We start from the raw sequence: 48283 nt of genomic DNA on the forward strand, positions 1-48283 counted from the left end.
GCGTATCTTACACTTCCCAGATTTTAAGTCAAGCAGAGAAATTTACTATTTAAATAAACTACTCTGCTCAACCTACTTACTTACCTCACTTGCGATTTCGAGGCTTTCACGCCAACCTCGCTGCGAGGCGGCCATTTTAGTCAGTTTTTAATTCGTGTCAAGCGTCTTTTTATCGACTATTTTTCACTTTTCAAACTCACCCGGCGTTTCGCGTTTCGCTTCACCCCGTCGGCATGGCGCGCATTATAGGTCGTTTTAAATCTCGCGCAAGACTAAATTTGAGAAAAGTTACGCTTTTGCGATCGTTCGCACGCTTTTTGTGCGAACTGCTGTTTTTATGATAAACAACTGTCGGTAATTTCAGCTTTGCCAGACAAAGAAGCCAATCGCGGCAACGATTGGCTTCTTATATCTACTATATATAGCAGTAAATTGACGTTAACGTAGATTGGGCGCTAACCAGCTTTCTGCTTCTTGTCGGTTCCAACCTTTCTTGGCCGCATATTGTTCCAGCTGATCTTCACCAATCTTACTGACCGCGAAGTATTTGCTATCCGGATGAGACAAGTACCAGCCAGATACTGCTGCACCTGGCCACATCGCGTAGCTTTCGGTCAGTAACATGCCGATTTGCGCTTCTGCATCTAATAACGAGAACAACGTACCTTTTTCTGTGTGTTCGGGACAAGCCGGATATCCAGGCGCCGGCCGGATCCCCTGATAAGCTTCACGAATCAGCTGCTCGTTATCCAGTTGCTCATTTGCCGCATAACCCCAGTATTCTTTCCGAACCTTCAGATGCAGGTACTCAGCTAACGCTTCGGCCAGGCGATCGGCCAGCGCTTTCACCATAATACTGTTGTAATCATCATGCGCCTTGGCAAACTCTGCGGCGTACTCATCTGCACCATAACCGGTGCTGACAGCGAAAGCCCCGATATAATCGGCAATCCCCGAATCTACCGGCGCGACAAAATCGGCCATACAACAATTCGGCGCATTGTTACGCAGAGCGACTTGCTGACGCAGATTATATAAGCGGCACCGTTCTGTGCTACGACTCTCATCTGTCCAGACAATAATGTCGTCACCGTCGCTGTTCGCCGGAAACAAACCAAATACCGCTTTGCCGGAGATCCGGCGTTCTGCAATCATCCGGTCCAACAGCGCATTAGCATCCTGATATACCCGGCGTGCTTCCAGCCCCACTTCTGCATGATTCAGGATGGCCGGGAATTTACCGGATAATTGCCAGGTCAGGAAAAATGGCGTCCAGTCGATGTAATCACGCAGTACCTGCAGGTCAACGTCGTGCCAGACATGCACACCGGGGCGCTGTGGCGCCGCCGCTACTTTATCTAGGTCCAGCGGGAAACGATTGGCTCGGGCCTGTTCCAATGACAGCATTTCTTCGTGTTTACGACTGCGTTGATGCTGTTCAATCACACGAACATATTCATCCTGTACGCGCGCCAGATAATCCGGTTTATGTTCGGCACTAATCAATGACTGCACCACAGAGACACTGCGCGAGGCGTTTGGCACATACACCACACCATGGGCGTAGTGCGGGGCGATTTTGATTGCAGTATGGGCCTTGGACGTAGTCGCGCCGCCGATTAACAGCGGCACGGTAAATCCTAACCGTGTCATTTCTTTGGCCACATGCACCATTTCGTCCAACGACGGCGTAATAAGACCCGACAGACCTATCACATCGACATTCAGCTCTTTAGCCTTTTGCAGCAAGGTCGCACAGGGCACCATCACACCAAGATCGATCACTTCATAGTTGTTGCATTGCAGGACTACGCCGACGATGTTCTTACCGATATCATGCACGTCGCCTTTAACCGTTGCCATCAAGACTTTGCCTTGTGTGGTCGCGCCGGTGCCGGCTTTTTCTGCTTCTATATATGGTTGTAAGTAGGCGACTGCTTTTTTCATCACGCGGGCAGACTTGACCACCTGCGGCAAAAACATTTTGCCTTCACCGAACAAATCGCCGACGACATTCATACCATCCATCAGCGGACCTTCAATCACATGCAGCGGACGCTCGACACTCTGCCGGGCTTCTTCAGTATCTTCGTCGATAAAATCGGTGATACCTTTGACCAGTGCATGCTCAAGCCGCTTAGTGACAGGCCAGCTGCGCCAGGCATTATCTTCTTTGACAGCGACCGTACCTTTACCGTGAAACTGAGCCGCTACTTCCAATAAACGCTCGGTGGCATCATCACGCCGGTTCAGCACTACGTCTTCTACGCGTTCTTTCAGCAATTCCGGAATATCGTCGTACACCGCCAACTGCCCGGCATTAACAATCCCCATATCCATACCCGCTTTAATAGCGTGATACAAAAACACAGAATGGATTGCTTCACGGACCGGATCATTCCCGCGGAATGAAAATGACACGTTGGAGACACCACCAGAGATTTTGGCATGTGGGCACAATCGCTTAATCTCGCGGGTTGCTTCGATAAAATCGACCGCATAGTTGTTGTGTTCTTCAATACCGGTGGCAACCGCAAAGATATTCGGGTCAAAAATAATGTCCTGCGGCGGAAATCCAATTTGCTCGACCAGAATTTTATAGGCGCGCTGACAAATCTCTACCTTGCGAGCTTTAGTATCAGCCTGACCGACTTCATCAAACGCCATCACTACAACAGCTGCACCATAACGACGTAATAACTTCGCTTGCTGGAGAAACGGTGCTTCGCCTTCTTTTAATGAAATCGAGTTCACCACGGCCTTGCCCTGAATGCATTTCAGTGCCGCTTCGATCACTTCCCACTTGGAGGAATCGACCATAATTGGCACCCGGGCAATATCCGGCTCGCTGGCTAATAGATTCAGATAACGCACCATGGCGGCTTTGCTGTCGAGCATCGCTTCATCCATGTTGATATCAATGATCTGTGCACCGCTGACGACCTGCTGACGCGCTACATCTAATGCCGCTTCGTACTTGCCGTCCATAATCAGTTTCTTGAAGCGGGCAGATCCCGTGACGTTGGTACGCTCACCAATGTTGATAAATCGGGCTTGTTGTTGCATCACCACTCCAGAGAAAAGGCTTCGAGGCCAGCTAGGTTAAAACTGTGACTGACCGGCTTCGGCTGGCGTGGTGGCAAACCAGCAACCACATCAGCAATGACACGGATATGTTCCGGTGTGGTGCCACAACAACCGCCGACGATATTAATAAAGTCGTGCGTCGCCCAGTCTTTAATCTCTGCAGCCATCTCAGCAGCACCAAGATCATATTCACCAAATTCATTGGGTAAACCAGCATTTGGGTGCACTGAAGTTGCGCACTCTGCGATCCCCGCCATGATCTCAACATATGGTCGCAATAAGTCCGGACCGAGAGCACAATTCAAACCAAAACTCACCGGCTCGACATGTGCCAGCGAATGATAAAAAGCTTCAGTGGTCTGGCCCGACAGCGTACGTCCGGAAGCATCTGTGATGGTGCCAGAGATCATCACGGGCAGTTTAAACCCAAGCTCATCAAATACTTTAAGCACAGCAAAGGCCGCCGCTTTGGCATTTAACGTATCAAAGATGGTTTCGAGCATAATCAGGTCAGCACCACCTTCAACCAGCGCATGCGTCGCTTCGCTATAAGCGTCGACTAGCTGGTCAAAGCTGACATTGCGATAGCCTGGGTCGTTTACATCTGGTGAAATTGATGCAGTCCGGTTAGTTGGACCGAGCACACCGGCAACAAATCGCGGCTTTGCCGGATCCTGCGCAGTAAACTCGTCACAGGCTTGTCGTGCAAGCCGTGCGGCTTCGCGGTTAATTCGCGCTGCCAGATGTGACATGTCATAGTCGGCCATAGCAATGGTGGTGGCATTAAAACTGTTGGTTTCAATGATGTCAGCGCCAGCCGCCAAATACTGCCGGTGGATGGACAGAATAATCTCGGGTTTAGTGATGACCAATAAGTCATTATTACCTTTGAGATCTGATGGCCAATCGGCGAACTCCGTACCGCGATAATCAGCTTCTTGCAGCTGAAAGTTCTGGATCATGGTGCCCATCGCACCGTCCAGTACCAAAATACGATCCGCCAGCAGTTGCTTAAACTGCGTCGCTGTCAGACGGTCAGTTGTCATGCGTTTCTCCCTTCACCTACCCGGCTTAAATCGAATGGGGTGGCCTGGTAAACATAATAATTCAGCCAATTACTGAACAATAGAAAAGCGTGACTTTGCCAAAGCTTCATCGGACCTTTGGCCGGATCATTATCACGGAAATAATTCTCCGGCACTTTGGGATTCAGCCCAGCAGCGACATCACGTATATATTCGTCATTGAGCGTGGTTAAGTCATACTCCGGATGACCCGTCACAAAAATGCGACTGCCGCTGGAGTTCTGCAATAAATAGGCGCCGGTAACGTCAGCTTCGGCCAGCACATGAATATCAGCATGCTGTTGGTATTTTTGTTTAGGGACCTGCGCGTAACGCGAGTGCGGGACCAAAAAACTATCATCAAAGCCACGGACTAATGGACATAGTGGTTGCACCACTTTTTGCCAGTACACACCCGACAGTTTGTCGCCACGGATCTCACGCTGCAAGCCATAGTAATAGTACAGCGCGGCGTGTGCAGCCCAACACAAAAACAACGTTGAAGTCACATGACGGTCGGCCCAGGCCAGGATCTCAGACAATTGTGGCCAATAGCTGACATCTTCATAGTCGACCAATCCAAGTGGCGCACCTGTGATGATCAATCCATCATAGTTTTGTTGTTGGACATCAGAAAAATAACGATAAAAACAGTTCAGATGACTTTCCGGCGTATGTTTGCTGACGTGATTGTCGAGTCTGATTAGCTCCACATCGACTTGCAACGGGCTGTTGGCCAGTAAACGCAGTAACTGAATTTCGGTGGCGACTTTATTTGGCATCAGGTTCAGAATCGCGATACGCAGCGGGCGGATATCCTGCATGCGGGCACGACTTTCTGTGATGACAAACACGTTCTCAGCCGACAGGGCTTCAACGGCCGGCAACTGATCAACCACTTTAATCGGCATACTTACTCCAGATCACCATAAAAGATGCGTCACTGTGCCGAAACCAGCTTAAATTGTCAACTTCTATACGTTTAGACGTCTATATGTAGCTTTGAATTTCGTAACTTTCCGCTCTATGCTGGAAATGCTGTTTTCGTACCGGAGCTATTATGAAAATTTTTGCTTGCTTATGTGGGTTGCTCATCAGTCTGAGCTGCATTGCACAAAGCGTCCAAGTTAAATCCTCTGAGATTCCGGTTTATATCCGCGACGATGTCTATGAAGATTACCTGAAGTTTCTGAACGGTCGCTCAGTCTTGAGTATTGTCGACTTTCGCGGCAGCACCATGCGACGCGATGTGGCGGATGTGGTGTTATTGCAGCAGGCATTAGCATTGGGCGGATTCAACAAAAGCTTTTACTATCAGCCGGGAAAATTTAATTTCCGCAATACTAAAATGTTGGAAAGTGGTGACTCACTGCTTAGCTTTGACACTTACTGGCTCAGTGACGCGCAAGCCATGTCGGGCAAAGTTTTTATCAGCGAGCCAGTCGTGCTCAAAGGCGAATATCTGGCCGGCATCTACAGCAGCCCAGACAACAGCGCAGTATTTCAAATTAAATCTCTGGCTGATCTGCGGAACTTCACCGCTGTTTCCACCCCAAAATGGCGCACCGACTGGCAAACTATGAGCGCGTTGCCATTAAAAGAACTAATCCAAGAAGATGAGTGGTTAAGTCAGGCGCGAATGGTTCATATGCGTTGGGTTGATTTTATGTTAATGCCATTTTTTCACGACAGTAAGGGTGTATACCAGTTGGAACAAATCCGACTGAAAGTGGTGCCTGGCGTCGCCATTTTATTAAATGACAGCCGACATTTTGTTATCAGCAAAGCCCATCCTGACGGGCATTTTGCCAATGAGGCATTGAATAAAGGGTTAAAAATTCTTCGTGAGAACGGCAGAATAAGACAGTTATATCAAGAAGCAGGTTTCATGTTACCAGCAGGTTCTGTCAAAATTCTCAATCAGGCCGAATCAACGATTGATCGTGCAACTCCGGCAACAACATCGTCACCAGCACACCAGCCTTTCTGAGCTTGTCATTTTTCACGGGATACAGAAATGCAAAAAGCCCTTACGGGCTTTTGTCTTCATCGGGCAACAGCTGCGTAAACAGGTATCGCCCACAGTGTGTTAAATCAGAACTCTTCGTCCAGCTCTGCTGGTTCCGCCAGAACTACATCTTCCACTGCTGCGGCGCCTTTGGTTGGTTGCAGCAATAAACGTTTACGCAGTTCGGTTTCGATCTCCAGTGCGATCGCTGGATTTTCCACCAGATATTTCATCGCGTTGGACTTGCCCTGACCAATTTTATTGCCTTTATAGGCATACCAGGCACCAGCTTTATCCACCAGTTTCTCGGCCACACCTAAATCAATCAATTCACCGGTTTTGCTGATACCAGCGCCATACTGGATAATAAATTCAGCCTGACGGAACGGTGGCGCAACTTTGTTTTTCACTACTTTGACACGCGTTTCATTACCGACAACTTCTTCGCCTTCCTTCACTGAGCCAATGCGGCGAATATCCAAACGGACTGACGCATAAAACTTCAGCGCGTTACCACCGGTAGTAGTTTCTGGATTGCCGAACATCACGCCGATTTTCATCCGGATTTGGTTGATGAAGATGCATAAAGTGTTCGAGCGCTTGATATTACCGGTCAGCTTACGTAGTGCCTGTGACATCAGACGGGCTTGCAAGCCAACGTGGCTGTCACCCATATCACCTTCAATCTCGGCTTTTGGTGTCAATGCCGCCACAGAGTCGACGATGATCACATCAACCGCTGCAGAACGGACTAACATGTCACAAATTTCCAGTGCTTGTTCACCGGTATCTGGTTGCGACACCAGTAATTCGTCGACTTTCACGCCAAGCTTACCGGCATAAATCGGGTCAAGCGCATGTTCAGCATCGATGAAGGCACAGGTCTTACCCAGCTTCTGCGCTTCGGCAATGACTTGTAATGTTAACGTGGTTTTACCTGAAGATTCCGGACCATAGATCTCGACGATACGACCACAAGGTAAACCGCCGATGCCTAAGGCGATATCCAGTCCCAGCGAGCCGGTGGAGATTGCGTCAATTTCCAGCGAGGTGTTGTCACCGAGCTTCATGATCGAGCCTTTACCAAACTGACGTTCGATTTGGCTTAAGGCTGCGCTGAGGGCTTTTTGTTTATTGTCGTCCATTGTGAACTCCGGGAAAGAGGGTTTCGCCTGAAATGCTGTATGCTCATACAGTAGTTGAATCAATTTGCGCTGTCAACAACTGAATCATTTGCTGTAAGGCAAAATCGATACTTTGTTGCCGAACAGCTGAACGATCGCCATGCAGCAGGATCCGCACTGTGGCAACTTTCCCCTGCAGATAAAAACCCAAACAGACGGTGCCAACCGGTTTTGTTGCACTGCCGCCATCAGGACCTGCGATCCCTGAGACCGCAATGGCGCAGTCGGCTGCTGCGGCCGCTGCGGCACCGCTCGCCATTTCAGCCACTGTTTCTTCGCTGACAGCACCAAACTGTAATAAAGTGGCGCTTTTCACACTGAGCAGTTGTTGTTTGGCTTTATTGCTGTAAGTGATAAAACTGCGGTCCAGATACGCTGAACTACCCGGGATCGCGGTCAATGCATAAGCAATACCGCCACCGGTACAGGATTCGGCGGTGGTGATAGTCAGCTTTTTCCGCAATAATAGTTGCCCCAATGCCGAGGCCAGCGTCTCGGTGTGCGCCGGAACTGTCATTTTCATACCATTTTGGGAAATCAGAACTTTAATTATGCCGTCAGATAACCAGACCGGGCAAGCGCAGAGTGCCCACACCCCGATGATGCAACAATATCTGGCCTTAAAAGCCGAAAATCCGGACATTTTGCTGTTTTACCGGATGGGCGATTTTTACGAGCTGTTTTATGACGACGCAAAAAAGGCGGCCGCTCTGCTGGATATCTCGCTGACCAAACGCGGTCAGTCCGCCGGTGCACCGATCCCAATGGCCGGTGTTCCCCACCACGCGGTAGAAAACTATCTGGCACGACTGGTACAACTGGGCGAATCGGTAGCGATTTGCGAACAGGTCGGCGATCCGGCGACCAGCAAAGGCCCGGTTGATCGTAAAGTCGTGCGGGTTGTCACTCCCGGCACTGTCACCGATGAGGCGTTATTACAAGAGCGGCAGGACACTTTACTCGCCGCCGTTTATCAGCATAAACAGCAATTTGGTGTGGCATATCTCGATTTGAGCGCCGGTCGTTTTGTCCTGACCGAACTGCCGGGCGAAGAAGATCTGGCGGCTTTGTTGCAACGCTTACACCCGGCTGAACTGCTGTACTGTGAAGACCAGCTGTTGCCGTCACTGATCCTGGACCGCAAAGGCGCCCGCCGGCGGCCGGTATGGGATTTCGAACAAAGCAGCGCCGAACGCGCTTTGTGCCAGCAATTTGGCACACGTGATCTGAATAGTTTTGGCGTACAGGACGCCCGGTTCGGGCTGATGGCTGCAGGCTGCCTGTTGCAATATGTCAAAGATACGCAACGCGCCAATCTGCCGCATTTACGCAGCATTTCACTGGAAAAACACAGTGATCACATCGTTCTGGACGCTGCGACGCGGCGCAATCTTGAGCTGACCCAGACGTTAAACGGGCAATATGCCCATTCTTTAGCAGCTGTACTGGACCAGTGTCAGACTGCAATGGGCAGCCGGTTGCTGAAACGTTGGATCCACGCACCGCTGCGTGATCAGGTGGCGGTCGGGCAACGTCATCAGGCCGTGGCTGAACTGCAACAATTTGATGTGGAATTGCAGCCGCTGCTGAAACAGATTGGTGATATTGAACGGATCGTCGCCCGTCTGGCACTTCGAAGTGCGCGACCACGCGATTTTGCCCGCTTGCGGCAGGCGCTGCAGCAGCTCCCGGAACTGACGCCGATCCTGAGTCAATTGCAAAGCCCGCGACTGCAACAACTTGGCGCAGATTGCGAACCAATGCCGGCGCTAACCGCGTTGCTCGAACGCGCCATTATCGACAATCCACCGGTGCTGATCCGTGACGGCGGTGTTATTGCTGAGGGCTATCATGCGGAGTTAGATCAATGGCGGGCGCTGGCCAAAGGCGCGACTGATTATCTGGAACAGCTGGAACAACGCGAAAAAGCCCGTACCGGTATTGCCTCATTGAAAGTCGGTTTTAATAAAGTCGCCGGCTATTACATCGAAACCGGTCGCGCCGCCGCAGATGCGGTCCCTGCCGATTATATCCGCCGCCAGACGCTGAAAAATAACGAACGCTACATCATCCCGGAATTAAAAGAATACGAAGACAAAGTACTCGGCAGCGAAAGCAAAGCCTTAGCGCTGGAAAAGCAGCTTTACGAGCAGTTATTTGATTTGGTTGCACCGGAGCTGGCAACGCTACAGCAGCTGGCTGCCAGCCTTTCTGAGCTGGACGTCCTGACCAACTTTGCAGAACGTGCAGTGCGGCTGCATTATTGCCAGCCGGTGCTTTGCAGCGAGATTGGTATCAACATTCAGCAGGGTCGCCATCCGGTTGTTGAGCAAATGACCAGCGAGCCTTTTATCGCCAATCCACTGATGTTAACTCCTGCGCGGCATTTACTGGTGGTGACCGGGCCTAACATGGGCGGTAAATCGACTTATATGCGTCAGGCCGCGCTGATCGTGCTGATGGCGTATATCGGCAGTTTTGTGCCGGCCGCAGCCGCCACGCTCGGACCGGTGGACCGGATCTTCACCCGTGTCGGCGCGTCCGATGATCTGGCCTCTGGCCGTTCGACTTTTATGGTGGAAATGACCGAAACCGCGACCATTTTGCATCACGCCACGGCACAAAGTCTGGTGTTGATGGATGAAATTGGTCGTGGCACCAGTACCTACGATGGATTGTCATTGGCCTGGGCCTGTGCGGAATATCTGGCCAACAAACTCAAAGCGTTGACGCTGTTTGCCACCCACTATTTTGAACTGACCGATCTGCCGACCTTATTGCCGGGCGTTGCCAACATCCATCTGGATGCAGTCGAACATGACGAACATATCGTGTTTATGCATCAGGTGCAGGATGGTGCTGCCAGCAAGAGTTATGGCTTACAGGTTGCCCAGCTGGCCGGCGTGCCGAAAGTGGTGATTCAGCAAGCGCGGCGCAAGCTGCAGGCGCTGGAACAACAACATCCGGTGGCGGACAAACCCCGCCCGGCAACACTACCGGCACAGGCTGAGCTATTTGCGGAGCCTGCGCCACATCCGGTGCTGGAACAGCTGACACAGCTGGATCCGGATGACCTGTCACCGCGCCAGGCACTGGAGTTATTGTTTGCGCTGAAACGGCAGTTATAACAGCAGTCTACCTAGCAGGTCCGGCAGCAGATGCATGCGCTGTGCCGGACCCCTGTGACTCGTTTTAATCCAGCGCCACTACGTCGACAGCCACTTCAAGCAGATGTTCACCACTGCCCTGCAATACACCTTTGAGCGGGACCACATCGGCATAATCACGGCCAAAGGCCAGTGTCAGATGTTGCACATCCGCCAGTACATTGTTGGTTGGATCAAAATCGACCCAGCCCAGCACAGGGTCATACACGGCAAACCAGGCGTGCGATGCATCGGCGCCTTGTAAGCGTGGCTGCCCCGGCGGCGGCCGGGTTTCCAGATAACCGCTGACATAACGCGCCGCCAGCCCCTGACTGCGCAGACAGCTGATCGCCAATTGGGCAAAATCCTGACAAACACCGCGCTGATGGTCCAAGACATCAGCGACCGGTGTTACCACAGTACTGAACTCCGGGTCATATTTAAATTCTTGATAAATCAATTGATTAAGCTGCGCGACGTTTTGCAGCATGGTCAGATCTGACCGATAAACCTGCTGCCATAATGCTGTGGTTGCTGGCAAATGGGGAATATTCCGGCTGGCCTGACGACACAATGCAACTTTAGCGTCACTGACAGCGCGGCTATCGCGGGCCTGCAACAGACTAGCGCCATCCGCCAGCTGTGATGCCAGTAACCGTGGACTGACCGACAGTTCAGCCTCCACCCGCACTTCCAGCTGTTGATGCGGAGCCAGCACATGTAATAACTGACGACTATTGCCAAAATAATCCTGGTGCGCATAGTCAGCACAAGTCGCGGGTTCGACCGTCAGCCGGTACTGCAATAACTGCTGCCAGGGTAAATCAAGCGGACGCAAACAGGTCAGATTATAACTGTTGGCAATGGTTCGCTGATAACCATAACGGGTCAGATGACTCAGCTGATATCGCATCGCACCTCCGCGCCGGCAAAATACATACTCATCATCAATAGCCCCTTGGCGCATGATTAAAATACGCTAAGGTGATGCTGTCAGATAACAGCTTCAGACGGTGCTGGATTTGGCTCAGTAACAAGCCAAGCGCTGGCGTTGCACCTTGTTCGGTATCAAATAGCGATTGCGGTTCAGTTAACTGCAACAAAGTTACCAGCTCCAATGCCAGCCTCTGCCCGGCCGATAGACCCGGTGTTGGCGTCAGTACCGGTAAGTCGGCGCACTGGCGCTGAATTCGCAAGCACTGATAACCAACTGATCGCGGTGTGCTGTCATCAAATACCAGTAAATCAATCACCGCCAGCGGATGTAATTGGCTACGATAACGGCGCCGGTAAGTATTGACCGTATCGGCCAGGCGCAGTACCGCTTCCATCAGCGCTGCTGATGGCTTTGCTTCACCGTGCGACGGCACAAAGACGATTTGCAACAATGCCGCAGTTTGCATACCGCGTTCAATATGCTGACCCAGATCCATCAGACGCAAGGCCTGAGTGCGACTCATGGTTTCATTGTTCAGGCCATACAATGCAGTTTGCAGCAGGATAATCTCATCGAGCTGGCGCAAGTACTGGCCGGCGGCGCCTGGTACTGTCAATTGCTGCAGCGATTGTTGCGGCCATTGCCGCAGGGCTTGTTGCAACTTGTCCAACACCAGCCAGGTATCGGCGGCGAAAAATTCGCGGGCAGACTGCGCGTTTAATAACAACGACTGCAAAATGGCAAATAAGCCCCCCGGCTGGGCCGGATCAAACAACTGATGCAGCACCTGCGGTAAATCAAGTGCGCCTGCATGGCCATTGGCCTGCAAACAAAAGCGCAATAGCGGCGTCATATCAGCCTGCGCGGCCAGAGGATCGGCATGGTGCTGACTGGCCAGCCCTAATGCGGCCCGCAGCGCCCGGCAGATTTGGTTTAATCGTTCATTGTAACGACCCAGCCAGAATAAATGGTCAGCGACCCGACTGGTCACCAGGCCGCTGTGGCGCGACAGTTCCAGTGCGCCGCTACTGCTTTGTAGCAGACTGGTAGTGACGCCGCGATCTGCCAGCACCCAAACATCTTTGACCAATTGCGGTCCGCTCGCCGGTAATGCAGTTTCCTGCTGAGGCGTCTGTAGCAACAAGCCATCAGTGCTGAGCCGGGCATATCCGCCTGGCAACACACTGCCGGACTGGCCTTTGCATATGAGACTGAATAATCGCAGTGTGCAGGCCGCAGTAAACGGACCAGTATCAGGCTGCCAGCAAGGCTCAAGCGGCATGTCCGCCAATACGATGGCAATGTGATCGGCCGGATCTGCGCCAATTTGCGCTGACAATTGCATTAATGCGGTAGCGTTCAGCTGCGCTGGTAAATAGTGTTGTTTGCTGCTGATTCGCTGCAGACGGTAGGCCGTGAGGTTTGCTAGGACTATAGCGCAGTGCTCCGCATCACCGAGCCATAATGCTGTGGCCTGCGGCAATAACAGCGCTTCTCCCAGTAACGCCTGACATAACCGCGGCAAAAATGGCGCCAGAACCCCGCTATCGATCAGGCTACTGCCAGGTGGATTCACACAACAAAGCTGTTGCTGCCGGATGCTTTGCAATAAGCCGGCACAACCACCGGCGCCAGGCTCCAGCTCCAATGGATCGGACTGCGGATCCGGCAAAAACCGCAATAACGCGCCGATACTCTGCAGGCCGGTCAGGGTTTTTAGCCACAGCGCGCCATCGCGAAAAGTCAGATCGGCGCCATGCACCAGCGCAATATCCAGATAATTAGCTAAATACGCCTGCTCAAAATAATCCGCGTTGCGTACTGAGGTGATCCAAAGCCCCGCCAAGGCCTCCAGCTCGGACTCCCCTGCCAGCGGTTGTTGCAGCAGCTGCAGCAGCTGGCGATAAAACCCAGCGATTTGCGCCTTGGGTAGCGCCAAGCCCTGCAAAGGCGCAGCATGATTAAAGGCTAGCCGGTGCTCGACCAGATGCCCAAGTCCGGCCGGAACCACCGCATGATCCGCAAATACGCACCACTGACCGGCGGCATCTTTTGCCAGATCCAGACTAAGCAGTGGCAACCAATCCATCGGCTGCGCCAATAGACCCGCTGCTGGCAGTAAATAGTCAGCCGCACGAAACAGCGCCTCTGCCGGCAATAGATTGTCACGTACCGTTTGCTGCGCACCATACACATCATTCAGCACGGCCTGCAGCAAGCGCTGGCGCTGCAGCATGCCCGCCTCCAGCACCTGCCATTCTTCTGCAGCGATCAACAGAGGCAGCGGGTCCAGCTGACGCTGAGGCGCGGTATGCGTGCCAAAACCCGCAGCATTTTCGCGTAACTGCTGCTGTAGCTCGCGAAACAATGCCGGTAGCCGGGCCTGAGATGCATGCAGCCAGTGACTGAGGTTTGTACTTGCAGGGAAATTGTGGTCTGTCACCAAAAGCCTCAGGGTTATCGCGCTCAGGCAGAGCGCTGAGTGGCGGTTAATGGTTGCTGACACGGCGCCAGGATCACCTGGTGCAGCGCAATAATACCGGCCTGTAATTGGTCAATCAGTGCATGCAGTTGCACCGTCGACAACTCAGACAACGCTTGTGGTCGCAGTAAAGCCTGCACCTGATGCAGCTCCTGTAGAATCTCGGCAGCATGCGGCAACGCTTTTGCCGATGCTGCGACCCGGTTCAGACAATAACTGATTGAACGCGGGAAATCCGCATAGGTCAGCAGATAATCAATCGCATCCACATCGCCTTTTTGTCGTGCCAGATAATATTGGTACGACTCCATCCCGCCAAGTGCATTTAGCACTGACAACCAGCGAAACTTCGGTCTTTTGATTTGTGTGGGCTGTAACTGCTGCAATACCATGACATCCATAATCCGCGTCGTCATATCAGCCCGTTCCAGATGCCGGCCAATGTTAAATAAATCAAAGGCATCACCGCGCAGCATGGTGCCATCCAATACACCGACTACCATCTGACAACGCCGGCTGACTTCGGCCATCAGCTGATAGCGTTGCTGCCGGCTGACTGCAGTGCTGCAATGTTGCTGTAAAAACAGATCCAACGCATTCAGCTCTTCCCACATATCCCGCGGGATCAAAGGTCGGATCGTGCGGGCATTGTATTTCAGCGCAGTACTGGTCGCTCGGATCGATACCGGACTATCGCTGGCGTTAATCAGACAAGCCATCACCGCGCGTTCAGTTTCTGCCAGCGATAAGGCCGCTTCGCCTTGCTGAAACTTCTGCAACAACTCCGCGCTGTCCTGCCCTAGTACGTCCAGCAAAATTGGCCAGCCGAATTGCGTATCCTGGTGGCTGTCGATCAACACGTGGCTGGTAGCGTTAATCAGACGAGCCGTGTCATCCAACCGTTCCAGATAACGACCCAGCCAAAACAGATGATTTACCGATTTTAATAACATATGTCACACCTCATCATTGATGATCCAGGTATCTTTGCTACCGCCGCCCTGCGACGAATTTACCACCAGCGATCCACGTCGTAACGCAACCCGGCTTAACCCGCCGGTACTGCAATACAGATCGCGGCCCTGCAACACAAAGGGCCGTAAATCAAGATGACGCGGTTCCAGCACACCGTCGCACAAAGTCGGCGCGGTAGAGAGTTGCAAAGTCGGCTGCGCAACAAAATTACGTGGATCTGCCACGATGGCCTGAGCCATGCCCGCGCGTTCGGCCTCCGTCGCTCGCGGGCCAATCAGAATGCCGTAGCCACCGGATTCATTCGCCGGTTTCACCACCAGCTGGTCCAGATTAGCCAGTACATAAGCGCGTTGTTGTTCGTCGGAACACAGATAGGTCGGGACGTTGTCGATCAGCGGTTTTTCACCGAGGTAATATTCAATAATCTGCGGCACATAGGCGTAGATGACTTTATCATCTGCCACGCCGGAGCCCGGCGCATTGGCTATTGCCACTTGACCTTTAGCCCAGGCGTGAAAAAGGCCCGGCACGCCTAACACTGAATCTGGCCTAAATACAGTGGGATCCAGAAAGATATCGTCAACCCGCCGGTAAATCACATCGACACGGCGCAGACCATTCAGGGTGCGCAGATAAACACCATCAGACTCGACCTGCAGATCGGTGTTTTCCGCCAGCTCAATGCCCATTTGCTGTGCCAGAAAACTGTGTTCAAAATACGCGGAGTTATAGATACCGGGCGTCAGCAACACAATACAAGGCACATCACCGGGTCTGGGCGATAGTGACGCCAGCATTTTCCAGAGCTGATGCGGGTAGTCGTCGACCGGCACTATAGTCGAGTCGGCAAACAACTCCGGGAATACCCGCTTCATCACAGTGCGGTTCTCCAGCATGTATGACACACCGCTGGGGACGCGCAGGTTATCTTCCAGCACCAAAAAACGACCTTGTTCGTCCCGAACCAAATCGGTGCCACAGATATGGGACCAGACGCCAAAAGGGGGCGACACGCCCCGACATGGTGCAAGAAAATTCTTCGACTGCAACACCAGATCCGCCGGCACGATGCCGGCTCGTAAAATACGCTGATCGTGGTACAAGTCGTCGATAAACAGGTTTAACGCTTGTAAGCGCTGCATCAGACCAGCGCTGGTGCGGCGCCATTCGCTCAATGGAATAGTGCGCGGCATCACGTCTAATGGCCAGGCGCGATCAATGTTCTGGCCTTCGTTATATAAGGTAAAACAAACACCCATGCTACGGATGGTCTGGTCCAACTGCTGTTGACGGCGCAACAGTTCGGCCGTGCCATGCTGCCTGATAAAACGGGCAATTGCGCTAGCCGGCGCCCGTGCGGTGCCTTGTGGCGTCACCAGCTCGTCAAAACAATTTGCTAAATGCGGATATCCGCTGAAACTTTGCCCCATCACGTGTCCCCGCTTTGTGTTCACTGCCTGTCAACTGCCTGTCCATTGCTGCTCAGCGACGTCCATATTTAATACGGTGTGCCATGAGCTGTTCTGGTGCAATCAGGCACACTGTATATCGAGAGGAGCAAGGCTTGTGCCAGTCAGCAGGGATGGCTTCAATCAGGCATTTATCAGCCAATAAGCGGGTGAAGTTAGTATACTTGCAGCGATGTGAGAGGAAATAACAGGCAGAAAAAAAGCGGGAAAATTCCCGCTTTTTTGTCTGGAAAGCACGCTGGTTATTCCTGAAACAAAGTCTCGATGTTCAAACCCTGATGCGTAACGATCTCACGCAGCCGGCGTAGTGCCTCGACCTGAATTTGCCGAACCCGCTCGCGAGTCAGACCGATTTCACGGCCGACATCTTCCAGCGTTGACGGCTCATACCCAAGCAAGCCAAAGCGTCGTGCTAACACTTCACGTTGTTTTGGATTCAGCTCTTCCAGCCAAAGCACCAGATGTTGCCGGATGTCAGCATCTTGCAGCTCAGTTTCCGGACCCAGCTCTTTCTCATCAGCCAGAATATCCAATAACTGTTTTTCTGAAGAACCGGCGACCGGAGTATCCACTGATGTAATTTTTTCATTCAGTTTCAACATTTTGCGAACTTCTTCGACCGGTCGGTCCAGCGCTGCAGCAATTTCTTCCGGCGTAGGTTCATGATCCAGCCGCTGTGACAATTCACGAGCCGCACGCAGATAAATGTTCAGCTCTTTGACCACATGGATCGGTAACCGGATGGTCCGGGTCTGATTCATGATGGCGCGTTCAATGGTCTGGCGGATCCACCAAGTGGCATAGGTTGAGAAGCGGAAGCCACGTTCCGGATCAAACTTCTCCACGGCGCGGATCAGACCCAGATTGCCTTCTTCAATCAAATCAAGCAGTGCCAGCCCCCGATTTATGTAACGCCGGGCGATCTTCACGACCAGCCGCAAGTTACTTTCGATCATGCGCTTGCGGGCAGCAGCATCACCTTTGAGGGCCAAACGGGAAAAATAAACTTCTTCTTCAGCACTCAGCAATGGGGAAAACCCAATCTCGCCGAGGTAAATTTGTGTGGCGTCCATCGCGCGTTGACTATCGTCACGGGTGAACACATCGTCGGGTGTGCTTTCTTCTTCGGTGGCAAGATTTGCCAAATCCGGCTCTGCGGCGTCGTCGTCCAGCATTGCCACGTCTTCGGTTAATTCCGCTTCCTTGAAATCAACTACTTCATCTTCGTCTTTTTGTCCCATATCCGTCTCCCAGATCTACAAGGGTCACGCCTCAATGCCAGAAATCCATTCTTGAGTGATGCGATGTGTGCTGTTATTTATTTCAGATAACGCAGCGGATCGACAGATTTTCCCCGATAGCGGATTTCAAAATGCAGTTGTATACGGTCTGCATCGGAATTACCCATTTCAGCGATGGTCTGCCCTGCTGCCACCGATTCGCGTTCTTTCACCAATAAACGGTGATTGTGAGCATAGGCACTCAAAAAATCGTCATTGTGCTTGATGATTATTAAGTTGCCATAACCCCGCAGTGCATTGCCGGCGTATACCACCTGACCTGCTGCTGCCGCTTTAACCGGTGTACCAAGTGCACCACCAATATCAAGACCTTTGTTACCGTGTTCCTGACTGGAAAATTTCGCCAATACTGGGCCTTTCACTGGCCATTGCCATTGTCGAACGTCCCCATTAATGGTGATGTTCTCGGTTTTTTCGGGTTCTACGACCCGTTGATTTTGACCATAACGCTTTTGATTTTGCGGTGCAACTACTTTAGCGCTTTTTGATGCAAGAGCCGAACTGTTTGAATTTGAATGATTCTTATTTGGTCGAAGGCTTGTTGGACCTGACTTTCGAACAACTGCTGCATCGTTGTTATTGTTTGAAACCACCAGCACCTGACCGACATAAATCATGTAAGGTTCAGCGATATGATTCAGCCTGGCCAGACTGCGATAATCCATGCCATTGCGAAACGCGATAGAAAATAAAGTATCCCCGCGCTTGACCTGATAGGTATCCGCTTGCAGTGCAAGGCCGGATCTTTTTTGGCTTTGCCAGCTATCAACCGGTGCCGGGCTGCTGTTCGTGCCACAACCGCTGACAGTCGCCAGCAAGCACAACAGCATGGCCTGACGCCACCACAGTGTTGTTGCCGTTTTTTGTTCCGACATCATCCTGAGAACCATCGAATCAGCCATAAACCAGATATGCCAGGCCAGCCAACGCCACAGTACCCCAACCAAGGATATCGACAATCTCACGCAATTTTGCCTGCATCTTCGCCCCGCCCCAATACATCAGACCGGCGACCAGGAAAAACCGGCTGGCTCGGCCGATAAAAGATGCAATGACAAAAGGCAAAAACGCCATATGCATCAGACCGGCGCCGACCGTGAATAACTTATACGGGATCGGCGAGAAGCCGGCGATAAACACCACCCAGACGCCGTATTCGTTGAACCAGCGTTCCACCAGGGCAAAAGTGTCCTGATAGCCCATATATTGGATAAAGGGCAACACCACCGGTTCATACAACAAATAACCCAGTACATAACCAAAGATGCCGCCAAGCACTGATGCAATAGTGGTCAGCCAGGCCAGGCGCCACGCCCGTTCCGGATGCGCCAATGCCATCGGTGCCAGCATCACGTCAGGCGGGATCGGGAAAATCACTGACTCAGTGAAACTTAAGCCAAACAAATAACGCTCAGCGTGGCGATGCTTGGCCCAAACCAGCGCTTTGTCGTACATCCACTGAAAAATCCGCAAAAACCAACTCCTTAAAAACGATCAGGCCAGTTCGCCTGGCACTAATGGTACAAAACGCACCGCTTCGACATCGGTCGACGGATAACTGTCCTGCACCCGGGTATAGACTCTAAGCATCTGCTCTTGCGCTCCGACCGGGATCACCAGCCGGCCACCATCAACCAGCTGATGCAATAATGCATCCGGTACTTGGGTCGGTGCCGCCGTCACAATGATGCAATCAAATGGGGCTTTGCTATGCCAGCCAAGCCAACCATCACCATGTTTCATCGCCACATTGTGCAAATCCAACTGATGCAGGCGGCGTTTGGCCTGAAACTGCAAGGATTTAATCCGTTCCACTGTACAGACCTGCGAAAACAGCCGCGCCAGAATGGCAGTCTGATAACCGGAACCGGTGCCAATCTCTAACACTTTTTTCGGCTGCCAGGGTGTACCATCGCTGCCGGGCTGCAACAGAAGCTCGGTCATCCGCGCGACAATATAAGGCTGCGAAATGGTCTGGCCCTGGCCAATAGGCAGTGCAGTATTCTCATATGCTTTATGCGCTAAAATCATTTCAACAAAATGATGGCGCGGCGTTTGGGCAATCGCCTGTAGTACTTCAGTCGACTTAATCCCATCCGTGTGTAATTTTTGCGCTAAGACCTGCGCGCTTCTCGAAGTTGCGACGGCCATCAGAACCGGATCCCTTCAAGCCATTGCTGCAAGGGTTGCAGGCTGCGGTAGGCCGTCATGTCGATTTGCAGCGGCGTAACTGACGCAAAGCCATTGGCGACTGCGTAAAAATCGGTGCCTTCACCGGCATCCAATTCTGGGCCTAACGAACCGTACCAGAAAATGCGCCGGCCCCATGGATCTGTGGTACTGGTCATCGTCTCTGCTTTGTGGCGCCGACCCAGTCGCGTCACCTGGATGCCTTTGAGTTCACTCAGTGGCACGCCTGGTACATTAATATTCAAAATTTGATCGGCCGGCAGCGGATGAGATTTGAGTTGTTGAATGACTTTGACGGTGACGTAAGCGGCAGTAGCAAAATGCTCTTCGTCACGGCTGGCCAGCGACACTGCAATGGCAGGAAGCCCAAGATGCCGACCTTCAGTGGCCGCCGCGACGGTACCGGAATACAATACATCATCGCCTAAATTGGCGCCGTGATTGATGCCGGCGACTACCAGATCCGGCGCTTTGTCACAGAGCTGACTGATCGCCAGATGCACACAGTCTGTTGGCGTGCCATTCACAGCGATAAAACCATTATCCAGTTGCTGCGTGCGCAGCGGATTGAGCAAAGTCAGCGAATTACTGGCACCACTGCAATTTCGGTCAGGACCGACCGTGGTGACTGTGGCAATCTCGGCCAATGCCTGTTGCAGCACCAAAATGCCTTTGGCATAGACGCCATCGTCATTACTGAGCAATATCCGCATTTAGGACTCCAGAACTGCGATATCCCGACGGATATCCTGATAATTCACCAGTTCCCGCAGCACAGACGTAGCAAAACAGCCGGCTGGCAGGGCAAAACTGAGTTCGAGTGTATCATGCAGCCACTGATAACTCAGCGCTTTTGGCACTAAGCGAACAGCGCGCCGTTCGGTATTGACGTTCAGCGCGACCAGACCATCAACCCAGTGTTGCCATGGCATTAATTGCTGTTGTTGCCAGTCGAGGGCTTCACCTTGCTCCAGCACTTTACCAACGCCCGGCAAGATGGCCGTCGGATGAATGTCATGCTCGCTGAGGCGGCGCTGAATGTCACTATCTGCCGGGTCGACCTGAAACACCGAGCCGGAACCGTCGAGTTGGACGACACTACCTGGTAACAACGTCAGAAACCCTAGCTGTTGCAGGCGTTGCGACACTTGTTGATTAAACAACATCGAACGGCTGGCAGATAGCGCCAGACCGCGGATTTGCCGGTCACTGATACTGCCGCCACTGAACAGATGTTCCGCCAGCTGCAGATTGCCGCCGTCGCGACCAAAGCGCTGTTCGCCGTAATAATTTGGCACGCCAGCACCAATCAATTGCAGCCGCTGTTCCAGCTCGGCGACATCAGAGACGTTCCGCAGCCGTAAGCGGAAATGATTCTGTTTAATCGAACCAATTTTTAGCCGGCGCTGATGGCGCACCGACTGTAAAATGCGTACACCTTCGATCTGCCATTGACCGTAGTCCAGTTCTTGCTTAATTGGCACCGGCAAACAAAACCACTGCCGGGTAATAGCGTGGCGATCTTTTAAGCCGGCATAACTGACGAGCCGGGATTTGATGCCAGCCGCTTCGGCAATTTGTTTCGCGACGTACTGCGTGTTCTGGCCAATTTTTTCGACTTGCAGCAATAAATGCTCGCCGGCGCCGGTTGGCGTGAAACTGAGTTCCTCGTCGACAATAAAATCTTCCGGACTACTGCGCAATAAAGCACGACAAGAAGGCTCGCCGTATAAATAGGCCAAAGGCGGAAACTGGATTTTTTCTGCAGCAGCACTCATGCGGTTTTCACCAGCAGCACCACAGCTTCAACCGCAATACCTTCTTTACGGCCAACAAAGCCCAGTTTTTCAGTGGTGGTGGCTTTGACATTGACTTGCGACAGTTCAGTCTCGAGATCTGCCGCCAGCACTGTACGCATCGCATCAATATGCGGCGCCATTTTCGGTGCCTGCGCCATAACAGTCACGTCCAGATTACCGATGGCATAACCCATCGCTTTGACATCAGCAAAGACTTTACGCAGCAAAATCCGGCTGTCGATCCCTTTAAAAGCCGCATCAGTATCGGGAAAATGATGGCCAATATCGCCCAGCGCGACCGCACCTAACAAGGCATCAGACACCGCATGCAGCACCACATCACCGTCTGAATGCGCCAGCAAACCCTGCGGATAATCAATCTTGACGCCGCCGAGCGTCACCGGGCCTTCCCCGCCAAAAGCGTGCACATCAAAACCGTGGCCAATACGAAAAGGGATCATGCCTGCTCCAGATAAAAACGAGCCAGAGCTAAATCTTCTGGCTGAGTAATTTTTAGATTGTCCGCGCGACCTGGGATTAACTGCACCGGATGACCGGCCCACTCCATCGCAGAGGCTTCGTCGGTGATGGCTACACCAGCAGCTAAGGCGCGGCTCAGCGCGTCGCGTAATAATAATGTCGGAAATAATTGTGGTGTTAATGCATGCCAGAGCTGGCGCCGTTCAACGGTGTGCTCGACCAGACTCGGCCCCTGACCGGGTATATGTCCGCGTTTCATCGTGTCACGCACCGGACTGGCCAGAATGCCGCCCTGACCGCTACCCAGACAGACTTCAATCAACTGCTGGATATCGCTGAGCTGCACCAGCGGTCTTGCCGCATCATGCACCAGGGTCCAAGGGAATTCGCTTGCATCGATTGCCATTAACCCGGCCAGCACCGAATCAGCACGCTCTGCACCACCGGCTACCCGGCAGACTTTCGGATCTGCGGCCAGCGGCAGTTGGTCGAAATAAGGATCGGTTGGTGATAACGCCAAAAATAGTCTGGTCGTTTGGGGCAATGCCAGCAGTTTAGCGGCGGTATGTTCAAGCACGGTTTTGTCGGCGAGCTGCAGGTACTGCTTCGGCCGGTCAGCCTGCATCCGGCTACCGACGCCGGCTGCCGGGATCAGCATGGCAATGGTCATTTTTTGTCCTGCTGCGCCACCAGACGGAAAAACACTTCGTCTTGTTTAATCAGGCCCAGCTCGTTACGCGAACGCTCTTCAATGGAATCCAGCCCGCTTTGTAAATCGGCCACATCGGCCATCAGCATTTTGTTGCGCTTTTCCAGCTCTAGGTTGCTGGTCAGATGCACTTTCAGTTCTTCCTGATGTTTAAAATATTCTTTCACGCTGTGTGGACCAAACCACAGACGATATTGCAGCGCACACACCAGCGCAAACAGCATTATGATTAACAGTCGCATAACAAATCCGGAAACGACAATCTGTTGGTATTATGCAGGCTTGAGATCCGACTGAAAAGCCCTGATGGCTTATTTTACGCGGCCTGGACGCAGTTCGTCCGGTCGGGAAGCATGGGGTTTAGCAAAATTCTGCCAGTTCAGCCGGCTGGCCAGCAGCATTTCACGCAAGCTTAACAGGCGTGGCGTTTTCCGTTCACCGTTGCGCCACTGGTGGCCACAACAAACCGCGGTCAGCACTGACTTACTAGGTTTTAACAATAATTTATGTTGATTATCAGGCTCTTGTGGCCAACCGGCCAAGGCAAACCAGCCATGTTCGTTGCAGTGGATGCGTTGGCCGTCGCGGTCTATTTCATCTACGGAATCCAACACTATCTGTTGCACGCCCTGCTGCTGCGCACCGTGTGGCTGCACATAAACCGGCACTAATAAACCTAACTTCGCCGATTTACTGTAGTAACTGAAAATACTGGCGGATTCGTCGACATGCGGCACCGGACATTGTTTGCTCTGGCTATGTAACCAGCAGGCATTCTGGCTGTCGAGCGTCAGCGGCGACGGGAATTGCAGAATTAAAGTGGCGGCTTCACGCACATAAAACGGCAGGCTTTTCAGCCGGCGCGGCAAAAATGGTAGTTGTTCCGGCGGCGAAAGTGCCAGACGTGCCAGTTCGCGCTCGTACAAGGTATTGCACAGCTCAGCATAGGTCAGGGATTGCTCCGGATTAAACCAAAGCTGATTTTGCATCGTCATGACTGAATGTTAACCAACCCTCTGCACTTTGACTAGGGCTTTGACCTGCGCTTTGCCCGATCCTTAAACGCAAAAGCAGTCGCTCGGATCACAAAGGCACCAAGCAAAGAGCCGGCAATAGCCGGCTCTGTGACTCAGTCAGTAGATCACTGGCCTTTGATTTCAGAACGGCCACGGTACGGAGCTTTAGCCCCCAGTTCCTGCTCAATCCGCAGTAACTGGTTGTACTTCGATACACGGTCAGAACGGCATAATGAACCGGTTTTGATTTGACCCGCTGCAGTGCCAACGGCTAAATCGGCAATAAACGAATCTTCAGTTTCGCCAGAACGGTGTGAAATCACGGCTGTGAAACCAGCGTCTTTTGCCATCTTAATGGCCGCTAAAGTTTCAGTCAGTGAACCGATTTGGTTGAACTTGATCAGGATCGAGTTACCAATGCCCTGCTCAATACCACGGGTCAGGATCTTGGTGTTGGTCACAAACAGGTCGTCACCAACCAGCTGGACTTTGTCGCCAATTTTGTTGGTTAGATCTTTCCAGCCATCCCAATCCGATTCATCCAGACCATCTTCAATTGAGATAATCGGGAACTTAGCGGCCAGACCTGCCAGGAAGTCATTGAATTCATACGACGTGAACTCTTTGCCTTCGCCAGACAGTTTGTATTTACCGTCATGGTAAAACTCTGACGCTGCGCAATCGAGCGCCAGGGTGATGTCTTTATTCAGCTCATAACCGGCGGCAGTCACGGCTTTAGAGATCACCGTTAGCGCTTCTTCGTTTGATTTTAAATCTGGTGCGAAACCACCTTCATCACCAACTGCAGTGTTTAAGCCCTGCGCGTGCAGTTCTTTTTTCAGTTGGTGAAAGATTTCGGCGCCCATGCGCAGTGCTTCGGCAAACGACTTCGCGCCCACTGGCTGCACCATAAACTCCTGAATGTCGACGTTGTTGTCGGCATGCTCACCACCGTTGATGATGTTCATCATCGGAACCGGCATAGAGTAAACGCCAGGCGTGCCGTTCAGGTCAGCAATATGCTGATACAATGGGATTTTTTTATCAGCTGCGGCTGCGCGGGCCACGGCTAAAGACACTGCCAGAATCGCATTGGCACCTAACTTCGACTTCGATTCAGTACCGTCCAGGTCAATCATGATCTGGTCGACTTTTGCCTGTTCATAAGCAGACTGGCCGATTAATGCCGCTTTGATTGGACCATCGATATTGGCCACCGCAGTGCGGACGCCTTTACCTAAATAACGGCTTTTGTCGCCATCACGCAGTTCTAACGCTTCGCGCGTACCGGTTGAAGCACCTGACGGCGCACAACCACGGCCCATCACGCCACTGGCCAGAAATACATCGGCTTCAACGGTTGGATTGCCACGTGAGTCCAGAATTTCACGGGCGACGATATTGATAATTTCAGACATGTTATTCCCCTGTAGACCAAAGCAAAAAAGCCGCGATCGAGGTCGCGGCTTCATGATTATTTGGTCGTTTGTTGCTTCTGATATTTATATGCTGCGGCGACAAACCCCTGGAACAACGGATGACCGTCGCGTGGCGTCGAGTTAAATTCCGGATGGAATTGCCCGGCGACAAACCAGGGATGGTTTGGCAGTTCAATCATTTCCACTAACTGATTATCCGCAGATAAACCAGAAATAATCAGGCCAGCCTCTTCAAGTTTCGGAATAAAGTGATTGTTCACTTCATACCGGTGGCGGTGACGTTCACTAATGACGTCCGCACCGTAAGTTTCGCGGGCTTTAGTATTGGCCTTGAGGTTACAGTTTTGGCTGCCCAGACGCATAGTACCGCCTAAGTCGGAATCGCCAGTGCGAAGTTCGACCTGGCCTGCGCTGTCCAGCCACTCGGTGATTAAACCAACCACCGGGTAAGGCGTGTCCTTATTAAACTCAGTTGAATGCGCCCCTTTAAGGCCTGCCACGTTACGGGCAAACTCAATCAGTGCGACTTGCATGCCCAGGCAAATGCCGAGGTATGGAATTTTGCTTTCACGGGCATATTTGGCCGCAATAATTTTCCCTTCGACACCACGTTCGCCAAAACCACCCGGTACCAGAATACCATCCAGGCCCGCCAGAATAACTGAGCCTTTGGTTTCAACGTCCTGCGAATCGATATATTTGATCGTGACCGTCAGGCGGTTTTTCAACCCGGCGTGATTGAGTGCTTCGTTAACTGACTTGTACGCGTCTTTTAATTCGACATACTTGCCAACCATACCGATGGTGACTTCGCCAGTCGGATTACTTTCCTGATACAGCACCTGTTCCCATTCGGTCAGATCTGCTTCCGGGCAATTTAAGTAAAAACGACGTACCACTAAATCGTCCAGGCCCTGCGATTTTAATAAAGCCGGAATTTGGTAAATGCTGGAGACGTCTTTTAATGAAATGACCGCCCGCTCTTCCACGTTAGTGAACAAAGCAATTTTGGCTTTTTCATTGGTCGGGATGGCGCGATCAGACCGGCACACCAGAATATCCGGCTGAATGCCGATAGAACGCAGCTCTTTCACTGAATGCTGTGTCGGCTTGGTTTTTATTTCACCGGCAGTGCCTAAATATGGCACCAGCGTTAAATGCATAAACAGCGCGCGCTCGCGGCCGATTTCAGTACCCAGTTGGCGAATGGCTTCCAGAAATGGCAGCGATTCGATATCACCAACAGTACCGCCAATCTCGACGATGGCAATGTCGTAACCTTCAGCACCGGCAACAACACGGGCTTTGATTTCATTGGTGATATGCGGAATAACCTGAATGGTTGCACCCAGGTAGTCGCCACGACGTTCACGGCGCAGCACTTCAGAATAGATTTTACCTTGGGTAAAGTTATTCAGACGGGTCATTTTGGTGCGGATAAACCGCTCGTAGTGACCTAAGTCTAAATCGGTTTCGGCGCCGTCTTCGGTGACAAACACTTCACCGTGCTGGATAGGGCTCATGGTGCCCGGATCGACGTTAATGTACGGATCCAGTTTCAGGATCGTTACCTTCAGGCCACGTGCTTCTAAAATTGCCGCTAATGACGCAGCAGCAATGCCTTTACCTAAAGATGAGACAACCCCACCCGTCACGAAGATGTATCTTGTAGTCATGAGACCCCTGAGACAACGTTGAATTTAATGGACCAATAGCCAAAACACACCGGCAGCAAAGCAGCTTATTCCGGACGGTAAGATTATTGGTATCAGGACGGGCGGAAAGTATAACAAAGACCGGCAGTCTGCTCAATCAAAAAGCCAGATTGGATCTGCGACCATGTCAGGCATTACAAAACGGCAACAACGCCATTAAACTGTGATAATAATGCAGCGGTTTATTTCAAAGCAGTTTGTATGACGATTTCCGATCAAGTTTTATTGATGTGCAGCGCGATCGGCGGCCTGAATGGCTTGCTGTTGGCGACGTATTTTTTCTGCCACCGCACAGACCGGTTAACTCATCGGCTGCTGGCACTCCTGCTGTTGATGCTCAGTGTCCGGGTGCTGAAATCGGTGTTGTTCTATTTTAATCCGGATATTGGTAAACAGATCCTGCAATTCGGGCTCTCGGCCTGCGGGATGATCGGTCCCCTTCTGTATTGCTACGGTCAAAGTATCTGTCGTCCCGAAACCTCGTGGCGACGGCTGCAATGGCAGCTGGCGCTGCCTCTTTTTGTGATTGTCATGGCCGGCATGCTGTGGCCATATCATCACCACCCGCAGTTGTGGGGCGGTCTTGTCTACCGCGTAATTAACTACAGCTGGCTGTTGTATATCGGACTGACCGTCTTGTTGGTATGGCGGACACAGCAACAAAGCGGCAACTCGCCACTTCTGACATCGGTAAAATTCCGGCCACTGCTGCTGATGATCCTGAGCAATGGGCTGATTTGGTCGGCATTTTTTTTCGCATCTTATACGTCTTACATCAGCGGCGCTCTAACCTTTAGCGTGCTGTTGTGTTTTAGTGTGCTGACCGTATTTTATCGCGATAAGCCAATGCCGCAGACGCCGGAAGCTTATGCCAATAAAAAACTAACGGTTGCTGAAGCCGAGCCATTGATTAGTCAACTGGAACAATGGATGCAACACCGCCAGCCATACCTGAACGCAGATCTGACGATGCCGAAACTGGCAAAACAACTGGGTTGGCCCAGTAGCCGTTTATCGCAGTTACTTAATGACAATCTGGCGCAATCCTTCCCAGACCATATGAATTACTGGCGGATCCAGCATGCCAAAACCCTGATGGCCGACCAGCCAGCGATGAAGATGCAACTACTTGCCGAACAATCAGGTTTTAATTCACTGTCGACTTTTTATGCGGCTTTTAAGAAGTTTACCGGCGTTACGCCGGCCCGCTACAAGCAGAACCTGCCAGAATTGACTTCCGAAACTATCAATCCGGAATCCGAAACTATGTCTTGAGGCTGTCGCAGCACACTTTGACCGTTACCCTGAGCAGGCTGTTTATCACCCTGTTTTTACGGAGAAGTTATGCGAAATATCTGTTTTTATTTATTGCTGTTGTTACTGCCAACTTTTGTGGCTGCTGCCGATGGAAAAGATCAGACCTTCACACGCCAGAATGGCGCCGTGGTGACATCCGCTGCATCGACCAGTCAGGATCACCAGGCGATCCGCCAGACCTTACAACATTACCTGCAAGGCACCTCATACAACCAACAAGAGCAAATCAGTCAGGCGTTTCACCCGCAGGCCGACCTTTTGCTGGCAAAAGCCGATCAGCCATTTTGGAAAGTACCGCTAAGCGACTATTTGTCGTGGTTTCCAGCGGCGAAAGCTGGCGAGTTTAATGGCCGGATTGGCGAGATCCTCAGTATCGAAGTCGATGGCGATATCGCCACCGCTAAAGCGGAGATTTTGCTGCCGCAGAAGCAGCAGCGTTTTATCGATGTTTTCCTGCTCAAGCGCATCAATCAGCAGTGGCAAATCATCAGCAAAGCCGCCACGCAGCAACAGTCGGTGCAGTCCGGCCAACGCATTTTATTTATTTTATCCAGCGCACACTTTCATGGCAGTAGTCAGCTGCCAGCTGGTGCCAGCTTTTCAGAGATCGTCAATGCTTATGCCGAGTTTAAACAAGCCGGCTTTACCGTCGATTTTATCAGTCCGGCCGGCGGCGCTGTGCCGCTGGCCTATATCGATACTTCAGATCCTGCGCAAAAAGCTCATTTATACAATCAGGACTTTATGCAGGCGCTGAAACATACGCGTACAGCTGCTGAATTAAACGCGGCCGACTATCGTGCTGTGCATTATATTGGCGGCAGCAGCGCCATGTACGGTGTCGCGGAAGATAGCCATATTGCCAAGCTGGTGATGGATATTTATCAGCAACATCAGGGCATTATCTCTGCCGTATGTCACGGCACCGCGGGGATTGTTCACTTGAAAACTGCCGACGGACAATATCTGGTGAAAGGCAAACGCGTCTCCGGCTACCCGGACGCCTTTGAAAAGCAGGATGCAGCTTATTACCAGCACTTCCCATTTAAGATCCAGCAAACTATTGAATCGCGTGGCGGCCTGTTCCGCCATGGCAATGAAGGTGCTGCTTATGTTGAGGTCGATGGCCGCTTAATTACCGGTACTAACTTTCAATCATCGGCAGGTGTTGCCAAAGCGATCATCGCTTTACTGCAAAAGGACCAAAGCGCTACACCACCGGTTCATTAAACACTGGCGGAAAGAGTCCCTATCAGTCAGAGCGCACCCGCTCTGACTGCTTCACCTGTTCCCAGGCCGCGTCCATTTGTGCCAAGGTCGCAACACCAACTGGCTCAGCTTGTGTTGCCATGATGGTTTCGACTTGTCGAAAGCGCCGCTCAAATTTCTGATTGGCACTTCTGAGTAAAGTTTCCGGCTGAAAACCGGCTTTACGCACCACGTTGACCAGCGCAAACATCAGATCGCCAAGCTCTTCAGCGAGCGCCGCCTGATCTTGTTGTGCTGCGGCCATTTCTGCTTCGACTTCAGCCATCTCTTCGCGCACTTTATCCCAGCAGCCGGTTAAATCTGGCCAGTCAAAACCGACACTGGCACAGCGTTTTTGCAGCTTATAAGCACGAGTCAGTGCCGGCAGTCCGCCGGGGACATTATCCAGCACACTATGCTGGCCCTGTTCACCACGTTCAGCGGCTTTGATTGCTTCCCAGCCTTGTAACGCGGTAGTGGCATCGGAAGGTGCTGCGCCGGTAGCTTCTACCGACGCATCTGGAAATACATGCGGATGACGGCGAATCAGTTTGTCGCAAATGGCACTGACACAGTCGTCAAAGCCAAAACGGCCTTGTTCTTTCCCGATCTGGCTATAAAACACCACCTGAAACAGCAAATCACCCAATTCATCGGGCAATTCATCGATAGCGCCGCGCTCGATAGTGTCAGCCACTTCATAGGCTTCTTCCAGTGTGTAAGGCACTATGCTCTGATAGGTCTGCGCCTGGTCCCAGGCACAGCCGCGCTGCGAGTCACGTAAAGTCGCCATAATAGCGAGTAAGTCGTTGATATTTTTTGACATCAGATTCGTTTCCGGGAGCTTCGCTCGATCAGCTCTTGCCCCGTCAGCAAGGAGCAAGGGCAAGAGCTGCAGCTGTCGTGTTACTGCGAGCGTTTGGCCTCAATCACATCGTCAATCTGACTGACTTTGGTCAGCAGTTTGTTCAGTGAATCGAGGTTGTACAGCTCCAGCGTCATATAAATGGTCGCGGTCTGGCGCGCGACGTCAGAGTTACTGCTCATCCGCAGTACGTTGGCTTTTTCATTGGCCAGAATACTGGTGATGTCGCGCAGCAAACCGTTTCGATCATGTGCCACGATGCGAATGCTGGCTTCATAACCCGATGCATATTGATCGCCCCACGCCGCTTCAACCACCCGCTCCGGATGTTGTTCCTGCAAGTTTTTGAACTGATCGCAGTCATCGCGGTGCACGGCAATGCCTCGGCCCTGCGTGATATAACCGATGATGGCGTCACCGGGCAGCGGCTGGCAACAACCAGCCATATGCGTAAGCAAGTTGCCGACGCCCTGCACTACCACATGACTTTTGCTTTGGGTCTGCATCGGCTTAGAGATCAGCCGCGGGTCAATTTCCGGCACGTCGTGTTTATTGTGCAGGCTTTGAATGTAATTAATCACTTGCGTGACTTTGATCTCACCGCCGCCAATACCAACCAGCAACTCTTCCATCGAATTGACATTAAAGCGCTGCAGCAGCTTAACCGGCTGATCCAGCGGCACATTCAGCCGGGCCAGTTCGGTATCCAGTAACTCTTTGCCCGCGGCATAATTCTTATCGCGATCCTGCAAGCGGAACCAATATTGCACTTTGGAGCGGGCCCGGCTCGATTTCAGATAACCCAGATTTGGGTTGAGCCAGTCGCGGCTTGGATTCGGCTCGCGGCCGGTCAGGATCTCGACCTGATCCCCGGTCTTCAGCTGATAGGTAAAAGGCACAATGCGGCCTGAGATTTTGGCACCGATGCAACGGTTACCCACATTCGAATGCACATAATAGGCAAAATCAAGCGGCGTCGACCCCACCGGTAAATCAACGATATCGCCTTTGGGCGTAAACACATAGACCCGATCTTCGCTGACCTGATTGCGTAATTCCTCGGCCAGCGAGGAATCCACCACTTCTTCCTGCCAGGCCAGAATTTTACGCAGCCAACCAATTTTTTCGTCCAGCGCACCCTCACGACCGGCGGGACCGCCTTCTTTGTAGCGCCAGTGGGCCGCCACGCCGAGCTCGGCATCGTCATGCATCTGTTGAGTGCGGATCTGAATTTCAATCGGCCGGCCCTGCGGCCCGAGCACAACAGTGTGGATGGACTGATAGCCGTTTTGTTTTGGCGTAGCAATGTAATCATCAAACTCTTTCGGCAGATGCTGCCAACTGGTATGCACTACACCCAGCGCAGCATAACAATCCTGCACCCGCTCGGTGACAATCCGTACCGCGCGGATGTCGTATAACTGATCAAAGGCCAGATGCTTTTTCTGCATCTTTTTCCAGATACTGAAAATATGTTTCGGCCGGCCATAGACTTCGCAATCCAGCTTCTCCACCACCATCTGGTCGCGCACAGCCTGCACAAAATCACGCATGTACTGTTCACGATCGAGGCGTTTTTCTTCCAGCTGGCTGGCGATTTTTTTGTAGATTTGCGGATGCAGATAACGAAAAGCTAAATCTTCCAGCTCCCATTTCAGTTGACCAATCCCCAAACGGTTGGCCAGCGGCGCGAAAATAGCATTGGTTTGTTTGGCAGCTAGTACCCGAGTTTCTTCATCGGCGTTTTTCACATCACGCAGATAACAGATCTGTGCCGCCAGTTTAATCACCACCGCGCGTACATCTTCAACCATCGTCAGCAGCATTTTGCGCAGATTGTCGGCTTGCTGCGCGTTTGGTGTCTGATTGGGTCCGACCGGGATGGTGCGGATCGCTTCCATCTGTTTGACGGCGGTCAACATCGTGATCACCGGCGGATCAAAATGCGTGTCCAGCGCGGCACATTCCAATAACTGGGCTTCGACCAACGGGAATAGCAGCGCGGCAGTCAGCGCATCTTTGTCCATGCGCAAATCAGCCAGGATCTCGACCATTTCCCAGCCGGTGCGCAGCTGCGGGCAACTGGCTTCGGTAAAGTCATGCTGATTCAGCCAGTCACCCGCAGCCAGCAAACAGGCAATTTTTTTCTCGGACAGCCCCAGTGAAATCAACCAGGCCGAGGTTTCCCCCGCATTGTATTCAGTGCTGTGCGAATGCCGGACCCTGACCATCTGTACCTCGAAACGTTAACAGCGTTTAATACTGTTCAAATAAAGCCATCAGTTCCAGATGACTGGTATACGGAAACATATCCATCACGCCGATTTTACTGATGCGATAGCGGTTTGCCAGCAAGACGCGGGCATCTCTGGCGAATGTCACCGGGTTGCAGGAGACGTACAAAATCTGTGCCGGTTTAAGCTTTACCAGTTCGTCAACGGCACCAGCAGCGCCCGCACGCGCCGGATCGAGCAGGACTTTCTGATACACCGGTTTATTCCAGTGTTGTCCTTTCCAGGGCAGATGCAAATCGGCTTGCGCAAAGGTGCAATTGCGATAGCCATTTAGTGTGGCATTTTCGCGGGCGCGCTGCACCATTGTGGTGATCCCTTCGATCCCGGTCACTGCCGCCACCAACGGCGATAATGCCAGACTAAAGTTACCGATACCGCAATACAAATCAAGCACTTGATCAGACTTTTCTGGCATAAGCCATGCCAGTGCCTGTGTCACCATGGCTTGATTAATGCGGCTGTTCACTTGGATAAAATCGGTCGGATCAAATTGCAGGACCTGACCCGCGGCCAACTGATACTGCGGCACCGGCGTATTGGCTTGCCAGGCGTCAAACTGATCCGTTGCAGCTTCGCCGAGCCAGAATGCATCCGGCCAGGCGGCAATCAACAGCGCTTTGTCGGCATCCGGTAGCGGCCGGATATGGCGGATCACCACAAAAGCCTGACCGTCCGCATCCAGCACTTCAGCATGCGTCACTGCACTACCATGTTTCAGTGCCGGCAGTGTCTGGCGCAGCACCGGTAATACTTTGGCAATGACTGGACTGAGTACGAGACATTCAGGGACATCAAGGATCTCTTTACTGCCAGCGCGGCGAAAGCCGACCTGAAACTGCTGCGTGGTTTTATCAAACCAGACGCCAATGCGGGCTTTACGCCGATAGCCGGTAGCCGCCGCCGACAATGCCGGTTGCCAGGGCAGTTCATTGAGTTTCAACTGATGTTGTAATAACGCAGCGACGGCGTCCTGTTTCAGTGCCAACGCGGACTCGGGCGCCAGATATTGCAACTGACACCCGCCACACTGCGTGGCAGAAGGACACAACGCGTTGATCCGTAGTGGTGAGGGCTGTAATACTTTTTGTACCACAGCGCGGCTGTAGTCTTTTTTCTGTTCGGTGAAGCGGACCTGCACTTGTTCACCCGGTAAAGCACCGTCAACAAAACAGATATTACCCTGGTGCGTACTGATGCCTTGCGCTTCGTGATCCCAGCGTTGGATAGTCAGAGCGCCATGTTGTGGCAAATTAGATTTTTTCTTTGTTTGATAGATGCTTACCATAATTTCGGGTCGGGCTCAGCCTAGGATATTGACACCAATTCCCGCACAAAACACCATAGGATTTTGCCGGAGCTTATGTCATGATAAATGATTGATAGCCCATTGTAGCAAGCAGCGCCCCAGATGACGAAAATTGCTTTACGCGATTGGATCCTGCTAATCACTTTATTGCCAACCCTGCTGGCCAGCGCCGGTCTTGGTGGCTATTTCAGTTATATGCGTTTCGCCGATTTATCGCGTGATCTGGCCGATCAGGCGAGCAATATCGCCGAACCGCTGGCGATCGCCTCGGCTTACGGCCTATTGGCCGACGACAAAGCTTATCTGCAACGATTGGTCAATGTAAGCCATCGTAAAAACTCACCACGGGTACGCACTATTGCTGTGTTTGACCATCGGCATCAGCTGATCGCCAGCTCCAATCTGCATAAAGATTTCGCTGATTTACATTTGCCGGCAAAGGCCTTATTACCCGACCTGCCGCAAATTGTGCAACAAGACAATTATTTACTAATCCGGGCGCCAATCCAGCTGGAGAGTAGTGAGATCCAGGCGCTGGCACTGAGCGCACGCAGTAATGATACGCAGACTAGCCGGTTGCTGGCCACTGAAGGCCGGCTTGGTTATGTGCTGGTGCAAGTCGACAAAGACAAGGTGATGCTGGCACAACAGAGTTCCATGCTGGTCACCATCTTATTGGTATTGCTGGCACTCAGTCTGGCACTGATGCTGAGCCTGCGTTTGCTTAGCCGGCTCAGTCAGCCGCTGCAACAACTGATTCTGCAAATTGAACGGCTGGCCGAGGGCCGGTTTGAGAAACATCTGGATCAACCTTTTATCGGCGAATTTGATCTGATGCGCCTCGGTGTCAATCAGCTCGCCAACGAGCTGAAACATTATAAAGATGAGATGCAGCACGCAGTGGACCAGTCGACCAGTGATCTGGTACAGACCATGGAACAGCTGGAAATGCAAAACGTGGCGCTGGATATGGCCAGACGCAAAGCACAAGACGACAACCGGCTCAAGTCTGAATTTCTCGCCAAGATGAGTCATGAGCTGCGCACCCCACTCAATGGTGTGCTCGGTTTTACCCGGCAGCTATTAAAAACCCAGCTGACGCATCACCAGCAGGATTACCTCAATACCATCCAGAAATCGGCCAACAGTTTGTTGTCGCTGGTCAACGATGTGCTGGATTACGCCAAGCTCGAAGAAGGCCGGATGCCGATCAATCCGGAGCCTTTTTCAATCCGTGACCTGGTGTACGATGCAGTGGAACTGTTGTCGGTCAATGCGTTTGATAAGCAGCTGGAACTGGCGCTGCAAATCGATGCCGATGTGCCGGATTCGCTGATTGGCGATCCATTGCGGATTAATCAGATCCTGATGAACATCGCCGGCAACGCGATTAAATTTACTGAACACGGCAGCATTGTGATCCGGCTGCAACATCAGCCCAGCACTGACGACGCGGTACTGCTGCATTTTGAAGTGCAGGATACCGGCATCGGCATCGCGCCTGCGCAGCAGGAGCAGTTGTTTCATGGTTTTGCCCAGGCCGACGGCAGTATTGGCCGGCGCTATGGCGGCACTGGTCTTGGTCTGATTATTTCGCAGCGCTTAGTCGCAGCGATGGGAGGCCAGATTGGCTTCCACAGCAAGGCCACTGAAGGGTCGACATTCTGGTTCAGTCTGGCATTACCGGCCCATCCACTGAGTGCCAGCGAACCGTTGCCGGTCGCGTTATTAACTGGCAAAACTGTGTTGTACATCGAACCACAACAATATTCGCGCGAATCAACATTAAGTTTATTAAACAGCTGGGGTATGCAGGTCTCTGCTTGTGCAACGCCTGGCCAATTACAGCAGGCGCTGGCGCAACAGGATCAATTTGATATCGCGCTGATTGGCCGCACCGTGTCACTGGACCAGCTCAATTCGATCATCGAACTGATCCGGCAAATTAAACCACATTGTCAGTATCTGTATCTGCTGGTCAATTCATTATCGCCCAACTTGCGTGAGGCACTACTGCAAAGCGGCGCCATGGCTTGTCTGGCCAAACCGGCACACCAACGCAAGCTGGCGGCGACACTGGCTCGGCCCTACAACCAGCACCAGGCAGTTGCGTTGCCCTCACCGACGGCACCCAAAGCACGTTTACGTGTACTGACGGTTGATGACAATGATGCGAATCTGAAACTGATTAATACCTTGCTCGGTGAGTTGGTTGAATCAGTCGATTCAGCTAGTCAGGGCGCGGAAGCCTGGCAATTGGCTTCGCATGTCCATTACGACATTATCTTTATGGACATTAATATGCCGGTAATGGACGGTATCACCGCCTGCCAACGCATCCAGCAAAGTTCGTTAAACGAAGACACGCCGATTATCGCCGTGACAGCCCACACTTTGCCAGGTGAGCGTGAGCGTTTGTTGGGACTGGGTTTCTGTGAATTTTTAAGTAAGCCGCTCGATGAACAAATGCTGCAGTATACGCTGAAGGAATGCTGCCCGGCCTTCAGTCAGACCAGTATGCAGCCCGTCTATGCCTCAACAGAGCCAGCGACAGAGGTTCCGGCATTGCCGCAGAGCCGGCATGTCGATTGGGAGCTGGCATTGCAGCGCGCAGCCGGTAAAACGGAACTGGCTCGGGAAATGTTGCAACTGTTGTTGGCCAGTCTGCCGCAGACATTAGCAGATTTAGAAAAGTATCGGGAGAGTAATCAGCGTGATGCACTGATCCAGCTGGTGCATAAACTACATGGCGCCACTTGTTATACCGGCGTGCCACATATTAAAGCGCTAAGCGAAACCATTGAAACCCAGTTGAAAACCGGCGCCAGCCTGTTACAGCTGGAACCTGAACTCTTTGATTTGACTGATCAGTTGCAGGATTTATTGGCTGAATCACTGCAGTGGTCACAATAAAACATGGTCGCAGTAAAACAGGACCGCAGTAAAACACAGCCTCAGGATTCAAAAATCACCGTAGCCATCGCAAAGGCCTGTTCGTCGCTGATCGACAACCAGGTCTGACGCAGGCCTAATTTCGCCGCTAGATCTGCCGCGGCGCCATGTAATTCCAGCATCGGACGACCGAACTCGTCGTTGCGGATATTAAAATGCTGAAAAGAAATACCACGGCCGATGCCGGTCCCCAGTGCTTTCGCTGCCGCTTCTTTGGCGGCAAAGCGTTTGGCAAAATAGCGGGCCGGCTGCGCATGAGCCTGGTAGATAACCTGCTCGTCCGCCGTCAGCACCCGCTCAATCAGCCGCGGCGAGCGCGCCAGACTTTGCTCAATCCGGCTGATCTCAACAATATCAGTGCCAAGACCCAGGATCGCCATTAGCGTCGCGCCTCCACCATCAGGCGTTTCATCTCTGCCACCGCCGGACCCAGACCAGTGAAAATCGCCTGCGCAATTAACGCATGGCCAATGTTCAGTTCATGCATTTGTGGAATGGCTGCAATCGGCTGCACATTATGCACATGCAAACCATGGCCAGCGTTGACGATTAAGCCAAGCGAAGCCGCATATTCAGCCGCTACGCGGATGCGCTCCAGCTCAGCTTTCTGCTGTTTGGGACAGGTGGCGTCGGCGTAAGCGCCGGTATGAATTTCGATATAAGGGGCGCCTGAGCGCGCCGCTGCTTCAATCTGGCGCTGGTCAGCGTCAATGAATAACGACACCAGAATGTTGTTGCCGCTGAGCTCATCAACGGCAGTTTTGATACGGTCGAACTGACCGGCGATCTCAAGACCCCCTTCAGTGGTCAGTTCCTGGCGTTTTTCCGGCACCAGACAACAAAAGTGTGGTTTGAGTTCGAGTGCGATGCGCAGCATTTCATCGGTCAGGCCCATCTCAAAATTCAGCCGGGTCTGGATGGTCTGGCGCAATAAAAACACATCCCGATCCTGAATATGCCGGCGATCTTCGCGTAAATGTACGGTGATCCCATCCGCACCATATTGTTCTGCCAATAATGCCGCATGCACCGGCTCCGGATATTGACTGCCGCGCGCTTGACGGACGGTGGCGACGTGATCGATGTTAACGCCTAAATAAATTGGTTGCATGAGATCTCCCTGACGCCTGCAGGCGTGGTTTAAATGCGTTAATCCTGACGGAATAATTGTCGACTGTGCAGCGGTGCCTGACCCAATAATGGCCGCAACAACTGACGGTTTAATTGTTTGGCGCAGCGCAGACTGCTGCTTTGCCAGTCGGCTTGGCTGATAGCCAGTAAATCGGCACCGGACCAGCCCTGCAGCGCTGCGACAAAGCCATATTCGTGGTGCCACTGATAACAGCCATCTTGCTGCAGTGGCATCCCTTCAGCATCGACACTGCAATCCACCGGAATGCCCAGCTCCTGCAACAGCGCCAATTCGGCTTCACGCAGCAGCTGCTCCAACAAAGGCCTGGCGGATTGCGCGTTGCCTTGCAATTGCAAATGCCACAGCGCCTGTACACTGTGCTGATAAATCTCGAATAACTCATCGGCCTGCGCATTGGCAGGAAACAACCGGCAAATCAGTTCATTCAGATATAAAGCGCTGAACAGCCATTCGCCTTGCAGTGCCAGTGCAGCCTGTTGCTCTTCAATGCGTCGTACTGTGCGTAACTCGCCCTGACCACTCAGCTCAACCCAGCACAAACAAAACAGCGGCCATGTACTACGGCCGCTGTGTTTTTTCGCCGGGCGACGGGCAACTGCCCGCACTCTGCCCTGATTTGGTAGCAATAAATCCAGGATCAGTTTCTGGTCCTGGAACGCAGTACTGTGCAGCAAATATGCTGAGACTGCGCCTTCAGCCATTAATCTTCGCCGTAACCGAGACTGCGCAACGCGCGTTCATCATCGGCCCAGCCGGATTTCACTTTGACCCACATCTGTAAAAACACCGGCTGCTCAAACAAATCTTCCATGTCTTTACGGGCTTCAGATGCGATGGTTTTTATGCGCTCGCCACCTTTGCCGATCACCATCCGTTTTTGCGTGTCGCGCTCAACCAGAATAAGCGCTGCGATGTGGTAGTGTTTTTCTTCCCACTTAAAGCGTTCAATTTCCACCGTGACCGAGTATGGCAATTCATCGCCAAGAAAACGCATCAGCTTTTCACGGACGATTTCTGAGGCCATAAAACGTTGTGAGCGGTCAGTAATGTAGTCTTCCGGGAAAAAGAACTCACAAGGTGGCAGCTGCGTGTGCACGATCTCGCGCAATTTACTGACGTTAGTGCCTTTTTCTGCCGACAACGGCACAATTTCCAAAAACTGCAGTTGTGTACCAAGCCATTGTAAATGTGGCAATAAATCTTCTTTGTCTTTATACAAATCGACTTTATTGACCGCCAGGATCACTGGCTTTTTCGCCACAATCAGCCGGTTTAATACCATCTGGTCATCGTCAGTCCAGCGCGTCCCTTCCACGACAAACACCACCAGCTCGACATCCAGAATCGAGGTCGCAGCGGCTTTATTCATCAGCCGGTTAATGGCACGTTTTTCTTCACTGTGCAGACCAGGCGTGTCGACATACACCGTCTGATATTTGCCAACGGTATCAATACCGACAATACGGTGGCGGGTGGTTTGTGGTTTTTTCGACGTGATACTAACTTTCTGGCCAATCAACTGATTGAGCAATGTGGATTTACCAACATTCGGCCGGCCAACGATGGCGACCAGGCCGGCGAAGGTATCGCCAGCGGTTTCTTGTAACAGATCATTCATGTTTTAATTGCTCCAGGATGGCCTGAGCACAATCCTGCTCGGCTTTGCGTCTTGAACTGCCGCTGGCTTGCACTGCCTCACGTCCGGCCACAGTGCAGCGCACTGTAAAGGTCTGATCATGGGCATCGCCTTCCACCGCCACCACATCATATTGCGGCAGCGCCAGACGCCGGCCTTGCAGGTATTCCTGCAACAAGGTTTTTGAATCTTTTTGTACGCCGGGTTCAATGCTGTGTAACCGGCTGCCAAACCATTGCAGGATCCGATCTTTACAGGCTTCAGCGCCGGCATCGAGATAAATCGCGCCTAACACGGCTTCCACCGCATCAGCCTGGATCGACTCCCGTCGTGAACCACCACTTTTCAGCTCGCCGGGGCCAAGGCGCAGATGTTGGGCGATCTCAAGTTCTTTGGCTATTTCAGCCAAAGTCACGCCTTTAACCAAAGACGCTCGCATCCGGGTTAAATCGCCTTCGCGGGTTTTAGGGAAATTCTGAAACAACGCCTCAGCGATGACCAAACCTAAAATGGCATCGCCAAGGAACTCCAGCCGCTCATTGTGCTGGCCTTTACAACTACGGTGCGTCAGCGCTTGCTCGAGCAGAGCGCTGTTGCTGAACTGATAACCGAGCTTTTTCTCAAGTTTACTTAAAGGAGGTAACATTCCCGACCTTATTTAATAGTGCCAAGGCGTTCAAACCGCACGCCAACCGGTACCCAACTAGGTAACCAGTGATTCGGATCTTCACTGAATTCAAAACTCATCCAGATAAAGACCGCTTTGCCGACCAGATTCTGCTCCGGCACAAAACCCCAATACCGACTGTCACGGCTGTTGTCACGATTATCGCCCATGACGAAATAATGACCGTCAGGCACCACAAATTCGTTGGTTGCCACGCCTGGTTGACGGTAGTAATTATGGATCGGTTCCGGCAACATCGCATTTTGCAGGATGTCATAAGACTTCGTCAGATTCTGCTCGGTGAAACGTTTTAATGGATATGGTCCTAAGAAGAACTCACCTTCATTGTTAAATTCCTGCCGCAGCGGTTCCACCGTCGGACACGGCTGGTTACTGGCTTTGTCACAAGCGCGCTGAATAAACAACTGCTTGTTTTTATAAATAATTTTATCGCCTGGCAAGCCAATCACCCGTTTAATAAAATCGGAGGTCGGGTCTTCCGGATATTTAAACACGGCAATATCACCATGGTCAGGTTTACCGGTTTCCAGCAAGGTGCTGCGCCACACCGGATCTTTGACGTCATAAGAAAACTTTTCGACCAGAATAAAATCGCCAACCAATAACGTCGGCATCATCGAGCCGGATGGAATTTGGAATGGTTCGTAAATGAATGAACGGAAAATAGTGATGATGGCGATTAAAGGGAAAATATCCCGCGCAGTTTCCGCGGCATAAGGCAGCGGTGCATCTTTTTCACGTTTTGGTTTGAACAACAAAGTGTCAATTAACCAAATCAAGCCTGACACCAGCGTCAGGACCACTAACAGAATTGCAAAATATCCAGCCATGAGATTAAGGTTCCTCGTTCAGAAAACGTTCTGAGCTTACTGAAAATTGCAGGGCGCTGGCGAGCGCCGTGATGGACTTTATTGTTACCAGCTGTAAGACCCGGAGCGCGGCGTGGGCTGGCTCCGGGGTGGGCTGCTTATTTCCCGACTTTCAGAATAGCGAGGAAGGCTTCTTGTGGAACTTCCACGTTCCCCACTTGCTTCATCCGCTTTTTACCGTCTTTCTGTTTCTGCAACAGCTTTTTCTTCCGGCTGATGTCGCCGCCATAACACTTAGCTAAGACGTTTTTCCGCAGCTGTTTGACCGTGGTCCGCGCGATCACGTGTGCGCCAATCGCGGCCTGAATAGCGATATCAAACATCTGCCGTGGGATCAGCTCTTTCAGTTTTTCCGCCAGCTCACGGCCACGGCCCTGAGCAAAATCACGGTGACTGATAATCGCCAGTGCATCGACGCGCTCGCCGTTGATCAAGATATCAACCCGTGACATATCAGATACCTGGAAACGCTTGAAGGCGTAATCCAGCGAGGCATAACCACGACTGGTTGATTTTAACCGGTCGAAGAAATCCATCACCACTTCCGCCATCGGCAGTTCATAAACCACCGCAACCTGACGGCCGTGGTAGGTCATATTCATCTGTACGCCGCGTTTTTCGATACACAGGTTAATCACGTTACCCAGGTATTCCTGTGGCACCAGAATGTGCGCTTCGACGATCGGTTCGCGAATCTCATCGATGTTGCCAACCGGCGGCAGGTCGCTTGGATTGTCGACCATCACCAGCTCACCGCCTTTGGTCAGCACTTCGTAAACTACTGTTGGCGCAGTTGTGATCAAATCCAGATCGTATTCGCGTTCCAGTCGTTCCTGGATGATTTCCATGTGCAACATGCCGAGGAAACCAATGCGAAAGCCAAAGCCTAGGGCGCCAGAACTTTCTGGTTCGTAGAACAATGAAGAGTCGTTTAAGCTGAGCTTTTCCAGTGCATCACGGAAATCTTCGTAATCGTCTGAAGATACCGGGAACACCCCGGCATAAACCTGTGGTTTGATGCGTTTAAAGCCAGGTAACGGTTCTGTCGCGGCGTTTTTCGCTAGTGTCAGCGTGTCGCCGACTGGTGCACCTTTGATTTCTTTGATACCAGCAATGATAAACCCTACTTCGCCGGTGCTCAGAATGCCGGTATTGGTCGCTTTTGGCGTGAAAATACCGACTTTGTCGACTTCATACACAGCACCGCTCGACATAATTTTGATTTTGTCTTTGGCCTGAATTTTTCCGTGTTTGACGCGGACTAACGAAACCACGCCCTGATACGGGTCAAACCAGGAATCGATGATCAGCGCCTGGGTTGGTGCGTCTACATCGCCTTCCGGACATGGAATGCCTTTGACAATAGTTTCCAGCACATCTTCAATGCCGAGGCCGGTTTTGGCTGAACATTGCACAGCGCCGATGGCTTCAATGCCGATAATATCTTCAATTTCTTCGGCTACGCGCTCAGGCTCAGCCTGCGGTAAGTCGATTTTGTTCAGGACTGGTAATACTTCAAGATTCATTTCCAGCGCGGTGTAGCAGTTTGCGACTGTTTGCGCTTCAACGCCCTGACCGGCGTCGACCACCAGCAAGGCGCCTTCACAGGCGGCCAGCGAGCGGCTGACTTCATAAGTGAAGTCGACGTGACCCGGGGTATCGATAAAGTTCAGCTGATAGGTTTCGCCATCTTTGGCTTTGTAATTCAGCGTCACACTTTGCGCTTTGATCGTGATGCCACGCTCACGTTCCAAATCCATGGAATCCAGCACCTGCTCCTGCATTTCACGGTCAGACAGACCGCCGCAGAATTGGATCAGCCGATCTGATAAAGTCGATTTACCGTGGTCGATGTGTGCAATGACCGAGAAGTTACGGATATGAGATATTTTAGACATTTTTTCCAATCAAAACTGAGCTGTAAAGCAGCAAGTGATCTGGCATGCGACAATGCCGCTGCCCCTTGCGGCAGATTAAAATTGCCGCGAATTGTACTCTAATTCCCAAATGCTTGCACTGTGTTCTTCAAGCCAGCGCACTGTCTGCCGGCTGCTGCAATACACTGATGTCTGGCAGGACCCGCACCAACTGCACACTGAGTTGATCAGCACGCCCCAGCTCAACCCGCCGGACGCACCACAATGTCAGTGCAGTGCTGACAACAGCACAGCCAAGTTGCAGCAATTCGTGCCACGACTGCAGATGTCCAAGCGCCAGTGCAGCAATAAAAACACAGAGTGGCAGCAGATACACCATTAACGCCGACCTTAATACAGCGCCAGGCTCAACACAGATCTCCACTTGCTGTCCGGGTAATAAGTCGGAGCTATCCGCTAAAAACAACTGTTGCTGGCGTACCGGCAATGCTTTTGCCACCAGACCGCTGCTGCAACTGTCTTGTTGCTGACAGCCGCTGCAGCTAGTAGATACCGGCGTCGACAGCCAGACGCCACCAGTGTCCTGCCGTACAACAGTCGCTTTGACTATCAGCCGTTGTGACGACGAAGCGTCGCTTGGTTGTGGACTGTGGCAGGATTTATCTTCAGGGGAACTGGTCATGGCATGTACCGTCGCAGGATAGGCTGTCGATTTTAGAGCAGTGACAGGCTGAACTCAATGCTATAGCCAAGAAAGCCATAGCATTGCAGTCAGGGATGATTATTCGACAGACGCTGCCAGCTTTGCCGCCAATTCCGGACGTAACGGTCCAATCACGGTCACATCAAGATTTTGTTGTGTCGTAACCAGAATGGTAACAGCGCCATCGCGTAGTTGCTGCTGTGGTAACCGTGCGGTTGGCTGCACAAACACGGAGATTTGATGCAAACCGTCACTGAGCAGCCAGTTCGCCAGCACCGGCACACTGCGGGTGCTAATCGGCGCCTGTTCGGCCAATAACTGATAACCGGGTGGGATCCAGTTTAATTTGAACTGGTCCTGCGGCGCCGGTCGGCTGACCAGAGCGTGTGGTTGTTCCGGCAGCTGTGCGCTGATCAAACTTTGCAATTCAGGTGGCAAGCTGGTTTTTAATTGCAAATGCACCACCATCCAGCGGTCCAGCACTTCGTTTTGTTCGTCGACGGTATCAACCCGTAGTGGAAAACCGGTTTCGGCGTCCTGCCACAACCAATAACTGTAGCGACTGGCGTCGCGCGCACTGAGGCGCAATAACTGTGCGGTACGACCCGACAGGGGCACACTGCTGCCTGGCACAATGTCATACAGCTGTTTGATCACGGCCAGAGGTTCGAACAATATCGCAGGTAGTTCTTTGATCGAGTCGTTTTGCGTGACTATGACCGGCGCATCCGGTGCGGCGTAATAAACTTTGTCGCCGCGACGGAACGTATCGGTACCGACACCGTCTTGAAGCAATAGTCGCTCTAACTCAAGCGGCACGGACAAAGCGCCGGATTGTTCATGCAGACCATGTAACCAGCGATAAGTGATCAGTTGGTTCGGCCTAACCTGAACAAAGGAAACGTCAAAATTGAATTTACGGACCGCCTGTTGGGTTCGTTCAAATTGCTGCCAGTCGTCGGCTTGCGCCGACACACTGCACAGTGACAATAGCAGGCTGACAGACAGCCTCACTAACCAACTTCCCCTGCTCAATATCACTGCTGCTGACCTTTACCCTCGTCCGCGGCAGCGTTTTTCGCCTGCTGCGCAGCAGCCTGTTCCATCAGTCGGATTTGTTGTTGGCGTGCCTGCATTAGTTCCTGCAGGCGACGTTGTTGTTCCAGCTGCAACTGCTGTTGCTGCGGCGTAAAACGCGATTCAACCGAAGTCTGACTCAGACTAACAGGCGCTGCGACACCGCCGATCGGGCTGGTTTGCAATACCGGCAGCGGCGTGGTGAGCGCATCGTCCGGTTTTTGTTGTGTTTGTTGTACACCGACTACAGCGACGAGTGCGACACTGGCCGCAATGGCGCCTTGCATCAGCATTTTCCACCAGCCCTGATTGGCCGCAGATTGCGTACCGGTCACAGCGCTAGCTGTCACTGGCTGCAACACCGGCACAGTTTCCGCTACTAATTGGTGAGCTTCTTCCTGTTCCAGCACTGCCGAAAACCGATCGGCGAAGTTGATATCGAGTTGGGGCGTCAGCTCCTGCCTCAGCACAGTGCCTGCTAATTGGTAACGCAACCAGCTGGCCTGCAGATCAGGATCAGACAATAACAAGTCGAGCTGCTGCGCACTGACGCTTTGGTTGTCACTGGCGGCGGAAAGCCATTCTTGATGTTCAGACGACATACTAATTCCTGTCTTCGTTGATAAATCAGCCAATAAGTGGCTTCAACTGGGTATCTATCGCTTCTCGGGCTCTGAAAATACGGCTGCGGACGGTGCCAATCGGACACCCCATCACTTCAGCAATCTCTTCATAACTCAGCCCATCCAACTCACGTAAGGTAATCGCCGTGCGTAATTCTTCTGGTAACTTTTCAATGGTGTCGAACACCACCTGGCGGATCTCTTCGGTCAGTAATAACTTTTCCGGCGAGTCCTGTACCTTTAATGCCTCACTGCCTTCGTAAGATTCGGCATCTTCTGCATCTACATCGGTTGATGGTGGCTTGCGGCCATTGGCAACCAGGTAATTTTTGGCGCTGTTTACAGCGATCCGGTACAACCAGGTATAAAAGGCGCTGTCGCCACGAAAGCCGGGTAATGCCCGGTAAGCTTTGATGAAAGCATCTTGTGCCACATCAGCCACATCGCCGTGATTAGAGACATACCTTGAGATTAAGTTCGCTAACCTGTGCTGATATTTTCGGACCAGCAAGTTAAAAGCAGCTTTATCCCCTTGTTGCACCCGTTGGACAATCTGCCAATCTAATTCTTGCTCGCTCATCTGGGAGCCATTCCCCTGTCTCATTACTGCTTTAAAATGTCATTGGCTCTTCTCAAGCGTATTCACTCAGATGAAGGGCTGCGGAAAAAGTTCGGTTTCACCGATAAAAAAGTTACAATAAAATGATCGCCATGCTGTTTTTCGGCATAAAAAGGCGTTTTTCGTTCAGATCATTTGCATTCTGCAGGCCGTCCGAACGGCGGCTAAAAGTCTACAGATCTGATTAGGATCCTGTTTTTTGTCGGGTAAGTGTATCGCATGCATCATCAAAAAGAACATCGCTGTGACGTTTTAATTGTCGGCAGTGGCGCGGCAGGCCTGAGCCTGGCGCTGCAGCTTGCACAAGATTTAAGTGTCATCGTGCTAAGTAAAGGCCCGCTGCGCGAAGGTTCAACTTTGTATGCTCAAGGTGGTATTGCCGCAGTGTTCGACGAAAACGACAGTATAGCGTCACACGTCAACGACACCTTGATTGCCGGTGCTGGCCTTTGCGAAGACGCTGCTGTGCAGTTTACCGCTGAAAATGCCAAAACCGCGATGGAATGGCTGATCGACCAAGGCGTGCCGTTTGACCAATATCGCGATGACGATGGTGTACTGAAGTATCACCTGACGCGTGAAGGCGGCCATAGCCATCGGCGGATCCTGCACGCAGCAGATGCAACTGGCCGTGCTGTTCAAATTACACTGGTCGATCAGGTCCGCCGCCACCCCAATATTCGCTTGCTGGAAAACTATAACGCCATAGATCTTATTACCGATGCCAAACTTGGCAACGAGGGTAACAAGTGTCATGGCGCTTATGTCTGGAATCGCGACAACGAGCAGGTCGAAGTAATTGCCGCCCGCTTTGTTGCTCTGGCGACCGGTGGAGCCAGTAAAGTTTATCTGTATACATCCAATCCGGATGTTGCATCAGGCGATGGCATTGCAATGGCCTGGCGCGCCGGTTGCCGTGTCGCCAACATGGAATTTAATCAATTCCACCCGACCAGTCTGTATCATCCGGACGCGCAGAATTACCTCATTACTGAAGCGATGCGCGGCGAAGGTGCCTATTTAAAACGGCCGGATGGCACCCGTTTTATGCCAGACTTTGACGAACGTGCCGAGCTGGCGCCGCGGGATATTGTCGCCCGAGCTATCGACTTTGAGATGAAACGCTTGGGCGTCGCTTGTGTGTATCTCGACATTAGCCATCAGCCAAAAGATTTTATTATCGAACACTTCCCGACGATTTATGCCAAATGCTTAAGCGTCGGTATCGACATCACCAAACAGCCGATCCCGGTGGTTCCTGCCGCGCACTATACCTGCGGCGGCGTCATGACCAACCTGAACGGCCAGACTGATATCCCGAATCTGTATGCAATTGGCGAAGTGGCTTATACCGGTCTGCACGGCGCCAACCGGATGGCCAGCAATTCACTGCTGGAATGTGTCGTGTTTGCCCAAAGTGCGGCGCGCAATATCCTGCAACAATGGCCAACGTCAACAGCCACACCGCAGCTGCCGGCCTGGGATGAAAGCCGCGTCAGTAACTCGGATGAAGAAGTGGTGATCACCCATAACTGGCATGAACTGCGGATGTTTATGTGGGATTTTGTTGGCATTGTCCGTACCACCAAACGGCTGGAACGGGCGTTACACCGGGTTGAACTGCTGCAACGCGAAATACAGGAATACTACCGACATTTCCGGGTCAGCAATAACCTGTTGGAGCTGCGCAATCTGACCATGGTGGCAGAACTCATTATCAAAAGTGCGATGCGCCGCAAGGAAAGCCGTGGCCTGCATTACACGCTGGATTATCCGGAGCAGGCTGCGCACAGCAGCCCGACGATTTTAAAACCCGAGTAGTCTCAGCACCTGTTGTACAAAAAAAGCCGGAATTCAGTTCCGGCTTTTTTTGTTGTGGTCCCAATATTTATTCCGGTGTCGCGCTGCCACCAGCTACTGCCGGCTTTTTCCGGTATTTCAGGATCAGCATCACCACATAAATCTGCAGCGCGGCAGTCGCCAGTTGACCGAGGATAGACTGCAACTCAAAATATTTTTCCGCATAGATATACAGACTGATATTGCCAAGTGCAA

At 52.1% G+C, this 48283-nt stretch carries 41 protein-coding genes; 6 read left to right on the plus strand and 35 right to left on the minus strand.

Annotated features, from left to right (window positions below; genetic code table 11):
- Positions 1–438: 438 nt before the first annotated feature.
- The 3 genes from metH to ACFFJP_RS10960 are packed head-to-tail and all read right to left on the minus strand — an operon-like array spanning position 439 to position 5062.
- A complete protein-coding gene (gene metH, locus ACFFJP_RS10950; RefSeq protein ID WP_377243497.1) occupies positions 439–3066 on the minus strand; it encodes a methionine synthase in 2628 nt (875 codons plus the stop codon).
- Positions 3066–4133 (minus strand): homocysteine S-methyltransferase family protein, encoded by a 1068-nt coding sequence (locus ACFFJP_RS10955; protein ID WP_377243501.1) that lies wholly within the window; start codon positions 4131–4133, stop codon positions 3066–3068. The genes metH and ACFFJP_RS10955 overlap by 1 nt, the downstream gene beginning before the upstream one ends.
- Positions 4130–5062 carry a homoserine O-succinyltransferase gene (locus ACFFJP_RS10960; RefSeq protein ID WP_377243504.1) on the minus strand — a complete coding sequence of 311 codons (933 nt, stop codon included), beginning with the start codon at positions 5060–5062 and terminating at the stop codon, positions 4130–4132. The genes ACFFJP_RS10955 and ACFFJP_RS10960 overlap by 4 nt, the downstream gene beginning before the upstream one ends.
- Before the next feature lie 350 nt (positions 5063–5412).
- Between ACFFJP_RS10960 and ACFFJP_RS10965 the strand changes: the two genes are divergently transcribed.
- Entirely contained in the window at positions 5413–6141 is a 729-nt protein-coding gene (locus ACFFJP_RS10965) for a transporter substrate-binding domain-containing protein (RefSeq protein WP_377243508.1), read from the plus strand.
- A gap of 104 nt (positions 6142–6245) precedes the next feature.
- Here the strand turns inward: ACFFJP_RS10965 and recA are convergent, their stop codons facing one another.
- Together recA and ACFFJP_RS10975 are read right to left on the minus strand one after the other, a co-directional pair.
- Positions 6246–7304: a recombinase RecA gene (gene recA / locus ACFFJP_RS10970; RefSeq protein ID WP_377243511.1), complete on the minus strand. Its 1059-nt coding sequence runs from the start codon at positions 7302–7304 to the stop codon at positions 6246–6248.
- A gap of 43 nt (positions 7305–7347) precedes the next feature.
- Positions 7348–7860 (minus strand): CinA family protein, encoded by a 513-nt coding sequence (locus ACFFJP_RS10975; protein ID WP_377243514.1) that lies wholly within the window; start codon positions 7858–7860, stop codon positions 7348–7350.
- A 34-nt stretch (positions 7861–7894) separates the two neighbouring features.
- On the opposite strand from ACFFJP_RS10975, the gene mutS reads away from it, so the two are divergent.
- On the plus strand, positions 7895–10471 hold the full coding sequence (gene mutS, locus ACFFJP_RS10980; protein ID WP_377243517.1) for a DNA mismatch repair protein MutS: 2577 nt from the start codon (positions 7895–7897) through the stop codon (positions 10469–10471).
- 64 nt (positions 10472–10535) lie between these two features.
- Here the strand turns inward: mutS and ACFFJP_RS10985 are convergent, their stop codons facing one another.
- The 16 genes from ACFFJP_RS10985 to pyrG form a co-directional block, all read right to left on the minus strand.
- The gene (locus ACFFJP_RS10985; RefSeq protein WP_377243520.1) at positions 10536–11402 is read right to left on the minus strand and encodes a transglutaminase family protein; all 867 of its coding nucleotides are present in this window, start codon (positions 11400–11402) and stop codon (positions 10536–10538) included.
- 34 nt (positions 11403–11436) lie between these two features.
- The gene (locus tag ACFFJP_RS10990) at positions 11437–13869 is read right to left on the minus strand and encodes a circularly permuted type 2 ATP-grasp protein (protein WP_377243523.1); all 2433 of its coding nucleotides are present in this window, start codon (positions 13867–13869) and stop codon (positions 11437–11439) included.
- A gap of 23 nt (positions 13870–13892) precedes the next feature.
- Entirely contained in the window at positions 13893–14861 is a 969-nt protein-coding gene (locus ACFFJP_RS10995; RefSeq protein WP_377243526.1) for an alpha-E domain-containing protein, read from the minus strand.
- A gap of 3 nt (positions 14862–14864) precedes the next feature.
- Positions 14865–16313, minus strand: a complete 1449-nt coding sequence (locus ACFFJP_RS11000) for a circularly permuted type 2 ATP-grasp protein (RefSeq protein ID WP_377243529.1) — start codon at positions 16311–16313, stop codon at positions 14865–14867.
- A 281-nt stretch (positions 16314–16594) separates the two neighbouring features.
- Positions 16595–17593 (minus strand): RNA polymerase sigma factor RpoS, encoded by a 999-nt coding sequence (gene rpoS / locus ACFFJP_RS11005; RefSeq protein ID WP_377243532.1) that lies wholly within the window; start codon positions 17591–17593, stop codon positions 16595–16597.
- Between the two features lie 77 nt (positions 17594–17670).
- Positions 17671–18318, minus strand: coding sequence for a peptidoglycan DD-metalloendopeptidase family protein (locus tag ACFFJP_RS11010; RefSeq protein ID WP_377243535.1), 648 nt, complete (start codon positions 18316–18318; stop codon positions 17671–17673).
- A 229-nt stretch (positions 18319–18547) separates the two neighbouring features.
- A complete protein-coding gene (locus ACFFJP_RS11015; protein ID WP_377243538.1) occupies positions 18548–19126 on the minus strand; it encodes a YqaA family protein in 579 nt (192 codons plus the stop codon).
- Positions 19127–19147: 21 nt separating this feature from the next.
- Positions 19148–19804, minus strand: a complete 657-nt coding sequence (locus ACFFJP_RS11020; RefSeq protein WP_377243541.1) for a protein-L-isoaspartate(D-aspartate) O-methyltransferase — start codon at positions 19802–19804, stop codon at positions 19148–19150.
- Positions 19804–20556: a 5'/3'-nucleotidase SurE gene (gene surE / locus ACFFJP_RS11025; protein WP_377243544.1), complete on the minus strand. Its 753-nt coding sequence runs from the start codon at positions 20554–20556 to the stop codon at positions 19804–19806. Before surE ends, ACFFJP_RS11020 begins: the two co-directional genes overlap by 1 nt.
- Positions 20557–21621: a tRNA pseudouridine(13) synthase TruD gene (gene truD / locus ACFFJP_RS11030; protein ID WP_377243547.1), complete on the minus strand. Its 1065-nt coding sequence runs from the start codon at positions 21619–21621 to the stop codon at positions 20557–20559.
- Positions 21618–22103 carry a 2-C-methyl-D-erythritol 2,4-cyclodiphosphate synthase gene (gene ispF / locus ACFFJP_RS11035; RefSeq protein ID WP_377243550.1) on the minus strand — a complete coding sequence of 162 codons (486 nt, stop codon included), beginning with the start codon at positions 22101–22103 and terminating at the stop codon, positions 21618–21620. Before ispF ends, truD begins: the two co-directional genes overlap by 4 nt.
- Entirely contained in the window at positions 22100–22792 is a 693-nt protein-coding gene (gene ispD, locus ACFFJP_RS11040; protein WP_377243553.1) for a 2-C-methyl-D-erythritol 4-phosphate cytidylyltransferase, read from the minus strand. The genes ispF and ispD overlap by 4 nt, the downstream gene beginning before the upstream one ends.
- A complete protein-coding gene (ftsB, locus tag ACFFJP_RS11045; RefSeq protein ID WP_377243556.1) occupies positions 22789–23073 on the minus strand; it encodes a cell division protein FtsB in 285 nt (94 codons plus the stop codon). Before ftsB ends, ispD begins: the two co-directional genes overlap by 4 nt.
- Before the next feature lie 69 nt (positions 23074–23142).
- Positions 23143–23820 carry a hypothetical protein gene (locus tag ACFFJP_RS11050; protein WP_377243559.1) on the minus strand — a complete coding sequence of 226 codons (678 nt, stop codon included), beginning with the start codon at positions 23818–23820 and terminating at the stop codon, positions 23143–23145.
- A 152-nt stretch (positions 23821–23972) separates the two neighbouring features.
- Positions 23973–25265 (minus strand): phosphopyruvate hydratase, encoded by a 1293-nt coding sequence (gene eno, locus ACFFJP_RS11055; protein ID WP_377243562.1) that lies wholly within the window; start codon positions 25263–25265, stop codon positions 23973–23975.
- A gap of 56 nt (positions 25266–25321) precedes the next feature.
- Entirely contained in the window at positions 25322–26962 is a 1641-nt protein-coding gene (gene pyrG / locus ACFFJP_RS11060) for a CTP synthase (RefSeq protein WP_377243565.1), read from the minus strand.
- A 240-nt stretch (positions 26963–27202) separates the two neighbouring features.
- On the opposite strand from pyrG, the gene ACFFJP_RS11065 reads away from it, so the two are divergent.
- Together ACFFJP_RS11065 and ACFFJP_RS11070 are read left to right on the plus strand one after the other, a co-directional pair.
- Entirely contained in the window at positions 27203–28276 is a 1074-nt protein-coding gene (locus ACFFJP_RS11065) for an AraC family transcriptional regulator (protein WP_377243568.1), read from the plus strand.
- 69 nt (positions 28277–28345) lie between these two features.
- On the plus strand, positions 28346–29548 hold the full coding sequence (locus tag ACFFJP_RS11070; protein WP_377243571.1) for a nuclear transport factor 2 family protein: 1203 nt from the start codon (positions 28346–28348) through the stop codon (positions 29546–29548).
- A 22-nt stretch (positions 29549–29570) separates the two neighbouring features.
- Here ACFFJP_RS11070 and mazG read toward each other — a convergent pair whose 3' ends face one another.
- The 3 genes from mazG to rlmD form a co-directional block, all read right to left on the minus strand.
- Positions 29571–30392 carry a nucleoside triphosphate pyrophosphohydrolase gene (mazG, locus tag ACFFJP_RS11075; RefSeq protein ID WP_377243574.1) on the minus strand — a complete coding sequence of 274 codons (822 nt, stop codon included), beginning with the start codon at positions 30390–30392 and terminating at the stop codon, positions 29571–29573.
- 80 nt (positions 30393–30472) lie between these two features.
- Positions 30473–32662: a GTP diphosphokinase gene (gene relA, locus ACFFJP_RS11080; protein WP_377243576.1), complete on the minus strand. Its 2190-nt coding sequence runs from the start codon at positions 32660–32662 to the stop codon at positions 30473–30475.
- Between the two features lie 25 nt (positions 32663–32687).
- Positions 32688–34010, minus strand: coding sequence for a 23S rRNA (uracil(1939)-C(5))-methyltransferase RlmD (rlmD, locus tag ACFFJP_RS11085; RefSeq protein ID WP_377243579.1), 1323 nt, complete (start codon positions 34008–34010; stop codon positions 32688–32690).
- A 123-nt stretch (positions 34011–34133) separates the two neighbouring features.
- Here rlmD and barA point away from each other — a divergent pair, with 123 nt between their 5' ends.
- Positions 34134–36944, plus strand: coding sequence for a two-component sensor histidine kinase BarA (barA, locus tag ACFFJP_RS11090; protein WP_377243581.1), 2811 nt, complete (start codon positions 34134–34136; stop codon positions 36942–36944).
- A gap of 41 nt (positions 36945–36985) precedes the next feature.
- Here the strand turns inward: barA and acpS are convergent, their stop codons facing one another.
- The 11 genes from acpS to rpoE all read right to left on the minus strand — a co-directional run bounded on the left by acpS (position 36986) and on the right by rpoE (position 46189).
- Complete coding sequence (gene acpS / locus ACFFJP_RS11095; protein WP_377243583.1) at positions 36986–37363, minus strand: holo-ACP synthase; 378 nt, start codon at positions 37361–37363, stop codon at positions 36986–36988.
- Positions 37363–38094 (minus strand): pyridoxine 5'-phosphate synthase, encoded by a 732-nt coding sequence (gene pdxJ, locus ACFFJP_RS11100; protein WP_377243586.1) that lies wholly within the window; start codon positions 38092–38094, stop codon positions 37363–37365. Before pdxJ ends, acpS begins: the two co-directional genes overlap by 1 nt.
- A gap of 38 nt (positions 38095–38132) precedes the next feature.
- Positions 38133–38837: a DNA repair protein RecO gene (gene recO / locus ACFFJP_RS11105; RefSeq protein ID WP_377243589.1), complete on the minus strand. Its 705-nt coding sequence runs from the start codon at positions 38835–38837 to the stop codon at positions 38133–38135.
- The gene (gene era, locus ACFFJP_RS11110; RefSeq protein ID WP_377243592.1) at positions 38837–39754 is read right to left on the minus strand and encodes a GTPase Era; all 918 of its coding nucleotides are present in this window, start codon (positions 39752–39754) and stop codon (positions 38837–38839) included. The genes recO and era overlap by 1 nt, the downstream gene beginning before the upstream one ends.
- On the minus strand, positions 39747–40418 hold the full coding sequence (gene rnc, locus ACFFJP_RS11115; RefSeq protein WP_377243595.1) for a ribonuclease III: 672 nt from the start codon (positions 40416–40418) through the stop codon (positions 39747–39749). Before rnc ends, era begins: the two co-directional genes overlap by 8 nt.
- An 8-nt stretch (positions 40419–40426) precedes the next feature.
- A complete protein-coding gene (lepB, locus tag ACFFJP_RS11120) occupies positions 40427–41290 on the minus strand; it encodes a signal peptidase I (RefSeq protein WP_377243598.1) in 864 nt (287 codons plus the stop codon).
- A gap of 137 nt (positions 41291–41427) precedes the next feature.
- On the minus strand, positions 41428–43227 hold the full coding sequence (gene lepA, locus ACFFJP_RS11125; RefSeq protein ID WP_208931626.1) for a translation elongation factor 4: 1800 nt from the start codon (positions 43225–43227) through the stop codon (positions 41428–41430).
- A gap of 127 nt (positions 43228–43354) precedes the next feature.
- Positions 43355–43888, minus strand: a complete 534-nt coding sequence (locus tag ACFFJP_RS11130; RefSeq protein ID WP_377243602.1) for a SoxR reducing system RseC family protein — start codon at positions 43886–43888, stop codon at positions 43355–43357.
- Positions 43889–43987: 99 nt separating this feature from the next.
- Positions 43988–44923: a MucB/RseB C-terminal domain-containing protein gene (locus ACFFJP_RS11135; protein ID WP_377243605.1), complete on the minus strand. Its 936-nt coding sequence runs from the start codon at positions 44921–44923 to the stop codon at positions 43988–43990.
- Between the two features lie 23 nt (positions 44924–44946).
- A complete protein-coding gene (locus ACFFJP_RS11140) occupies positions 44947–45588 on the minus strand; it encodes an RseA family anti-sigma factor (RefSeq protein ID WP_377243609.1) in 642 nt (213 codons plus the stop codon).
- 25 nt (positions 45589–45613) lie between these two features.
- Positions 45614–46189, minus strand: a complete 576-nt coding sequence (gene rpoE, locus ACFFJP_RS11145) for an RNA polymerase sigma factor RpoE (RefSeq protein WP_377243612.1) — start codon at positions 46187–46189, stop codon at positions 45614–45616.
- Positions 46190–46447: 258 nt separating this feature from the next.
- Between rpoE and nadB the strand changes: the two genes are divergently transcribed.
- Complete coding sequence (nadB, locus tag ACFFJP_RS11150; RefSeq protein WP_377243615.1) at positions 46448–48049, plus strand: L-aspartate oxidase; 1602 nt, start codon at positions 46448–46450, stop codon at positions 48047–48049.
- The last annotated feature ends 234 nt before the right edge of the window (positions 48050–48283 follow it).

It is taken from the genome of Rheinheimera tilapiae (genome assembly GCF_042432165.1).
GTDB classification, from domain to species: domain Bacteria; phylum Pseudomonadota; class Gammaproteobacteria; order Enterobacterales; family Alteromonadaceae; genus Pararheinheimera; species Pararheinheimera tilapiae.

What these genes read in the sequence shown, in the direction of transcription:
- mutS (WP_377243517.1), top strand. Translation starts at nt 7,895, where the DNA reads ATGCCGTCAGATAACCAGACCGGGCAAGCGCAGAGTGCCCACACCCCG.
- ftsB (WP_377243556.1), bottom strand. Translation starts at nt 23,073, where the DNA reads ATGCGACTGTTAATCATAATGCTGTTTGCGCTGGTGTGTGCGCTGCAA.
- recA (WP_377243511.1), bottom strand. Translation starts at nt 7,304, where the DNA reads ATGGACGACAATAAACAAAAAGCCCTCAGCGCAGCCTTAAGCCAAATC.
- ACFFJP_RS11070 (WP_377243571.1), top strand. Translation starts at nt 28,346, where the DNA reads ATGCGAAATATCTGTTTTTATTTATTGCTGTTGTTACTGCCAACTTTT.
- nadB (WP_377243615.1), top strand. Translation starts at nt 46,448, where the DNA reads ATGCATCATCAAAAAGAACATCGCTGTGACGTTTTAATTGTCGGCAGT.
- rlmD (WP_377243579.1), bottom strand. Translation starts at nt 34,010, where the DNA reads ATGGTAAGCATCTATCAAACAAAGAAAAAATCTAATTTGCCACAACAT.
- acpS (WP_377243583.1), bottom strand. Translation starts at nt 37,363, where the DNA reads ATGGCGATCCTGGGTCTTGGCACTGATATTGTTGAGATCAGCCGGATT.
- ACFFJP_RS11140 (WP_377243609.1), bottom strand. Translation starts at nt 45,588, where the DNA reads ATGTCGTCTGAACATCAAGAATGGCTTTCCGCCGCCAGTGACAACCAA.
- ACFFJP_RS10955 (WP_377243501.1), bottom strand. Translation starts at nt 4,133, where the DNA reads ATGACAACTGACCGTCTGACAGCGACGCAGTTTAAGCAACTGCTGGCG.
- ACFFJP_RS10995 (WP_377243526.1), bottom strand. Translation starts at nt 14,861, where the DNA reads ATGTTATTAAAATCGGTAAATCATCTGTTTTGGCTGGGTCGTTATCTG.
- pyrG (WP_377243565.1), bottom strand. Translation starts at nt 26,962, where the DNA reads ATGACTACAAGATACATCTTCGTGACGGGTGGGGTTGTCTCATCTTTA.
- eno (WP_377243562.1), bottom strand. Translation starts at nt 25,265, where the DNA reads ATGTCTGAAATTATCAATATCGTCGCCCGTGAAATTCTGGACTCACGT.
- recO (WP_377243589.1), bottom strand. Translation starts at nt 38,837, where the DNA reads ATGGCTGAAGGCGCAGTCTCAGCATATTTGCTGCACAGTACTGCGTTC.
- pdxJ (WP_377243586.1), bottom strand. Translation starts at nt 38,094, where the DNA reads ATGCAACCAATTTATTTAGGCGTTAACATCGATCACGTCGCCACCGTC.
- ACFFJP_RS10975 (WP_377243514.1), bottom strand. Translation starts at nt 7,860, where the DNA reads ATGACAGTTCCGGCGCACACCGAGACGCTGGCCTCGGCATTGGGGCAA.
- relA (WP_377243576.1), bottom strand. Translation starts at nt 32,662, where the DNA reads ATGGTCAGGGTCCGGCATTCGCACAGCACTGAATACAATGCGGGGGAA.
- barA (WP_377243581.1), top strand. Translation starts at nt 34,134, where the DNA reads ATGACGAAAATTGCTTTACGCGATTGGATCCTGCTAATCACTTTATTG.
- ACFFJP_RS11020 (WP_377243541.1), bottom strand. Translation starts at nt 19,804, where the DNA reads ATGGCCGTCGCAACTTCGAGAAGCGCGCAGGTCTTAGCGCAAAAATTA.
- ACFFJP_RS11010 (WP_377243535.1), bottom strand. Translation starts at nt 18,318, where the DNA reads ATGGATTATCGCAGTCTGGCCAGGCTGAATCATATCGCTGAACCTTAC.
- lepB (WP_377243598.1), bottom strand. Translation starts at nt 41,290, where the DNA reads ATGGCTGGATATTTTGCAATTCTGTTAGTGGTCCTGACGCTGGTGTCA.
- rnc (WP_377243595.1), bottom strand. Translation starts at nt 40,418, where the DNA reads ATGTTACCTCCTTTAAGTAAACTTGAGAAAAAGCTCGGTTATCAGTTC.
- lepA (WP_208931626.1), bottom strand. Translation starts at nt 43,227, where the DNA reads ATGTCTAAAATATCTCATATCCGTAACTTCTCGGTCATTGCACACATC.
- ACFFJP_RS11000 (WP_377243529.1), bottom strand. Translation starts at nt 16,313, where the DNA reads ATGGGGCAAAGTTTCAGCGGATATCCGCATTTAGCAAATTGTTTTGAC.
- ACFFJP_RS11050 (WP_377243559.1), bottom strand. Translation starts at nt 23,820, where the DNA reads ATGCAAAATCAGCTTTGGTTTAATCCGGAGCAATCCCTGACCTATGCT.
- truD (WP_377243547.1), bottom strand. Translation starts at nt 21,621, where the DNA reads ATGAGTGCTGCTGCAGAAAAAATCCAGTTTCCGCCTTTGGCCTATTTA.
- surE (WP_377243544.1), bottom strand. Translation starts at nt 20,556, where the DNA reads ATGCGGATATTGCTCAGTAATGACGATGGCGTCTATGCCAAAGGCATT.
- rpoE (WP_377243612.1), bottom strand. Translation starts at nt 46,189, where the DNA reads ATGAGCGAGCAAGAATTAGATTGGCAGATTGTCCAACGGGTGCAACAA.
- ACFFJP_RS10960 (WP_377243504.1), bottom strand. Translation starts at nt 5,062, where the DNA reads ATGCCGATTAAAGTGGTTGATCAGTTGCCGGCCGTTGAAGCCCTGTCG.
- ispF (WP_377243550.1), bottom strand. Translation starts at nt 22,103, where the DNA reads ATGATCCCTTTTCGTATTGGCCACGGTTTTGATGTGCACGCTTTTGGC.
- metH (WP_377243497.1), bottom strand. Translation starts at nt 3,066, where the DNA reads ATGCAACAACAAGCCCGATTTATCAACATTGGTGAGCGTACCAACGTC.
- era (WP_377243592.1), bottom strand. Translation starts at nt 39,754, where the DNA reads ATGAATGATCTGTTACAAGAAACCGCTGGCGATACCTTCGCCGGCCTG.
- ACFFJP_RS10985 (WP_377243520.1), bottom strand. Translation starts at nt 11,402, where the DNA reads ATGCGATATCAGCTGAGTCATCTGACCCGTTATGGTTATCAGCGAACC.
- rpoS (WP_377243532.1), bottom strand. Translation starts at nt 17,593, where the DNA reads ATGGGACAAAAAGACGAAGATGAAGTAGTTGATTTCAAGGAAGCGGAA.
- ACFFJP_RS11130 (WP_377243602.1), bottom strand. Translation starts at nt 43,888, where the DNA reads ATGACCAGTTCCCCTGAAGATAAATCCTGCCACAGTCCACAACCAAGC.
- ispD (WP_377243553.1), bottom strand. Translation starts at nt 22,792, where the DNA reads ATGACCATTGCCATGCTGATCCCGGCAGCCGGCGTCGGTAGCCGGATG.
- ACFFJP_RS11065 (WP_377243568.1), top strand. Translation starts at nt 27,203, where the DNA reads ATGACGATTTCCGATCAAGTTTTATTGATGTGCAGCGCGATCGGCGGC.
- mazG (WP_377243574.1), bottom strand. Translation starts at nt 30,392, where the DNA reads ATGTCAAAAAATATCAACGACTTACTCGCTATTATGGCGACTTTACGT.